The 56,712-nt window shown below is 63.8% G+C and carries 54 protein-coding genes (1 of these 54 only partly in view); 20 read left to right on the top strand and 34 right to left on the bottom strand.

Going from position 1 to position 56,712, the window contains the following annotated elements:
* The 3 genes from GGD62_RS13495 to GGD62_RS13485 all read right to left on the bottom strand — a co-directional run.
* Positions 1–1,311: the 5' portion of an NAD-dependent succinate-semialdehyde dehydrogenase gene (locus GGD62_RS13495; RefSeq protein WP_183233427.1), read on the bottom strand. Its footprint begins 147 nt before the window's first position; the window shows 1,311 of its 1,458 coding nt (coding positions 1–1,311); it begins with the start codon at positions 1,309–1,311; the stop codon falls past the left edge of the window.
* 211 nt (positions 1,312–1,522) lie between these two features.
* Complete coding sequence (locus tag GGD62_RS13490; protein ID WP_092252113.1) at positions 1,523–1,879, bottom strand: cupin domain-containing protein; 357 nt, start codon at positions 1,877–1,879, stop codon at positions 1,523–1,525.
* Positions 1,880–1,892: 13 nt separating this feature from the next.
* Positions 1,893–2,816, bottom strand: a complete 924-nt coding sequence (locus GGD62_RS13485; RefSeq protein ID WP_183234879.1) for a glyoxylate/hydroxypyruvate reductase A — start codon at positions 2,814–2,816, stop codon at positions 1,893–1,895.
* 342 nt (positions 2,817–3,158) lie between these two features.
* Between GGD62_RS13485 and GGD62_RS13480 the strand changes: the two genes are divergently transcribed.
* The gene (locus GGD62_RS13480) at positions 3,159–4,037 is read left to right on the top strand and encodes a GNAT family N-acetyltransferase (protein WP_092252109.1); all 879 of its coding nucleotides are present in this window, start codon (positions 3,159–3,161) and stop codon (positions 4,035–4,037) included.
* A 436-nt stretch (positions 4,038–4,473) separates the two neighbouring features.
* Here GGD62_RS13480 and GGD62_RS13475 read toward each other — a convergent pair whose 3' ends face one another.
* The 6 genes from GGD62_RS13475 to GGD62_RS13450 form a co-directional block, all read right to left on the bottom strand.
* Positions 4,474–4,749: a hypothetical protein gene (locus GGD62_RS13475; protein WP_183233429.1), complete on the bottom strand. Its 276-nt coding sequence runs from the start codon at positions 4,747–4,749 to the stop codon at positions 4,474–4,476.
* Positions 4,750–4,830: 81 nt separating this feature from the next.
* A complete protein-coding gene (gene hydA / locus GGD62_RS13470) occupies positions 4,831–6,252 on the bottom strand; it encodes a dihydropyrimidinase (RefSeq protein ID WP_183233470.1) in 1,422 nt (473 codons plus the stop codon).
* Positions 6,252–6,983: an aspartate/glutamate racemase family protein gene (locus tag GGD62_RS13465; RefSeq protein ID WP_183233430.1), complete on the bottom strand. Its 732-nt coding sequence runs from the start codon at positions 6,981–6,983 to the stop codon at positions 6,252–6,254. Before GGD62_RS13465 ends, hydA begins: the two co-directional genes overlap by 1 nt.
* A 9-nt stretch (positions 6,984–6,992) precedes the next feature.
* Positions 6,993–7,769 carry an ABC transporter ATP-binding protein gene (locus tag GGD62_RS13460; RefSeq protein ID WP_183233431.1) on the bottom strand — a complete coding sequence of 259 codons (777 nt, stop codon included), beginning with the start codon at positions 7,767–7,769 and terminating at the stop codon, positions 6,993–6,995.
* Positions 7,769–8,620: an ABC transporter permease gene (locus tag GGD62_RS13455; protein ID WP_183233432.1), complete on the bottom strand. Its 852-nt coding sequence runs from the start codon at positions 8,618–8,620 to the stop codon at positions 7,769–7,771. The genes GGD62_RS13460 and GGD62_RS13455 overlap by 1 nt, the downstream gene beginning before the upstream one ends.
* Positions 8,604–9,608, bottom strand: coding sequence for an ABC transporter substrate-binding protein (locus GGD62_RS13450; RefSeq protein ID WP_183233433.1), 1,005 nt, complete (start codon positions 9,606–9,608; stop codon positions 8,604–8,606). The genes GGD62_RS13455 and GGD62_RS13450 overlap by 17 nt, the downstream gene beginning before the upstream one ends.
* Before the next feature lie 174 nt (positions 9,609–9,782).
* Here GGD62_RS13450 and GGD62_RS13445 point away from each other — a divergent pair, with 174 nt between their 5' ends.
* Together GGD62_RS13445 and GGD62_RS13440 are read left to right on the top strand one after the other, a co-directional pair.
* On the top strand, positions 9,783–10,514 hold the full coding sequence (locus GGD62_RS13445; RefSeq protein WP_210316766.1) for a GntR family transcriptional regulator: 732 nt from the start codon (positions 9,783–9,785) through the stop codon (positions 10,512–10,514).
* 2 nt (positions 10,515–10,516) lie between these two features.
* Positions 10,517–11,266 carry an aspartate/glutamate racemase family protein gene (locus tag GGD62_RS13440; RefSeq protein WP_183233472.1) on the top strand — a complete coding sequence of 250 codons (750 nt, stop codon included), beginning with the start codon at positions 10,517–10,519 and terminating at the stop codon, positions 11,264–11,266.
* Here the strand turns inward: GGD62_RS13440 and GGD62_RS13435 are convergent.
* Positions 11,263–12,645, bottom strand: coding sequence for an amidase (locus GGD62_RS13435; RefSeq protein WP_183233434.1), 1,383 nt, complete (start codon positions 12,643–12,645; stop codon positions 11,263–11,265). The genes GGD62_RS13440 and GGD62_RS13435 overlap by 4 nt on opposite strands.
* Positions 12,646–12,733: 88 nt before the next feature.
* Here GGD62_RS13435 and GGD62_RS13430 point away from each other — a divergent pair, with 88 nt between their 5' ends.
* The 4 genes from GGD62_RS13430 to GGD62_RS13415 are packed head-to-tail and all read left to right on the top strand — an operon-like array spanning position 12,734 to position 16,601.
* Complete coding sequence (locus tag GGD62_RS13430; RefSeq protein WP_183233435.1) at positions 12,734–13,828, top strand: ABC transporter ATP-binding protein; 1,095 nt, start codon at positions 12,734–12,736, stop codon at positions 13,826–13,828.
* A gap of 44 nt (positions 13,829–13,872) precedes the next feature.
* Positions 13,873–14,919: an ABC transporter substrate-binding protein gene (locus GGD62_RS13425; protein ID WP_183233436.1), complete on the top strand. Its 1,047-nt coding sequence runs from the start codon at positions 13,873–13,875 to the stop codon at positions 14,917–14,919.
* Positions 14,920–14,922: 3 nt separating this feature from the next.
* Positions 14,923–15,786, top strand: a complete 864-nt coding sequence (locus GGD62_RS13420; RefSeq protein ID WP_183233437.1) for an ABC transporter permease — start codon at positions 14,923–14,925, stop codon at positions 15,784–15,786.
* Positions 15,786–16,601 (top strand): ABC transporter permease, encoded by an 816-nt coding sequence (locus GGD62_RS13415; protein ID WP_183233438.1) that lies wholly within the window; start codon positions 15,786–15,788, stop codon positions 16,599–16,601. Before GGD62_RS13420 ends, GGD62_RS13415 begins: the two co-directional genes overlap by 1 nt.
* Here GGD62_RS13415 and GGD62_RS13410 read toward each other — a convergent pair whose 3' ends face one another.
* The gene (locus tag GGD62_RS13410; RefSeq protein WP_183233439.1) at positions 16,602–16,937 is read right to left on the bottom strand and encodes a hydroxyisourate hydrolase; all 336 of its coding nucleotides are present in this window, start codon (positions 16,935–16,937) and stop codon (positions 16,602–16,604) included.
* Between the two features lie 26 nt (positions 16,938–16,963).
* On the opposite strand from GGD62_RS13410, the gene GGD62_RS13405 reads away from it, so the two are divergent.
* The 3 genes from GGD62_RS13405 to GGD62_RS13395 all read left to right on the top strand — a co-directional run bounded on the left by GGD62_RS13405 (position 16,964) and on the right by GGD62_RS13395 (position 20,495).
* Positions 16,964–18,160 carry an MFS transporter gene (locus GGD62_RS13405; RefSeq protein WP_183708811.1) on the top strand — a complete coding sequence of 399 codons (1,197 nt, stop codon included), beginning with the start codon at positions 16,964–16,966 and terminating at the stop codon, positions 18,158–18,160.
* Complete coding sequence (locus GGD62_RS13400) at positions 18,141–19,511, top strand: amidase (protein WP_183233441.1); 1,371 nt, start codon at positions 18,141–18,143, stop codon at positions 19,509–19,511. The genes GGD62_RS13405 and GGD62_RS13400 overlap by 20 nt, the downstream gene beginning before the upstream one ends.
* An 84-nt stretch (positions 19,512–19,595) precedes the next feature.
* Positions 19,596–20,495 (top strand): LysR substrate-binding domain-containing protein, encoded by a 900-nt coding sequence (locus GGD62_RS13395; protein WP_183234883.1) that lies wholly within the window; start codon positions 19,596–19,598, stop codon positions 20,493–20,495.
* 159 nt (positions 20,496–20,654) lie between these two features.
* On the opposite strand, the gene GGD62_RS13390 is transcribed toward GGD62_RS13395, so the two are convergent.
* The 9 genes from GGD62_RS13390 to GGD62_RS41835 all read right to left on the bottom strand — a co-directional run bounded on the left by GGD62_RS13390 (position 20,655) and on the right by GGD62_RS41835 (position 30,665).
* Positions 20,655–22,145 carry an amidase gene (locus GGD62_RS13390; RefSeq protein ID WP_183233443.1) on the bottom strand — a complete coding sequence of 497 codons (1,491 nt, stop codon included), beginning with the start codon at positions 22,143–22,145 and terminating at the stop codon, positions 20,655–20,657.
* A gap of 16 nt (positions 22,146–22,161) precedes the next feature.
* Positions 22,162–22,959 (bottom strand): xanthine dehydrogenase family protein subunit M, encoded by a 798-nt coding sequence (locus tag GGD62_RS13385; RefSeq protein WP_183233444.1) that lies wholly within the window; start codon positions 22,957–22,959, stop codon positions 22,162–22,164.
* Between the two features lie 11 nt (positions 22,960–22,970).
* Entirely contained in the window at positions 22,971–25,358 is a 2,388-nt protein-coding gene (locus GGD62_RS13380) for a xanthine dehydrogenase family protein molybdopterin-binding subunit (protein ID WP_183234885.1), read from the bottom strand.
* Between the two features lie 2 nt (positions 25,359–25,360).
* On the bottom strand, positions 25,361–25,852 hold the full coding sequence (locus GGD62_RS13375) for a (2Fe-2S)-binding protein (protein ID WP_183708809.1): 492 nt from the start codon (positions 25,850–25,852) through the stop codon (positions 25,361–25,363).
* Between the two features lie 21 nt (positions 25,853–25,873).
* Complete coding sequence (locus GGD62_RS13370; protein ID WP_183234887.1) at positions 25,874–26,980, bottom strand: ABC transporter ATP-binding protein; 1,107 nt, start codon at positions 26,978–26,980, stop codon at positions 25,874–25,876.
* A gap of 8 nt (positions 26,981–26,988) precedes the next feature.
* Positions 26,989–27,909, bottom strand: coding sequence for an ABC transporter permease (locus GGD62_RS13365; RefSeq protein ID WP_183233448.1), 921 nt, complete (start codon positions 27,907–27,909; stop codon positions 26,989–26,991).
* Positions 27,906–28,796, bottom strand: a complete 891-nt coding sequence (locus tag GGD62_RS13360) for an ABC transporter permease (protein ID WP_183709010.1) — start codon at positions 28,794–28,796, stop codon at positions 27,906–27,908. Before GGD62_RS13360 ends, GGD62_RS13365 begins: the two co-directional genes overlap by 4 nt.
* 79 nt (positions 28,797–28,875) lie before the next feature.
* The gene (locus GGD62_RS13355) at positions 28,876–30,225 is read right to left on the bottom strand and encodes a PotD/PotF family extracellular solute-binding protein (protein WP_183233449.1); all 1,350 of its coding nucleotides are present in this window, start codon (positions 30,223–30,225) and stop codon (positions 28,876–28,878) included.
* Between the two features lie 137 nt (positions 30,226–30,362).
* Entirely contained in the window at positions 30,363–30,665 is a 303-nt protein-coding gene (locus GGD62_RS41835) for a hypothetical protein (protein ID WP_409333945.1), read from the bottom strand.
* Positions 30,666–30,907: 242 nt separating this feature from the next.
* On the opposite strand from GGD62_RS41835, the gene GGD62_RS13345 reads away from it, so the two are divergent.
* From GGD62_RS13345 to GGD62_RS13320, 6 genes are all read left to right on the top strand, one after another.
* Positions 30,908–31,732 (top strand): metallophosphoesterase, encoded by an 825-nt coding sequence (locus GGD62_RS13345; protein ID WP_183233450.1) that lies wholly within the window; start codon positions 30,908–30,910, stop codon positions 31,730–31,732.
* Between the two features lie 6 nt (positions 31,733–31,738).
* On the top strand, positions 31,739–32,905 hold the full coding sequence (locus GGD62_RS13340; RefSeq protein ID WP_183708807.1) for an ABC transporter ATP-binding protein: 1,167 nt from the start codon (positions 31,739–31,741) through the stop codon (positions 32,903–32,905).
* Positions 32,902–33,831 (top strand): carbohydrate ABC transporter permease, encoded by a 930-nt coding sequence (locus GGD62_RS13335; RefSeq protein ID WP_183233452.1) that lies wholly within the window; start codon positions 32,902–32,904, stop codon positions 33,829–33,831. The genes GGD62_RS13340 and GGD62_RS13335 overlap by 4 nt, the downstream gene beginning before the upstream one ends.
* Positions 33,832–33,881: 50 nt before the next feature.
* Entirely contained in the window at positions 33,882–34,706 is an 825-nt protein-coding gene (locus GGD62_RS13330) for a carbohydrate ABC transporter permease (RefSeq protein WP_183233473.1), read from the top strand.
* A 29-nt stretch (positions 34,707–34,735) separates the two neighbouring features.
* Complete coding sequence (locus tag GGD62_RS13325) at positions 34,736–36,040, top strand: ABC transporter substrate-binding protein (RefSeq protein ID WP_183233453.1); 1,305 nt, start codon at positions 34,736–34,738, stop codon at positions 36,038–36,040.
* A 65-nt stretch (positions 36,041–36,105) separates the two neighbouring features.
* Positions 36,106–37,722, top strand: a complete 1,617-nt coding sequence (locus GGD62_RS13320) for an inositol monophosphatase family protein (protein WP_312009987.1) — start codon at positions 36,106–36,108, stop codon at positions 37,720–37,722.
* Between the two features lie 7 nt (positions 37,723–37,729).
* Here the strand turns inward: GGD62_RS13320 and GGD62_RS13315 are convergent, their stop codons facing one another.
* The 14 genes from GGD62_RS13315 to GGD62_RS13250 form a co-directional block, all read right to left on the bottom strand.
* Positions 37,730–38,107 (bottom strand): NUDIX hydrolase, encoded by a 378-nt coding sequence (locus GGD62_RS13315; protein WP_128966907.1) that lies wholly within the window; start codon positions 38,105–38,107, stop codon positions 37,730–37,732.
* A 4-nt stretch (positions 38,108–38,111) separates the two neighbouring features.
* Positions 38,112–39,131, bottom strand: a complete 1,020-nt coding sequence (locus GGD62_RS13310; RefSeq protein ID WP_183231557.1) for a zinc-binding dehydrogenase — start codon at positions 39,129–39,131, stop codon at positions 38,112–38,114.
* 152 nt (positions 39,132–39,283) lie between these two features.
* On the bottom strand, positions 39,284–40,231 hold the full coding sequence (locus GGD62_RS13305; RefSeq protein WP_197742265.1) for a sugar-binding transcriptional regulator: 948 nt from the start codon (positions 40,229–40,231) through the stop codon (positions 39,284–39,286).
* A 96-nt stretch (positions 40,232–40,327) separates the two neighbouring features.
* Positions 40,328–41,857 (bottom strand): alkaline phosphatase, encoded by a 1,530-nt coding sequence (locus GGD62_RS13300; RefSeq protein ID WP_183233455.1) that lies wholly within the window; start codon positions 41,855–41,857, stop codon positions 40,328–40,330.
* Positions 41,854–42,615, bottom strand: a complete 762-nt coding sequence (locus GGD62_RS13295; RefSeq protein ID WP_183233456.1) for a glycerophosphodiester phosphodiesterase family protein — start codon at positions 42,613–42,615, stop codon at positions 41,854–41,856. Before GGD62_RS13295 ends, GGD62_RS13300 begins: the two co-directional genes overlap by 4 nt.
* 9 nt (positions 42,616–42,624) lie before the next feature.
* Entirely contained in the window at positions 42,625–43,545 is a 921-nt protein-coding gene (locus tag GGD62_RS13290) for an ABC transporter permease subunit (protein ID WP_183708805.1), read from the bottom strand.
* Positions 43,546–43,549: 4 nt separating this feature from the next.
* Positions 43,550–44,587, bottom strand: coding sequence for an ABC transporter permease subunit (locus GGD62_RS13285; RefSeq protein WP_183233457.1), 1,038 nt, complete (start codon positions 44,585–44,587; stop codon positions 43,550–43,552).
* Complete coding sequence (locus GGD62_RS13280; RefSeq protein WP_183233458.1) at positions 44,584–45,915, bottom strand: extracellular solute-binding protein; 1,332 nt, start codon at positions 45,913–45,915, stop codon at positions 44,584–44,586. Before GGD62_RS13280 ends, GGD62_RS13285 begins: the two co-directional genes overlap by 4 nt.
* Before the next feature lie 169 nt (positions 45,916–46,084).
* Positions 46,085–47,710, bottom strand: coding sequence for an FGGY-family carbohydrate kinase (locus tag GGD62_RS13275; protein WP_183233459.1), 1,626 nt, complete (start codon positions 47,708–47,710; stop codon positions 46,085–46,087).
* A gap of 22 nt (positions 47,711–47,732) precedes the next feature.
* Positions 47,733–48,461, bottom strand: coding sequence for an SDR family oxidoreductase (locus GGD62_RS13270; protein WP_091952277.1), 729 nt, complete (start codon positions 48,459–48,461; stop codon positions 47,733–47,735).
* Between the two features lie 27 nt (positions 48,462–48,488).
* Positions 48,489–49,745 carry a sugar ABC transporter permease gene (locus GGD62_RS13265; protein ID WP_183233460.1) on the bottom strand — a complete coding sequence of 419 codons (1,257 nt, stop codon included), beginning with the start codon at positions 49,743–49,745 and terminating at the stop codon, positions 48,489–48,491.
* Positions 49,742–50,566 carry an ATP-binding cassette domain-containing protein gene (locus tag GGD62_RS13260; protein WP_183233461.1) on the bottom strand — a complete coding sequence of 275 codons (825 nt, stop codon included), beginning with the start codon at positions 50,564–50,566 and terminating at the stop codon, positions 49,742–49,744. Before GGD62_RS13260 ends, GGD62_RS13265 begins: the two co-directional genes overlap by 4 nt.
* A gap of 60 nt (positions 50,567–50,626) precedes the next feature.
* Entirely contained in the window at positions 50,627–51,700 is a 1,074-nt protein-coding gene (locus GGD62_RS13255; protein ID WP_183233462.1) for a sugar ABC transporter substrate-binding protein, read from the bottom strand.
* A gap of 199 nt (positions 51,701–51,899) precedes the next feature.
* Positions 51,900–52,784, bottom strand: a complete 885-nt coding sequence (locus GGD62_RS13250; RefSeq protein ID WP_183233463.1) for an AraC family transcriptional regulator — start codon at positions 52,782–52,784, stop codon at positions 51,900–51,902.
* A gap of 635 nt (positions 52,785–53,419) precedes the next feature.
* Between GGD62_RS13250 and GGD62_RS13240 the strand changes: the two genes are divergently transcribed.
* The 4 genes from GGD62_RS13240 to GGD62_RS13225 all read left to right on the top strand — a co-directional run bounded on the left by GGD62_RS13240 (position 53,420) and on the right by GGD62_RS13225 (position 56,298).
* Positions 53,420–54,592 carry a tyrosine-type recombinase/integrase gene (locus tag GGD62_RS13240; protein ID WP_312014141.1) on the top strand — a complete coding sequence of 391 codons (1,173 nt, stop codon included), beginning with the start codon at positions 53,420–53,422 and terminating at the stop codon, positions 54,590–54,592.
* A gap of 297 nt (positions 54,593–54,889) precedes the next feature.
* Positions 54,890–55,096 carry a hypothetical protein gene (locus GGD62_RS13235; protein WP_183234890.1) on the top strand — a complete coding sequence of 69 codons (207 nt, stop codon included), beginning with the start codon at positions 54,890–54,892 and terminating at the stop codon, positions 55,094–55,096.
* Positions 55,097–55,110: 14 nt separating this feature from the next.
* On the top strand, positions 55,111–55,335 hold the full coding sequence (locus tag GGD62_RS41830) for a Lar family restriction alleviation protein (protein WP_409333944.1): 225 nt from the start codon (positions 55,111–55,113) through the stop codon (positions 55,333–55,335).
* A gap of 732 nt (positions 55,336–56,067) precedes the next feature.
* Positions 56,068–56,298 (top strand): DUF6894 family protein, encoded by a 231-nt coding sequence (locus GGD62_RS13225; protein WP_183234892.1) that lies wholly within the window; start codon positions 56,068–56,070, stop codon positions 56,296–56,298.
* Positions 56,299–56,712 lie beyond the last annotated feature (414 nt).

Below are 56,712 nucleotides of genomic sequence, written 5' to 3'. Positions count from 1 at the left end.
GCCGAACTCCAGCGCTTCGGCAACACGCCAGGAACGCTTCAGGTTTTCAGTGTAGAAATACGCCGCAAGACCGAAGGGCGTACCGTTTGCGATCGCTATCGCCTCGTCCTCCGTCTCGAACCGGAAAAGCGGCGCGACCGGCCCGAAGGTCTCCTCCGAAGCCAGGAGCATCTCGGTCGTCGCGCCACCGAGCACGAGAGGCCGAGCAAATTGCCGGCCCTCCGGCACCGCCTCACTCTCAGCGATGATCTTTGCGCCTTTATCCAGAGCGTCCATGACGTGCCGCTTGATCTTCTCGATCGCTGCGCCATTGATCATCGGCCCGATTGCGACCCCATCTTCCGTACCGGCACCGACCTTCATTTTCGCGACCTTGCCGGCGAGCTTCTGTGCAAAGGCATCGTAGACACCCGATTGGACAAGAATGCGATTGCAGCAGACGCAGGTCTGTCCGCCGTTGCGGAACTTCGACGCAATTGCGCCCTCGACGGCGCGGTCGATATCGGCATCGTCGAAGACGATGAACGGCGCGTTGCCGCCGAGCTCGAGACTGAGCCGCTTGATGTTGTCGGCGGCGCCTTTCATCAGCAGCGCGCCGACGCGGGTCGATCCCGTGAACGAGATCTTGCGGACGGACTCATTGGCCATCAGTTCCTGGCCAATTTCCGCCGGCATACCCGTCACGATGTTGATCACGCCAGGTGGAATTCCTGCCCGCTCCGCCAGCACACCGATCGCGAGGCCCGAAAACGGCGTGAATTCAGAGGGCTTGATGACGACGGTGCAGCCCGCGGCCAGCGCAGGCGCCACCTTGCGTGTAATCATCGCGTTGGGAAAATTCCAGGGCGTGATGATCCCGCAGACGCCGACCGGCTCTTTCAAAACCAGAATGCGGCGATCGACGGTGGGAGACGGGATCGTCGATCCGTTGATCCGGCGCGCCTCTTCCGCAAACCATTTGACGAAGGAGGCCCCATAGCGGATTTCGCCGAGCGATTCCGCCAGTGGCTTGCCCTGCTCCAGCGTGAGCAGAAGAGCCAAATCCTGCTCATGGTGTCGCATCAGCTCATACCAGCGCTCCAGCAGCGCGGCGCGCTCTGCATGGGCCTTGGTCTTCCAATGCTTGAACGCGTCGGCCGCAGCGCGGATGGCAGCCCTGGTCTCCTTGCACCCCATATCGGGGATGGTGCCAAGAACTTGCTGGCTGGCAGGATCGATGACATCAACCGTCGCCTTCGCACTCGCGTCGCGCCAGTGGCCGCCGATCAGTGCCTGCTGGCGAAACAGATCCTTGTCTTTCAATGCAACCATGTATTTGTTCCCTTACTCTTCGGGGTCAAACCGCCAACACTGCCGGATATGCGATTGGCGAGACAAGCCGTCTCATCTGGGCCATACAGCACCGCGCGCCGCATTTTTCATCGAAAAGGAAGCGTCTGACCGCGTTGAGTCCGGTCAGACGGGCACTCGAAAGTCGATTGTTCTGGCCGTCGTTTAGTGAGGCCGCCGTCAGGCATCGTGCTCAGTCATAGTGGCAGACATAGATCTTCCGCACGGTCTCGATCGTGCGCCAGACGCCAACAAAGCCCGGCTTCATCACAAAGCTGTCGCCGGCGCGGAAAGTCTTCGTCTCACCACCTTTTTCCTCGATTTCGATAAGACCCGAGATGATGTGGCAGAACTCGAAGGTGGTGCCCTTGATCGAATGGGTCTCGCCGGGGGTTGCCTCCCAGACGCCCGTCAGCACTTTCTCACCCTTCGAGGCGTCCTGCGCCCAGGTCTTGAAGGACGGATTGCCCGAAATGAGACGTTCCGGATCCGGCACGGCCTTCTTCGGTACAAAATCCGGATTGGTGTCGATGGCAATCAGAAGTGACATGGCATCTTTCCTGTTAGTAACCGAGCGCTCGATCGACGAGGCCGATCGGATTTCGTCCAGCGCGGTGGCGCCGGATGTTCTCTATGACGGATTGTGCTGCCGTATGCGGTTGCGTCACGGACGCGATATGCGGCGTGATGATCACCTTCGGATGGGACCAGAGTGGATGGTTCTCTGGCAATGGCTCGGGATCGGTGACGTCAAGCATGGCGGCCGCAAGGTGCCCGCTGTCGAGCGCCTCGATGAGTGCACCCTGGTCAAGCTGCGGGCCGCGGCCGACATGGAGCAGTCTTGCTCCCGCCGGCACGAGAGAGAACAGCTGTGCGCTCAGGATGCCGCTTGTTTGCTCCGTCAAGGGCAGAAGACAGACGAGAATGTCCGCACCTTTCAGGAAGCTGCCAAGCTGATCTTCGCCGTGGAAGCAGGTGACACCCTCGATCGTCTTGTTGCTGCGGCTCCACGCGGCAAGCGGAAATCGAAACGGCTTGAGGCGATCAATCGCAGCTTGCGCCAACATGCCGAGGCCCAGAAAGCCGACGCGCCGATCGGCCGCCTGGGGCGTTGCAAGAGCCTGCCATAGGCCTCTTCCCTGCTGCTCCCGATAGGCAAGCATCTCGCGATGGAGTGTCAGCACCCCAAGCACGACGTACTCCTGCATCATGCGTATGATGCCATCCTCGATCATGCGCACGAGCTTGACGTGGCCAGGTAGGGTCTCCGGCTTGAATTGATCGACCCCCGCACCGGTGGAAAAGAGCATTTCCAGATTTCGAAAACGCGAGAGATCGTCGGGCGCGTTCCAGGTTATCAGGTACCGTACCTTTTCCGGCTCGAAGCATTCGCTGGAATGATAGAATTCGAGATCAGGGAGCTCGCGCGCAAAGGCCTGCCGGAATATAGCCGCCCGAGCAGCATCGGAATTGAAAAGGAACGCCATCGACGTGGTCCTCTCAGGTCCTCGCCCGGGATGCGGCGCGTTGAGACCGGACTGGCCGGCCACCGAGGGCTGGAAAGGCGGCGAGCCCTACGAAGCCTTCAACGTTCACTGGGGTCACCCTGCCTGCTGTTGCCGGATATCGATAGGCCGCAACCAGTAGCTTTCCCTGCTGAATCGAGCTCCACTGGCGGCGAAACATTCCGAGTACCGCCCGCCAAACAGGCGAAACCTGCTGGCCTTCCGCGCTATGCTGCTGCAAAAGAGGGCTTGTGCGGCACGCAGCAGAAGGTCGGCGGGGGATAGGCCGCGGCCTTTGAGCCCGCAAAGGAATGGATGAGCTGAATGGGACGAACGGTACGCGTGAAGTCCTTTGAACTGGTGGCCAAGGACATAAACGACGTTGATGTGAAGCTGCTCCACGCGCTTTCGATCGGTGTCGGCTGGCCGCATCGCCCCAAGGATTGGGATTTCCTACGCCGCGCCGGCCACGGCATCGTCGCCGTTGACGGCATAGGCCGCGTTTTCGGCAGCGCGATGTGGTTCCCTTATAGCCAGGAATTCGCGACGATTGGCCTGGTGATCACATCGCCCCGAACCCAGGCACAAGGTACTGGCCGCTGGCTCATGGAGCAGGTTTTCGAGCGGTGTGGCGACCGGAATTTGACCCTCAATTCAACCCATGCCGCCTATCATCTGTATCTGTCGCTGGGGTTCACGAAGGAAGCCACCGTGCATCTGTGGCAAGGAGAGATCGTCTCACCACCCCCGCCGGTGCCGGGTCTGGCCGGTGAGTTGAGCTCGCTGTCCACGGCTAACATCGGAGAGATCGCGGCACTGGACGAACGCGCGTTCGGAACTAACCGGCAGAAGCTGCTCGCGTTGCTTTCTGAAGGTGCGTCAATCTCCGTCCTGCGCCGCGGCGGAGAGACCGTCGGTTATTCCATGAAGCGCGAATTCGGGCGCGGTCATGTGATCGGCCCGATCATCGCCAGCAATGATTGTGACGCGATCCATCTCACGGCCGTGCATCTCAGGGATCTCGCGAGACAATTCGTCCGCGTCGATACGCGGGAGCAGACGGGTCTGTTTGCCGACTTCCTTCAACAGAGCCGCCTCGGGATGACCGACACCGTCACGACGATGTCTAAGGGCCGGCGATTCCTGAACCGAAAGGAAAATGAGCCGTGGGTGTACGGGCTAGCTGGTCACGCGTTGAGCTGAAGCTATGAAGCGAAGCTCCGTGGGGACTGGTGCCAACGGCCGATCGCGACCCTACAGAGACGGGCCGTGGCTAGGGCGACCAGCAGAGGGACGAGTCGCTCGCGAAGCGGCCCCAAGCGCACGAAATCGTAGTTTGGCGCACACAATCGCGCAATTGGCGGAGAAAGTGGGAGTCAAACCCACGATTTTCGACTATCCCGCCTCGAACAGCCGAGACTGCCGTAAGCAATCGCCCGCCTCCTGGCCTCGTAAATTCAGATCATGCGCATGCGCAACAAGCCAGCTTACGTTGGCCGTGGTGAGATTTTTCTTGATCTCCCGGTGCACGCCGCGCACACGCAGCCATCTAACCAATTGAAAAATTTGAACTCTCGCTCCAATCCATCATGGGCGCCACGGAAAAGAGATAGGCTTGCGAATTCAATTGGTTATTCTTTCATCGAACCGGCAGCATGGAGATGTCCTCGCGCACTCGAACCAGCAATTTGCGTGGCGCGCACATATCATTCGCCTGAATGGGCGTCTCGTGCAACTGCAACAACAAAGTGGTCCGGACAAGAGAAAGCGACAATGATCCCGCATGGCATAGGGCCAGGCAGATCGGTCCGAGCTGGACACAGCTGATCCGGCGCTTCAACAGACGGTGAATAGCCGACCCAAATTGGACAAGGGTGCCATCCAGGGCCGCATCGGCGCAATCACGGTTGAGCATGCTCTTTCGACAGTTCGGCCGCTCGATCCCGTTCCGTATGATCCGCCGTACGACAGACACGGCACGACAGGCTGCGCCTGATCAGATCAGGCTCGACTTGCCACGGCTCAGCACCTCGCCGGCGCCCTTGTCGCCGACGATCTTGCCCTGGTCGTACACGACCCGGCCGCGGGCAATGGTGGTGACGGGCCAACCGGTGACGTCAAAGCCTTCCCAGGGTGTATAGTCTGCGCCGTGGTGAAGATCGGCCTGCTGAATCTTCCTCTTCAGCTTGGGGTCCCACAGCACGATATCGGCATCGAAGCCGACGCCGATCGAGCCCTTGCGCGGATAGAGACCGTAGATCCTCGCGTGGTTGGTCGCCGTCAGCTCGACGAACCTTTGCAGGGTGATGCGGCCCTTCGAGACGCCTTCGGAGAACAGGATCGGCAGCCGCGTCTCGACGCCAGGAATACCGTTCGGCACCCAGCGGAACGAGGTGCGGGCGTTCGGCGTCAGCTTACCCTTGGGATCATCGTAGCGGAACGGGCAATGATCGGACGAGAAGGTCTGGAACACGCCGGTCGTGATGCCTTCCCAGATCGCCTGCTGGCTCTCGGCATTGCGCGGCGGCGGCGAGCAGACATACTTCGCGCCCGTGATGTCCATGTTCAGGCCCTTCATGTCGTCGGCCGTGAGCGTGATGTATTGCGGGCAGGTCTCGGCATGAACCGGCAGTCCGCGCTGCTGGGCCCAGCGCACCTGCTCCATCGCCTCGCGCCCGGAGACGTGCACGATCATGATGGGAACGCCGATCACCTCGGCATGGCTGATGGCGCGATGTGTCGCCTCGCGCTCGACCGCCTGGGGCCGCGAAGTGCTGTGATAGTAGGGTGCAATGTGGCCCTCGCGCTCGAGCTTGCTGGTGAGGAAGCGAATGGCGTCATAGCCCTCGCAATGAACCATCACCAGCGCCTCCTCGCGGCGCGCAACCTCGAATACCTCGAGCAGCTGCTTGTCGCTGAGCACGAGGTCGTCATAGGTCATGAACACCTTGAAGGAGGTGTAGCCGTCCTTGACCAGGGCCGGCAGCTCCTGCCCGAGCACGACCGCGGTCGGATCAGAGATGATGAGATGGAAGGCGGTGTCCACGTAGCACTCGCCTTCGGCAAGCTTGCGATAGTTCTCGACGCAGGTGCGCAGCGAGGTCCCCTTCTCCTGCAGCGCGAAGGGCAGCACCATGGTGTTGCCGCCGGCCGCTGCCGCGCGTGTCGCCGAGGCAAAATCGTCGGCCATCACCACGTCGGGGCCCGAGGCTTGCGAGATGTGGACGTGGCTGTCGATGCCGCCCGGCAGCGCGAGCAATCCGCTCGCATCGATCTCGCGCGCCGCGCCCTCGATGCGGTCGGAGATGCTGACGATGCGGCCGGCGCGAATTCCGATATCGGCGCGAAACTCGTCGCTGGCCGTCACGATAGTGCCGCCGCGAATGGCGAGATCGAGCTGCGTCACTGATGTCTCCATCACTTGATGACTGGCATTGTCTGGAAGATCCGCCCCCACTGCGCAAGAGCCGAGAGGTCGCCGCCGGCGAGGCAGAGCGTCCGCCATAGCGTGACCGCGACCGAATCGAGCACGGCGATGTCCAGCTCCCGCTCCAGCGCGGTTGCCAGGGCTGCACCGTCGAGATTGGTGCATAGGATGACGATAGCGTCGGCACCCTCACTAGCCACGGCGCGGATCATGTCCGCGATCGTCGCCGGCGCGACCTCGCCGAAGGAAAAGTTGTCGCGCAAGCGGAGGTGGCGCTCTGCGTGCGGGGCAACGCCCGCCTCGGCCCAGACATCGCCGATTCGCCGCTGCACGTCGTCGGTATATGGCGAGACGAGGCCAATGCGTTTGGCGCCGAGCGCGCGGGTGGCCTCGATGCAGGCCAGCGTCGACGTCGTTGCCGGCACACTTGTGCGCGCCGTGATCGCTTCACAAAGGCTTCGATCTCGCCCGATTCCGAGCCAGCTCGCCGAGGTGCCGTTCCAGGCAATCGCATCGACCTTGGCATCGGCCAGCAAGTCCGCGGCGGGAAGCATCGCGGACGCGTCAAATTGGCTGAGCGCCGTTGCGTCGAGCGCGATCTCGGTGACGCGGAAACGCGAGAAGTGCGCCGTGACGCCAGGGACGCCGGCCAGCATCGCACTGGTGACAGGCTCCAGCACCGAGTTGGAGGACGGCGTGATCATGCCGAGACGCTTGCGCATGGCGCTACCCTACGACGCCTGCGCAAGGCGCGTCGACTCCTCCCGGATCAGGGACAGGACGTGGCGCTTTGCATCGTTGAATTCGGGGCTCGTGATGTCGCGCGGGCGCGGCAGGTCGAAATTGACGGCCTCGCGGATCCGGCCGGGCCGCCTGGTCATCACCACGATCTTGTTGCCGAGCACCAGCGCCTCGTCGACGCTGTGGGTAACGAACACGATGGTGCAGCGCCGTTTCTGCCAGATCGCGACCAGCTCTTCCTGCATTTCGAGCTTGGTCTGGGCGTCCAGCGCCGCAAACGGCTCGTCCATCAGGATGACGCTGGGGTTCATGAGCAGCGCGCGTGCGATGCCGACGCGCTGGTTCATGCCGCCGGACATTTCAGAGGGATGATGGTGCTCGAAGCCTCGCAGGCCGACGAGATCGATGAATTCCATGGCGCGGTCGTGCCGTTGGGCCTTGGCAACGCCCTTGAGCTTGAGGTGGAAGGCGATGTTGTCGATCGCGGTCAGCCACGGCATCAGGGTCGGCTGCTGGAACACCACGCCGCGGTCCGAGCCGGGCCGCTCCACCTGCTTGCCGTCGACCAGCGTGCGGCCGGAGGTCGCCTGCTCGAAGCCGGCGATGATGTTCAGGAGTGTCGACTTGCCGCAGCCGGAGGGGCCGAGCAGGCAGACGAAATCGTTGGCCTCGATGTCGAGATTGATGTTGTCCAACGTCAGCAGGTCGCGGCCGCGCCGCTTGTCGGAGAACACCTTGACGATGTTGCGAAGCTCGATTGCCGCCATCAGCCCGCCCTGCCCTGCACGGTGGTCGTCTGCTGCCAGCGCAGCGTGCGCGCCATGATCGCCTTGAGGCCGAGGTCGGAGAGATAGCCGAGCAGCCCGATCGAGATCATCGCCGCGAGCACGATGTCGTAGCGCAGAAAGTAATAGGAGTCCCACAAGACGTAACCGAGGCCGCTCTTCACCGCGACCATCTCGGCCGTGACCGTCAGCATCCAGGCCGATCCGACCGCGATGCGCAGGCCTGCGAAGATCGAGGGCAGCGCCGCCGGCAGCACGATGTCGGTCAGCATCTGCCGCCCGTTCGCGCCCATCATCGCACCAGCACGGACGAGATTGTGGTCCACGGTCTTCACGCCGTGGATTGCGTTCATTAGCACGGGGAAGAAGGCACCGAGGAAAACGAGGAAGATCGCCGGCTTGTCGGCGATGCCGAACCAGATGATGGCGAGCGGAATCCAGGACACCGGCGGGATCGGGCGCAGCATCTGCAGGGTCGGCTCCAGCGTCTTCTCGAACAGGCGCGACCAGCCGATCGCGACCCCGGCGAGGATGCCGAGGAGGCTCGCCAGCGCAAAGCCGCCGAACACGCGAAGCGCGCTGGCGAGCGCGTCGCGCAGCCAGTGCCCGGAATAGGTCTGCGTGGTCTCGTCGAAGCCGAACACCCAGTCGCCGAGCGCATGCAGCACCGCGCTCGGCGCCGGCAGCAGCGCGGGCGGCAGCACGCCACTGCGGGCAAAGGCCTCCCAGCCCGCGATCAGCAACGCGGGCACGACGAGGCGTTCGAGCCCCTGGAACGCCCGCGTCAGCCGAAAGGCCGTCCTTGCGGGCGAGACGTCAATAACCGAGGTCATTCTTGGCCTTTCCGGTGGCATGCGCCAGGAACGAGTAGTCCATGTTCTTCTCCGCTTCCGCGGAGACGTCCTTCGAGATGTATTTGAGGTCGCGCATCATCGCGGCGATCGCGAGCGTCTGCGACCGATGGATCGCCGGATCGGGCGACGCGTTCTTCAGCGCTTCCGTCGCCACATTCTTGTCAAGACCGGTGAGCTTGTTGATGACCTCGATCCACGGCGCCTTGTCGGCAATCAACTTGTTGTCGAGCTCGACCACGGCGCTGACGACGCCCTGCACACCGGCGCGTTGGCTGGCGATCACGTCGGAGCGGGTAACGATGAGATTGGTGAGATTGCCGGCGGCCTGGTCATAGGGCAGCACAAAATGCTTGCCGGCGCCCGCAAGCCGGATCTGCGAGGCGAACGGCTCGACCGAGCAGATCATGTCGACCTCACCGCGCTGCAGGGCCGCGAGATGGTCGGACGGATTGGGGATGTTGATGAACTGGACGTCCTTGTTGGGATCGAGGCCCTGCTTGAGGAATGCGCCCCGCATGTGGATGTCCTGCGCATTGCCGCGCGACGCCGCGACCTTCAGCGGCTGACCGTCGCTCTTCGCCTTCAGAGCGGTCGCCTTGAACGTGGTCCAGTCCTCAGGGGGAAGGTTCAGCTTCGCGGAGGAGAGACACTCCGAGCCGCCGTTGATCTGGCCTGATACGGCGACAACGTCAAAACCTTTGTCAAGCGCGGTGATGTAGTGGAGATAGGTGACCTGCGCGACGTCGATGCTCTTCGACACCAGGGCCGTGAGCACGTCATTGCCCGAGTTGAAGCCGGTAGCCTCGATCTCGACGCCTTTCGCCATGCCCGGGATCAGCGACATCGGCAGGCAGTGCGCACATTTGGCGTAGCCGAGCTTGATCTTCGGGGCTTGCGCGGAGGCAAAATCGCCAGCCCCGAACATCGCCGCCATCATCACAAGGCCCAGTCGCAAACTCGTCCGCATCGCAAACTCCGTTTCGAAGGCGCGAGATCTCGCGCGTCTCGCGAGATCATCGGTCGGCCTTCGCCGCAGCGCAACGGGGATTCTGCATGCTGCATACAATTTGCGCGCTATGCCATTGTTTTCAGCTACATGCGTCGGTATTTTGGGCAAGCCAAGGAGCCGGAAACGGCTAGGATGAACTGTAGCAATGAGGCGCGCGTGCAGCAGAAGTCGGAAATCCCGAAGGGGCGAAAGTCGCCCAAGCTCAAGAGGATGGGCTTGCACGAGCGCGCCGCCGCGCGGATGCGGACGATGATCATTCGCGGCGAGCTGGCGCCGGGATCGCAGACCCAGGAGACCAGGTTGTCAAAGGAGCTGGGCGTATCGCGCACGCCGCTGCGCGAGGCGATGAAGGTGCTGGCGGCGGAGGGATTGATCGAGCTTCGTCCCAACCGCAGCCCGCGCATCGCCGACATCGCGGTTGACGGCATCTCGGAGTTGTTCGAAGCGCTCGCCGGCATCGAGCGGCTGGCCGCCGAGCTGGCGGCGGAGCGCGCGACCGAACGCGACCTCGCCCGCCTGCGGACGCTGCAGACCCGCATGGAGGGTCATCATCGCAACGGCAAGCTCGACGATTACTTCGCCATCAACGGCGAGATCCACAACACCATCGTCCGCATGGCGCGCAACACGCCGCTCCGCGAGGCGCACGAGACGCTGATCTCCCGCGCCGAACGCGCGCGCTATCTGGCGCTGGGCGCCGACAAGCGCTGGAGCAATTCGGTGGATGAGCACGCCGGCATCCTCGCCGCCCTCGAGGCGCGAGACAGTGAAGCCGCGGGACGCCTGCTCGGCGCCCACGTCCGCCAGACCGGCACCGCTTTGCTCGAGACTCTCGCCCCCAAACCCAGGCTGACGGCAGCATGACCATGAAGCTGCTGCTGCTCAACCCCAACACCAGCACCGCGGTCACACAATTAATGACCGATGTCGGACAGCGCGCGGCGGCGCCCGGCACTCAGCTGGTCCCCTGCACCGCGACCCGCGGCGTGCCCTATATCGCCACGCGCACCGAGGCGCAGATCGGCGGCGCCATTGCGTTGGAGATGCTGGCCGAGCAGCACATGAAGGTGGATGCCGCGATCATCGCTGCCTTCGGCGACCCCGGCCTGTTCGCCGCACGCGAGACATTCGACATTCCCGTGGTCGGCATGGCGGAAGCGGCGATGCTGACGGCCTGTATGGCCGGGCGCCGCTTCGCGATCGTCACCTTCGCGCAGGCGCTGGGCCCCTGGTACGAGGAATGCGTCCGCGCCCACGGGCTGTGGGAACGCTGCGCCGGCATTCGCATGCTCGATACGCCGTTCAAGGCGATTTCGGAGGTCGGCACCGAAAAGGAGGATCTGCTCGTCGACCTCGCCCAGCGCGCGATCGTCGATGACGAGGCCGATGTGCTGATTTTTGCCGGCGCGCCCCTCTCCGGCCTTGCCGAGCGCGTTGCGGACCGAATTCCCGTCCCCGTCGTCGATCAGGTGATCGCCTCGGTGAAGCAAGCCGAAGCGCTTCATGCGCTACGCCTGCGCAAGGCGAGCGCGGGCACGTACCGCCGGCCCGCAGCAAAGCCCACCATCGGCCTTCCCGGGGCGCTCGCCGCCCGGCTCGAGCATCGCGACAGCTAGGGGAGCTTCGGCCGGCGATGCGAAAACCCCAATTCGTTCTCGGTGCTACGGCCGAAAGCAAACAGGCGGGATTCGCAGCCCGGCGGCGCGATGATTTGGATGCCGAAGGGCAGCTCATTCTCCCCTCGCCGCACCGGCAAGGTCAGGACCGGAAAGCCGACCAGCGACACCATGAAGGTGACGGCGAGATAGTCGATCGGCGTCTCCAGCGCTACGCCGTCGATCGCGGTGACATCACTGATCTCGTTCGGCCAGGGGAAGACCGAGGCTGCGGGCGCGATCAGGAAATCGGCACGCGCGAACAGCGCGCGAAAGCTGCGGTAGATCGCGGTGCGGCGGCGCTCGGCGTTGAGATAATCTTCGGCGGAAAGCTCTGCGCCCGCCTCGATGTTCCAGATCACGGTAGGTGTGAGCTCGGTGCGGCGCGTCCGCAGCAGCTCGCCATAGCTGTTGGCGATGTGTGCGGCGCGGAGCGTGCGGAAGGTCTCTATCGCGCCGCTGCAATTAGGCGAAAACGGCAGCAGATCGGCAACGCCGGCGAGGGCGTCGCAGGCGGCAGCAAAACGCGCACGAACGTCGCGCGAAACCGGCGCAACGCCAAAATCGGGCGTGACGGCGATCCGGGGGCGTCCTGCGAGCGGCCGATCGTCATTGTAAACGCCGGTCGAGAGCGGATCCTTCGCGTCGTCACCAGCACAGACCGACAGGGCGAGCGCGAGGTCATCGACGCCGCGGGCAAGAAAACCGTGGGTCGCCAGCATATCCCAGCCGAGCGGGCGGCGCGGCGACGGGATGCGGCCGGGCGTCGGACGGATCGAGGCGACTTCGCAGAAGCTTGCGGGCGTCCGCACGGAGCCACCGAAATCGGTGCCGTGCGCCAGCGGCACCATGCCGGCAGCGACCCCGACGGCAGAGCCGCCGGACGATCCGCCGGAGGTCAGCGCGAGATCGAAGGGATTGCGCGTCGGTCCTCGCAATTTATTGGTGCAGACCGCGCCAAAGCCAAACTCCGGCGTGTTGCTCTTGCCCAGAATGATGGCGCCGGCGCGACGCAGCCGCCCCACCACGAGATCGTCCTCGGCCGGCACGTGATCGCGGAACAGCACGGATCCATAAGTCGTTGCAAGTCCCGCAGTGTCGGTGAGATCCTTGATCGCGATCGGCACGCCATGCAGCGGGCCGATTGGCGCGGACGCGGCATCGCAGATTTGCGCGGCACGGCGAGCGCCGTCCGCATCGACGGTGACGAATGCCGCCAATTGCGCATCCTGATCCACGATCCGCGCCAGATGCGCCTCGACGACGTCGCGCGAGGACAGCTCACCGCCGGCAATGGCGCGCGCGAGGGCTGTGGCACTGAGGTCGCATATCGATGTCATCGCACCACAATGCCCGAGTGCGCTGCGAAAGGCGAGCGCCGCGGGCACGAGACTTGCTTTCTCCCTTCGGGCAACGGGAGGCAACATCATGGCTGAAGCGCAAGGCGGCCGTTCGCTCGTCGTCGATGCGGTCACCCACCGCTATCCGAGTGGCGCGCTCGCGGTCGAGAACATCAATCTCGACATCAAGGGCGGCGAGATCATCGCCCTGCTCGGCCCGTCCGGCTGCGGCAAGACCACCCTATTGCGGATCATCGCCGGCTTCATCGCGCAGAGCCAGGGGCGCATCATCATCGGCGATGACATCGTCGATGCGCTGCCGCCGAACCGCCGCGCCGTCGGCATCGTGTTCCAGAACTACGCGTTGTTCCCGCATCTTTCGATCAGCGAGAACGTCGCCTACGGCCTCGCCGCCCGCGGCATCGACAAGGCGACGCGCCAGCGCGAGGCGCAGCGCCTGTTGGAGCTGGTGCAATTGCCCGCGATGGACGAGCGGCTGCCTCGGCAGCTCTCCGGCGGCCAGCAGCAGCGCGTCGCGCTCGCCCGCGCGCTCGCGATCAAGCCGTCGATCCTGCTGCTGGATGAGCCCTTTGCGGCGCTCGACAAGAATCTGCGCCTCGACATGCAGATCGAGGTCAAGCGGCTGCAGCGCGTCTCCGGCATCACCACGCTGATCGTGACGCACGATCAGGAAGAGGCGCTGTCGATGGCCGATCGCGTCGCCGTGCTGAGCCACGGCAAGCTCGAGCAATTCGGCTCGCCGTCCGACGTCTACGACCGGCCGCAGACGCTGTTCGTGAACACTTTTGTCGGCTCGACCAACCGCATGCCAGGAATTGTGGTCTCGACGGACCGCACCGCTGCAAAGATACGCCTCGATGCCGGCGCGGAGATCATCGCGCGCCCCGCGGCCGGCGCCCTCACCGAAGGCGGCCGCGTCACCGTGTGCATCCGACCCGAGCATCTGCAATTCGTCGGCGACGAAACCGGTTTTGCCGGCGTGGTCGGCATGTCGCTGCCGCTGGGCGCCACCGTCGTTCACGAGGTCACGACGGCCGACGGCTCCGGCGTCAAGATCTCCCAGGCGCGCATCGGCGAGACGCGCGCATTGGAGAGCGGCGCCGCCGTGCGCCTCGCACCGCTCGCCCCATCGCTCGCCAACGCCTTTCCTGCATCGCTTTAGGTCCAGTCCAAAACGCTTTTGATCCAGTCCACACGGAGTTCGACATGATCCTCAATCGCCGCAGCCTGATGACGACCGCCCTCACGCTCGGGGCCATGAAGGCGTTTCCCGGACTGAGCTTCGCCCAGGCCCGCCCGCTGGTGTTTGCGACCTTCACCGGAAGCTGGGAGGAAGCGCACAAGGCCGTGCTCGTGCCGGCCTTCCGCAAGGCCAACGCCGATGCCGCGATGGTGCTCGATCCCATGCTCTCGGTCGACCAGATCGCGAAGGTTAACGCCGCCAAGGCCAATCCGCCGATCGACGTCATGCTGCACGATCCGGGTCCTGCCCTCGTCGCCATCGGCCAGGATCTGGTCGAGTCCTATCCGGTCGACAAGAGCGCCTATTACAAGGACCTGATCGCCGAGGCGCAGGAGCCGACGGGCCCCGTCCCCTTCTTCCAGGTTGTCGGCCTCACCTACAATCCGGAAGCCGTCAAGACGCCGCCGACCTCATGGGCCGATCTCTGGAAGCCCGAGTTCAAGGGCCGCGTCGGCATCACCAACCTCAACTCGACGCTCGGCACCGGCTGGCTGGTCGAGATCGCCAAGATGCGCGGCGGCTCGGAAGCCAATGTCGATCCCGGCTTCAAGGCGCTGGAGGAGCTGAAGCCCAATCTCGCCGCGGTGGCAGCCAATCCCGGCGCGCTCGCCACCCTGTTCCAGCAGGGCCAGATCGACATCTCGCCCGGCAATTTCAACGCCATCCAGATCCTGAAAGCCCGCGGCGTGCCGGTCGAGTTCGTGGCGCCGAAGGAAGGCGCCATCGCCTTCAAAACCACGATCCACATCGTCAAGAACTCGCCGAACCGCGAGCTTGCCTTCAAGCTGATCGAGGCGGCGCTGACGCCGGAGGTGCAGACCACGCTGATGAACCCGCCTTATCTGATCGTGCCGACCAACTCCAAAGTGACGATGGGCGGCGAGATCGCGCGCGTGCTGGCCAAGGACACCGCCGAGCTGAAGAAGAAGTTCGTGTTCCAGGACTGGAAGAAGATCAACGAGCAACGCTCGGCCTGGATCGAGCGCTTCAACCGCGAGATCAAGATCTGAACGATGGGCGCAGCACCGGCATCGCGGGACGTCACCTCCTACGGCATGGGATTGGCAGCGCCGCTGGCGCTGTTCTTCCTGCTGTTCTTCGTCGCACCGCTGCTGCAACTGTTCTGGCTCTCCCTGCACAACGACACGGCCGGGCTGCATTGGGGGCTCGGCCAGTACCTGCACTTCCTCACCGACCCCTTCAGCCTCAGCGTGCTCGGCTCGACGCTGCTGCTGGGCGCTGAGGTGACGGCCGTCTGTCTCGTGCTCGGCTTTCCCATCGCCTGGCTCTATCAGCGGGTCGGGCCCAAGCTTCAGACCATCATCATCCTGATCGTGCTGCTTCCGCTTCTGACCAGCGTGGTGGTGCGCACCTTCGCCTGGATCGTCATCCTGGGGCGGCAGGGCATCATCAACGCGACGCTGCAATCCCTTGGGATCATCGATACGCCCCTCAAACTGCTCTACACCCAGTTCGGCGTCGTGATCGCACTGGCGCAGGTGCAGATGCCGCTGATGACGCTGCCGCTGATCACCGCGCTCGGCCGGATCGACCCCAATCTCGACGATGCATCCTGCTCGCTCGGCGCCGGAAGCTGGCGCACCTTCTTCAAAATCGTGCTGCCGCTGTCGCTGCCCGGCGTGATCGCCGGATGCACGTTGACTTATGCCGCCGCGATCACGGCTTTCATCACCCAGTCGCTGGTCGGGGGTGGGCAGATGCTGTTCATGCCGATGTATCTCTATCAGCAGGCTTCGACGCTGCAGAACTGGCCGTTTGCGGCCGCGATCTCGATCATCTTCCTGCTGGCCGTGCTCGCGGTCGTCTCGGTCTTCACCACGCTCGGCCGCATGTCGCGCGGCTATGGAGGCGTGTGATGAGTGGACGCAAGCGCACCCTGGAGGCGTTCAGCTTCGAGCTGGTCATGACCGTGATCGCGATCATCGCGCTGATCCTGATCATCGCGCCCTCGCTCGTGGTCCTGATCGTCTCCTTCACCAGCGGCTTCTCGCTACGCTTTCCGCCGCCGGGCTATTCGCTGCGCTGGTACGCCGAGCTCGGGAATGCGTGGCAGCTGCACTTCGCGGCCAAGAACAGCTTGATCGTCGCGTCATGGGCGACGGGCCTCTCCGTCGTGCTCGGCGTTGCCGCTGCGCTCGCGATCTCGCGGTCGCGGGCGCTGTCGGCGCGGCTGCTGGATTCCCTCTTCATGTCGCCGCTCGTGCTCCCTGCACTCGCCTTCGGCCTTGCGGCCTTGATGCTGTTCTCACTGGTCGGCCTGCCGGTGTCGCCGCTGACGCTGGTGATCGGCCACACTGTGGTCTGCGTGCCCTACGTCGTGCGCAACACGGTCGCCGCGCTTGCCCAGTTGGAGCCGACCCTGCTCGAAAGCTCGGCGGTGCTGGGCGCGAGCCGCCTCTACACGTTCCGGCGGATCGTGTTGCCGCTGATCCGGCCGGGCGTCATCGCGGGCGCCTTCATCGCCTTCATGTCGTCGTTCGACAATGTGCCGGTCTCGCTGTTCCTGCGCGATGCCGCAACCGATATGCTGCCGATCCGGATGTGGCAGGATCTCGAGGGCAAGCTCGATGTCACCATCGCCGCGCTGTCGGGCGTGCTGATCATCGCCACCGTCGCACTGGTCGCCGTCATGGAGCGCATCACCGGCCTGTCGCGGCGACTGACCAACTGATCAGGCCCCACGAAACAGCGAATAGCCCCAGCGCGTGAATTTCAGCGGCAGATGAAAATGTTCATGGACGTTCTTGATACGGAAGCGGAACGGCGCCACGGTCAGGAAGCCGTCGCTGTCGCCGAAGAATTCGCCGAGATGAAACAGGACCTCATACTCACCGGCCGTCACGCCTGCACCTTGCGCGACGGAATGATCGAGCACGCCGTTTGCGCCGAGCCGTCCGTCGGCGATGCACAGCGAATCCGGATCGATCCGCCAGATCTCGACGCGCAGGCCCTGCGCCGGCCGGCCGGTCGCCACGTCGACTGCGTGAATGGAAATACCGCCTGCCACCATGTTCCTCCCGTGAGTGCAGCTGCATGGTAGACGGAAACAATGCCGTTCGGCCAGCGCCCGCACTGCCGCCGGCTCTGGGGGCGATGACCTCGCTCCAGGCGCTGGTGGCGCTCGCGCTGTTCGCGCCGGGCGTGGTCGCGCCGCGCGCCCAGATCGAGGTGTGGCAGCTCTCAATGTTCTCCTGCGCGGTGTTCGCCGTCGGCATCCCCGCCTCGTTCTGGGGCGGCGGTTTCATCGCGCGCCTGGGCTCGCTCCGGATCGCCAGCCTCTGCGCGGCGGCGATCGTCCTCAGCATGGCGCTGGCCTCGCTCGGCTCGACGGCCGCACTGCTTGCCGCCGGCCTCTGCCTCGGCCTTGCATTCGGGCCGGAGACGCCGGCGAGCGCGGCGCTGCTGGCGCGGCTCGTGACGGTCGAACAGCGCGCCTTCGTGTTCTCGGTCCGCCAGACCGGCAACCAGATCGGCGCCGTCTGCGGCTCGCTGGTTCTGCCCGCCATCGCCATCTCGCTCGGACCCGCCTGGTGCTATGCGGCGGTGGGCACCTGTGCGCTGTTGGCGATCCTGATGTTCGAGCGGCTGCGGCCGGCCTATGCCGGCAAGGCAACCCCTCCTCCGGAACTCAGTCTCCGTGCACGGCTGGGCCTCGTCACCGCGGACCGGCGCATCGCGATGCTGGCGCTGGCCTCGATGCCGTTCAGCGCGATGCAGTTGTCGCTCAACACCGTCTTCGTCACGCTCGGCACCCGCGAGCTCGGCCTCAGTCATATCGAGGCCGGGATGGCGCTCGCCTGCGCGCAGACCGGCGGCCTGGTCGGCCGGCTCGGCTGGGGCTATGTCGCCATGCGCCTCAACGCTTCACGTGTGGTTCTGATCGTCATCGGCCTCGGCATGGCGTTCTGCGCCGCGCTGCTCGGCCTTGATGGCGCATCGCTCGGCCGCACCGGCCAGTTCGCGATGGCCGCGCTGCTCGGCCTGACGGCGTCGGGCTGGAACGGCGTCTTCATCGCCGAGATCGCCCACCTTGCGCCACAGGACCGGATCGGCGAGACCACGGGCGCGGTGCTGACCGCATCCTATGCGGGCCTGCTGGCCGCGCCGGCACTGATCTCAATGCTGGACGCCACGGTCAGTCTTGGCGCGGCGTTCGTTACCTTGGCCTGCCTTGTGCTCTGCGGCACATTGGCGTTGATCTGGGGAGGCCATGACAAAACCAGTCAATAGCGCGCGCGGGATCGCCGCCGACGTCACGGCCGGGCGGACGAGCGCCGTCGAGACCGCCGAAGCCGCGCTCGCGCGCATCGAGGCCGCCAAGGCGCTCAACGCGGTGGTGACGATCGATCCCGCGCGGACGCTTGCCGATGCTGCGAGGGTCGACGATCGCCTGCGCGCCGGCGAGACGATGTCGCTCGCCGGCGTGCCCATCGTCGTCAAGGACAACATCTGGGCCAGTGGCTGGCGCGTGACGCAGGGCTCGCGCCTGTTCGCCGATTTCGTCGCGCCGCAAGATGCGGTTGCGATCGAGCGACTGCGCAAGGCCGGTGCTGTCATCGTCGGCATCGGCGCGACGTCGGAATTCGCCTGCAAGGGCGTCACGACCTCACAGCTCTACGGACCCACGCGCCATCCGCTCGATCCCGCGTTGACACCGGGCGGCTCGTCCGGCGGTCCCGCCGCTGCGGTCGCAGCCGGCCTCGTGCCGCTCGCGATCGGTACCGATGCCGGCGGCTCCAGCCGCAGGCCGCCGGCCCATGTCGGCGTCGCCGGCTTCAAGCCGTCCTACGGCGCGATTCCATATGGGCCCGGTTTCGCCGAGCCGTTCTTCGGTCTTTCCGTCATTGCACCGATCGCATCTGATGTGGCCGATATCGCATTGGCGTTCGAGTCCATGGCCGGCGCCGATCCGCGCGACCCGGATTCCGCCCTCGTTGCACGGCAGGCGGAAGACATAGGCGGCGTGCGCATGGCATTCTCACCGCGACTTGGCTTAGACGTCGCGGTCGACGACATCGTCGAGAATGCCCTCGCCTCCACTGTCGACCGCCTCTCCGCGGCAGGCTTGCGCATCACTCGACGCGATCCCGTCTGGCCGACGGGCGCGACCGAAGACGCCATCATGCCACTCCAACATGCCGGTCTCGCTGCGCTCTATGGGGACGCGTTCCGCAAGGACCCGGCCATCTTTGATCCTGATGTCGCCAAGCAGATCGAACGCGGCCTTTCCTGGTCGGGTGCCGAGGTTGCTGGAGCTCTGGTCGCGAGCGCCGCGATCGCCAATGCTTTCGCGGCCTTCCTCACCGACGTGGACCTGCTGCTGACCCCAACTGTCCCCTGCGTCGCTTGGTCACTGACGCAGCTTGGTCCCGACATGATCGGCGGAAAACCCGCGAGCCCACGGGGGCACGCGGTGTTTACTCCTTTTGTCAATCATGCCCGCCTGCCGGCGATCTCGATCCCGTGCGGAACGGATCCGCGCGGACTTCCATTCGGCCTGCAAATCATCGCGAGGCGCGGGCAGGACCTGACGCTGCTTGGCGCCGCACACCAGATCGAGGCCATGCTGCAAGCGTGTTGAAGCCGGCTTGGCTCGTCACTATGAGCATGGGCCAGCACGCGCTAGCATGGAACTTGCATAAATTCTGGGCGACATGGACGCCGCATGAACCTCATCAGTCTCGACATCCGCATGCTCCGGTCGCTGATCTCGGTGGTCGAGACCGGCAGCATCACCGAGACCGCCCGACGGCTGGGCCGCACCCAGCCGGCGATTACCCTGCAACTGCAGCGGCTAGAGGAGCTGACAGGCAAGCAATTGTTCGAGCACGCCGGCCGCCGGCTGACGCTGACCGATGACGGCACCACCGTCCTCACCTACGCCAAATCCATCCTAAGGTTGCATGACGAGCTGATCTCGCAACTGGCGTCGCAGGAGATCGAGGGTCAGGTCGTGCTCGGCACGCCCGACCTCTACGCCGCCTTCATGCTGCCGCAGATCCTCAGCGTGTTCCGAAAATCCTTTCCGCGCGTGCAGGTCGAGCTCAATTGCGCGCTGTCGACGCCACTGGTCGGCCTCGTCAAGCGCGGCGACGTCGACATCGCGCTCGTCACCCGCATGAACGATTTCACCGGCGGCCAGGTGGTGCGGCGCGAGCAACTGGTCTGGATGACCGGTGATCAATCGGTCGCGCACCAGGAGCGTCCGATTCCGCTGGCGCTGCTGCCCCCCGGAAACATCTATCGCGACTACGCTATCGACACGCTGGAGCGTGCCAATCTGCGCTGGCGCATCGCCTGCGTCAGTGAAAGCGTCGGAGGTCTCCAGGCCGCGGCTTTCGCCGGCATGGCCGTCACCGTGCTCGGCCGCAGCGCGCTGGTGCCGGCGATGCGCGAGATCGGACCGAACGAAGGCCTGCCGCCACTGCCGAAGATCGAGCTGTTGCTCTACAAATCGAGCGGCGCCACCTCGAAGGCCGCGACCGCGCTGCACGACTATCTCGCGCATTATCTGCGCCTCGACGAAGAGCTCAGCGGCCGCGGCCCGCCGATCGAGCTGGGCTAGGCCCACAAAAACGCGAAAACAACCCCATGCACAGTAGAACGGCCTTTGTTTGCAAAGGGTTTTTCGCGCGTCACTTTACGGAGCACCGAGCCCACGATTCCGGACCGTGCCTGCGCGATCTGACACGTCGGGCAAAACACCAATCGTATCATGACCGCTTCACCCCTTGGCGCGCTCCCCACCCGCCTGGCGTAGCGCCAGCTGTGGCCAGAATTTCGCCCAGGGCTGCGCCTGCTCGAACGCCGCGGCGATGCGGAAGATCGTGGGCTCGTCGAGCCAGGGCGCGACAATCTGAAGACCGATCGGCATCCCGTCACGATCGAAGCCGCAAGGCAGTGTTGCCGCCGGAAGACCGGCGAGATTGACCGGCCAGGTAAACGGCGACCAGCCGAGATGCGGATCGACCTTGCGGCCATCGATGGTGTCGACTCCGATCCGGCCAGCTTCGAACGCAGTGACCGCGACCGTCGGCGTCACCAGCACATCGACGCGTTCGAACAATTTGACGAAGGCACTGCGCGTCTGGCCGCGGCGGTAACTCGCTTCGATGTAATCCGTGCCGCTGTAGCGCCGGCCGGCGCTGACGACATTGCGATAGTCGGCCTCCGAGCTTGCAAGATCGGTTGCGGACTTGCTCGCAACCGCCGCCGCCTGTTCGGTAAAGGCGATCGGCTTCAGCGTGTGCTCCAAAATGCCGGGATCGAGACCAGGCCCGTCCATGGTGACCTGCGCACCGCAGGAATCGAGAATGGCAAGCGCCTTGCCAAATGCTGCGCACACGTCCGGGCTGACGGCGGCGTAGCCGAGATCGGCGCTGGCTCCGATACGAATGCCGTCCAGGCACCCAGCATCCGTATTGAAGCGGCGTGCGGACGCGGGAAGGCTCGCGGCATCACGCACGTCGTAGCCGGCTATGATCTCCAGCGTCAGCGCAGCATCCGCGACCGTGCGCGTGATCGGGCCGGTATGGGCGAGCGAGGCCCAGGATGGCGGCGAGAAGCCGGGCGAGCGCGGTACGAGACCAAAGGTCGGCTTCAGGCCGAACACGCCGCAGAAGGAGGATGGCACCCGGATCGAGCCGACGCCGTCGGTGCCGATCGCGATCGGGCCGCAGCCGGCAGCGACGCTCGCCGCGGCGCCGCCGCTCGACCCGCCGCTGGTGCGACCAGGGTTCCAGGGATTGCGCGTGATGCCGGTGACGGGGCTGTCGGCTGTCAGCTTGTAGCCTGACTCGCAGGTCGTGGTCTTGCAGGTGATGATCGCGCCGGATGCCTTCAGGGCCGAGACCACGGCAGCGTCGGCCTCAGGCACGAAGCCCTCGTTCATCGGCGAACCTGCATAGGCCGGCACGCCCGCGACGAAGACGAGGTCCTTGATCGTGACGGGCACACCGGCGAGCGGTCCCTTCGCTTCGCCCGCCCGCATTTCCCTGGTGAGACGGTCGGCCTCCGCCCTCGCCTGCTCGTACATCGGCGTCACCACCGCGTTGCAGGTCTCGTCCGCCGCCTCCAGCGCGGCGATGGTGTCGTCAATGACATCGCGCGGGGTGAACGCCTTGCGCCGGTAACCGGCCATGATCTCGGTTGCAGAAAGCGCGCCAAGGCCAGTCGGCGCCGGCGGAAAGGCCGTTCGGCCGGAACCATCAGTCATCATCAACCCTAAGGAGCTAGTTGAGCGCCGCGTCGACGGCGCGCTTGGCCATGACCGTGACGAGATGCGCGCGGTAATCGGCTTCCGCATGGATATCGGAGGTGAGACCGTCGGTGTCGATCTTGATCGCCGCGATCGCGGACGGATCAAAGTTGCCCGACAGCGCCGCCTCCATCGGCGGCACGCGGAACACGCCGGGACCCGCGCCCGTTACGGCGACGCGGAAGCCGTCGGCAAATTTCGCGACGAACACGCCGACCAGCGCATAGCGCGACGCCGGCGCTTTGAACTTTGCGTAGCCCGCTTTCAGCGGCACGGGAAAACGGATCGCCGTAATGATCTCGCCGGGTTCAAGCGCGGTTTCGAACAGACCGAGGAAGAACCTGTCGGCGGCGATCTCGCGCGTGCTGGTTACGATGGTGGCACCGAGACCGAGCACGCCGGCGGGATAATCCGCAGCAGGATCGTTGTTGGCGACGGAGCCACCGATGGTGCCGCGGCTGCGCACGGCGGGATCGCCGATCATCGAAGCCAGCGCCGCGAGCCCGGGAATTTTCTCCTGCACCAACTTTGAAGCTGCGACCACCGCATGCGGCGTCATCGCGCCGATCGTGACAATGGCACCGTCGTCAGCGATGCCCTTGAGATTTCCGAGCTTCGAAAGATCGACCAGCGCCGGCGGATTGGCCAGTCGCTGCTTCAGCGTCGGGATCAGCGTCATGCCGCCCGCAACAAGCTTGCTGTCCTCGATCGAGGTCAGAAGCTTAGCCGCATCTGGAATCTGGTGAGGCTGGTGATAGGCAAATGGTTTCATTGTTGTCCTCCCTATTCCGCGGCGACCGGCAGCGACGCATTCTGCAACAGGCGCCAGATCCGGTTCGGCGTCGCCGGCATGTCGACATGGGTGACGCCCAGGTGCGACAGCGCATCGACCACCGCGTTGATGACGGCGGCGGGCGAGCCGATGGTGCCGACCTCGCCGCAGCCCTTCACACCCATCGGCGTATGCGTGCAGAGCGTGGAATGGGTTGCCACTTTCATCATCGGCAGATGGTCGGCGCGCGGCATGCAGTAATCCATCAGCGAGCCCGACAGAAGCTGGCCCGAGCCTTCGTCATAGACCGCGCTCTCGAACAGCGCCTGGCCGACGCCCTGCACGATGCCGCCATGCAGCTGGCCCTCCACGATCATCGGGTTGATGACCGTGCCGACGTCGTCCACCGCGGTGTAGTTGACCAGCGTCACCGTGCCCGTCTCGGGATCGACCTCGACTTCAGCGATGTGGCAGCCGCCGGGATAGGTGAAGTTGACGGGGTCGTAATAGGCCTGCTCCTCAAGCCCCGGCTCCAGCACCTCAAGCGGATAATCGTGTGGCACGTAGGCAGCGCCCGCGATCTCCTCGAACGTCTTGGCGCGATCCGTGCCCGCAACCGAAAATTTGCCGCTCTCGAACTGAATATCGACCTCAGCCGCTTCGAGCAGATGGGCCGCGATCTTCTTGCCCTTGGCGATGACCTTGTCCGTCGCCTTCGACAGCGCCGCACCGCCGACCACCAGGGAGCGCGAGCCATAGGTGCCCATGCCGAACTGCACGCGGTCGGTATCGCCGAACACGATGTCGACATTCTCGAAGGCGACCCCAAGCTTGTCCGAGACGATCTGGGCAAACGTCGTCTCGTGGCCCTGGCCGTGATTGTGGGTTCCGATCATGACCGTCACCTGGCCGGTCGGATGCACGCGCACCGTGGCGCTTTCGTACAGACCGCCGCGCGCGCCCAATCTCCCGGCGAAGCGCGACGGCGCAAGGCCGCAGGCCTCGACGTAGGTGGAATAACCGAGCCCGCGGAATTTGCCCTTGCTGGCAGACGCCGCCTTGCGGATGCCGAAATTCTTGACGTCGGCCGCGACGAGGGCGCCGTCGAGACAGCCCATGGGATCGCCGGAATCGTACTGCACCAGCACCGGCGTCTGGTACGGATAGGCCTCCTTCGGGATCATGTTGCGGCGGCGGATCTCGACGCGGTCGATCCCCATCTCGCTGGCGGCGACATCGACGATGCGCTCCAGGACGAAGGTCGCCTCGGGACGGCCAGCGCCGCGATAGGCATCCACCGGCACCGTATTGGTGAAGACCACCTTCACGTTGCAGTAGATCGCAGGCGTCGTGTAGACGCCGCCGAGCAGCGGCCCATAGAGATTGGTCGGGATGTTCGGCCCGAAGGTCGAGAGATAGCCGCCCATATTGGCGAGCGTGTTGACGCGGAAGGCCAGGAATTTTCCGGTCTCGTCGAGCGCCAGCTCGGCCTCGGTGACGTGATCGCGGCCGTGACGATCGGAGACGTAACCTTCCGAGCGGCTCGCGACCCATTTCACCGGCCGCTTCACGCGCTTGGCGGCCCAGGTGATGACGGCCTCCTCGCCATAGTGGAACTGCTTGACGCCGAATCCGCCGCCGACATCGGGCGCAACCACCCGCAGCTTGTGCTGCGGGATGTTCAGCACCAGCGCCCCCATCAGGAAGCGTACGACATGCGGGAATTGGCTCGTGGTCCACAGCGTGAATCGGTCCGTGCCTGGCTCGTATTCCGCGATCGCCGCACGCGGCTCCATCGGATTGCCGATCAGGCGGTTGTTGACGAGGCTCAGCTTTGCGACATGCGCAGCTTTCCGGAACGCGGTCTCGACGGCGGCCTTGTCACCGAGCTCCCAGTCGCAACAGATGTTGTTCGGGACGTCGTCGAACAATTGCGGCGCGCCGGGCCGGACGGCTTCGAGCACGCCGACGACTGAAGACAGCACTTCGTAGTCGATCGCGAGCAATTCGGCTGCAGCATTTGCCTGCTCCGGCGTCTCCGCCACGACGAAGGCCACCATGTCACCAACGAAGCGCACCTTGCCCTGCGCCAGCATCGGAAACGGCGGCTCCTTCATCGGCACGCCCTGCGCATCCGAGATACCCCAGCCGCAAGGCAGTGATCCCAGGCCATCGGCCTTGACGTCGTCGCCAGTCAACACGGCAATCACGCCTGATGATGCCAGCGCCGCACTCTTGTCGATGCCGCGCAGCAGCGCATGGCCATGCGGAGAGCGCACGAATACGCCGGCCGTCATGCCCGGACGCTTGATGTCGGAGACGTAATTGCCGCGGCCGGTGAGGAAGCGCTGGTCCTCTTTGCGCTTCGGCGCGGCGCCGATGCCGATGACATTGCCCATGGTCACTCTCCCTTGGCGGCGTTCATGGCGGCAGCGCCAGCCAGCACCGAAACGACGATGTTCTGGTAGCCGGTGCAGCGGCAGATGTTGCCTTCGAGGCCATGGCGGACATCGGCCTCTGTCAGGTCAGACTTCTCCGCGGCGAGCGCGACCGCGGTCATCAACATGCCGGGTGTGCAGAACCCGCATTGCAGCCCGTGATGCTCACGAAAGGCCTCCTGCATGGGATGCATTTGGTTCGAGCCCGGCGCACCTTGCAGACCTTCAATGGTGAGCAGCGTCGCGCAATCAAGCGCCGGAGCCAGCAGCGTGCAGCTCTTCACCGGCAAACCGTCGAGATGCACTACGCAGGCGCCGCACTGGCTGGTGTCGCAGCCGATATGGGTGCCCGTGAGATGGAGCTGCTCGCGCAGCAGCCCGGCGACGAGCGTCGCCGGTTCGACGTCCACGGTGGTTGGCCGGCCGTTGAGTGTGAAGGATATCTGCACGGTCATACTCCTGTGCGCGATTGGTCTTTAGGCGAGAGGCAAGGCGCTGCCGGCGGCCCATGTGGCCATCACGACATCGCCGACTGTGAAGGGGTCCGCAAAGAAGGTCTTTTCCGGCACATAGGCGACGAACTCGTCGTCCGGTACGGTGTCGAGCATCACCTTGACGAAGTAGCCCTGATATTCGATCGCGAGCACCCGGCTCGGCAGCGACGTGGTGCACCCGGGCGGCAGATCCCTGCCCGGCCGCACCAGCGCAACATCATCGCGGCGCACGGCGATATCGACCTTGTCGCCGACGTTGACGGTGGGCCGCGCCAGAAGCGGCACCTCGATGCCGTCAGGCGCAGCCTGCGCAAGCGTAAAGCTTGCGCCGTTGACCTTCTCGACCCGGCCGGACAGCACGTTCTGCCCGCCCATGAACTCGGCGACGTAGCGATCGTGCGGGTGGGCGTAGACGTCCCGCGCCGCTCCCGCCTGCTTGATCTTGCCCTGCTCCATCACCACGACGAGATCGGCGAGCGCGATCGCCTCGAGCTGGGTGTGGGTGACGTGGATGAACGTGATGCCAAGCTCCTGCTGCATCCGCCGCAGTTCCTGGCGCATCTGCACACGGAGCTGCTCGTCGAGCGCCGACAGTGGCTCGTCCAGCAGCAGCACCCGCGGCTCGGTGATCGCCGCACGCGCCAGCGCCACGCGCTGCTGCTGGCCGCCGGAGAGCTGGGCCGGCAAGCGGTCGGCGAATTGCGTCAGCCGTACCTTCTCGATCATGGCATCGGCTGCGCGCAGGCGATCGGCCTTGGATTGGCCTCGCACCCGCAAGGCAAAGGCGATGTTCTCACGCACCGTCAGATGTGGGAACAGCGCATAGGACTGGAACATCATCGCAGTGCGGCGCTGCACCGGCGCCAGTCCGACCACATTCTGCCCCCCGATGACGATCTCGCCTGCGGTCGGATCATCGTGACCGGCGATCATGCGCAGGATCGTGGTCTTGCCGCAGCCGGACGGGCCGATGAAGCAGCAATAGGCGCCGTCCGCGATCCTAAGATTGACGCCGTCAACCACGTAGGTCGCGCCGTCAAAACTCTTGCAGACACCCGCCAGTTCGATATCGCCGCGATCGTTCTTCATTTCCCAGCTCAACCCTTTGCACTGCTGCCGCGCTTCTTCTGGATCAGCACGATGCTGCCTAGGCTCGCGCCGATGACGATGAAGGAGACGACGGTAGTCACGGTGCCGAGCGCATAAAGCGAGGGCGAAGTGACGTTCAGCGTCATGCTCCAGATTTCCAGCGGCAGCGTGTTTAGCGAGCCCGCGGTCTGGAGGCTGCGCGCAAACTCATCATACGACAGCGTGAAACCGAACAGGGCGACCGCGACGAGGCCGGGTGCAAGCACCGGGATCATCACCAGCCGAATCGACTGCCAACGGCTGGCGCCGAGGTCGTAGGCCGCCTCCTCCCAGACATGGTTGAAGCGCGACATCACCGCGAACATCACGAGCACGCCGAACGGTAGCGTCCAGGACAGCTGCGCACCGAGCGCCGAGGTGTACCAGCTCGCATTCAGCCCGAGTGCCTGGAACAGGAGACCCGTGCCGAGACCGAGCACGAGGCCGGGCGCGACCAGGCTGCCGATCATCATGTAGAAGACGAAGCTGTCGCCTCCGAAGCGTTTGCGGAAGCCGAGGCCGGCAAGAAACGAGACCACCACAGTGATGACGGTGACGATGACCGCGAGCTTGATCGAGCGGTCGAACGAGCCCTTGACGTCCCCAGTCCGGACCTGGGTGACGAGGTCCGCGAACCAGTGCAGCGAATGCCCCTTCATCGGGAACACGAGGCCGCCGCGAATGTCCTGGAAAGACAGGATGTAGATGCAAAACATCGGGCCGTAGAGCGCGATGACGTAGGCAGCGAACAGCGTCGCCAGCACGTAGAAGGTCCAGGGCCTGCGGCCCGTGCTCGGCGCGATCGCCTTGGTGGCCGCAGGCGCGACGGTCTTGGACGTTTCGGTCTTGGACTTTTCGGTCTTGGGCATGTCGGCGAGAACCGCGCTCATCGCGTGATCTCCTGCCGAATGTCGACGGTGCGCAAGATCAGCGAGACGATCGCAACCAGCACCAGGGTCAGCAGCACCGCGCTCGCCGCCGCGGTCGGATATTGCAGCACGCCGACGTCCTCGTAGAACGCGCTGACCACCGAGGCCGAACCGCCGCCGGACATCACCTTCACCACGAAGAAGTCACCCATCACGATCGAGACCACGAAGATGGTGCCGAGCGCGATGCCGCTCTTGGACATCGGCACTACGATCAGGCGCATGATGTCGAACCGGCTCGCGCCGTCATCGATCGCGGCCTCGATCAGCTTCTTGTCGATCCGCGCCATGGAATTGAAGATCGGCACGATCATGAAGATCGTGAGCTGATGGACGTAGGCGATAACGACGGCGAGGTCGGAGAACAGCAGCACTTCGAGAGGCTGCCGGATCACGCCCAACCCCAGCAGCGCCTGGTTGATCAGGCCTTCCTTGCCGAGCAGCGGGATCCACGAGATCATCCGGATGATGTTCGAGGTCCAGAACGGCACCGTGCAGAGCAGGAACAGGCCGATTGCCAGGAGTTGATTGCGAACGTGGAACACCAGGAAGTACGCGACGAAGAAGCCGATGATCAGGGTGAATATCCAGGTCAGCGCCGTGAACTTGATCGTCGCCAGATACAATTTCAGCGTCAGCGCCGAATGCAGCACCTCGACGTAGCTGGCCAGCGTAAAGCCCGGCGTCAGTCCGCCGAAGCCGTCGGTCGCAAAGAAGCTTGCGGCCAGCACAACCAGGATCGGCGCGACGAAGAACGGCACGAGCACCAGCACCAGCGGCGACACGTAGAGCCAGCCGGCGAGATTTGCGCGTGGTGACTTTTGAGCTGGACTAGACCTTGGCTGCATGTCGGCGAACGCCTCGAAGTCTTCTCGCACCGGCGCAGTTCACGCGCCGGTGCTTCGCTTAAGTCAGGGAAAGCAGGTTTCAGGCCACCTTGAAGTCGTTCCAGCGCTTGTTCATGTAGGCGGCTTCATCCATCAGCGTGTTCCAGCACGAGATGTTCTTGACGCGATCGAGGAACGAGCCGCCGTCACGCTTGGTGCCGGCCTTCTCCATCGGCACACCGTAGGGATCATTGATGACCTCCGGCGCCGGCTTACCGTCGTACCAGAAATCCCATTCGGCAGCGGTCAGGAATTTCTTCGCCGTCGACGGCACCGGGCTGTAATAGCCGTAGCGGCCGACGAAGCCCCCCTGCCAGCCCGAGAGGTACCAGTTGAGATATTCGTAGGCGGCATCTAACTTTTTGCCGGAGAGATGCTTCATCAGGCCCATGCCGTTGCACCAGCCGCGATAGCCCTCCTTGCCGTTCTTGACGTTGACCGGCGCATAGACGCAGGGAATCTCCTTGACGCGGACAGCTGCGACCGCCGGCGACCACATCGACTGGATGACCACCTCGCCCGCGGCCATCAGCTGCACCGACTGGTCGAAGGTGGTCCAGGTCGCCCGGAACTGGCCCTGCTTCTTCAGCTCGATCAGCTTGTTGCAGGTGAAGTCGATCTCCTCCTTGGTCATGTTGCCCTTGTTGCCGTACTTGATCAGCCCGGCGCTTTCGAAGCAGAGCGCGGCATCCATGATGCCGATCGCGGGCACGTCGAGGATCGCGGCCTTACCCTTGAATTTCGGATCGATCAGGTCCTTCCACTCGGTCACTTCATAGCCGACGAGGTCGGGGCGATAGCCGATGGAGTCGGCGTTGTAGACCTGCGGCAGGAAGGTCGCCCACTCGGTGACGCCGTCGTGCAGATCGGTCGAGTCGGGCTTGGAGATGTACATGGCTTCATAAGGCGAGATGCCCTGGCGCGGGATCTTGTGGCCGTCGATCTCGCCCTTGGTGAAGATCGGCAGGATGTTGTCGAACTCCTTGATCTTCTTGACCTCGATGCCCTGGATCACCCCGCGCTTGGCGGCAAGCTTGGCCTGCCAGCCCTCGAGGTCGGCGATGTCGACCGTATTAGGCTGGCTTATGAAGCGGTTGATGGCGGCGGAGGTGTCGAGGTTCTGCATCGTCACCTTGAAGCCGAGATCCTTGGCGGCCTGGTCGCCGATCGCTTTCACCACCGAATAGGAGACGCCGACATGGCGCAGCTCGATGTCCTTGATCTCCTGCGCCCAGATGGTCGGGAATCCGCGGATCGCATCCGATCCTGCGGCTGCGCCCGCAACCGCGGCTGCCCCCTTCAACAGGGTGCGCCGGCTCAACTTTTTCGCAGCTTTCGTCTCCGATCCCGCCGGAATGGAAGTGGACGTCCCCTTAGCCCCGTCAGACATGGCAACCCTCGTTGGTTACGATGAACGCTCGCGCCGGACGCCATTGACCGGCCGCGGATGTGATCAGTTGCGCGCGAGGCTAGAGGCGGGATTCTGCGAAGTAAAATTGGAAGTAGCAATTCACGGCATAAGCGCCACTAATGGCTCAACTCTCTGCACGTCATCTCGGCACGCGGCTTAGGAAGGCAGCAGGCCGATGTGCCGATCGCGGTGAATAGGAGCTTCTCCGGTCCGTCGTTCCTCGAATTGCTCGGAGCACGACTCCTGCTCGCACCACAAGCGACCGTGTTGGCCTTCACAGCCTTCAGCCGCTGATCTTGCGCATCTACCGCCTGCTTTACCTCGATCACGAGCTTCTTGTCCGGCGCAGCCCGGTGTAGCCGCTCGACCGCCTGAAACAGCGGCAGCTCGCCGAGAAAGGCGTGGTGCTCGGGAAACACCGCGTCTCAGACTCCGGCCCAGAAATTACATTTGTCTCCATTGCCGATCATATGTATAATCATCGAAAACATCCAAGCCCCTTGGCGGCGTCAAAGGAACGGGAGAGCGCCAGAAACCTCACGTCAAGCGATTGCGATGACTATCCCAACCTCGCGCAGCGAGAAGTAACGCGTTTGATTCGAGCGAGAGACCGCTGCGCGGCCAACGCACGGCATGACACGCGACCCAAAGCAGAGACGTCATGGTCCGAGTTATTCAGATTTCCGATACGCATCTCAGCCCGAGCAAGCAGCACTTCGAGGCAAACTGGGCGCCCCTTGCGCGTTGGATCGCGCAGCATAAGCCAGATCTTGTCATACATACCGGCGACGTGACGGTCGATGCAGCCGATCAGGAAACCGACGCAGCATATTGCGCGACCCAACTGGCCTCGCTCGGCGTCCCAGTCGTGGCGGTTCCGGGAAATCATGACGTCGGCGAGGTCGGCAATCCGCATCAGCCGGTAAATGGCGAGCGGCTCGATCGCTTTCGCCGCCACTTCGGCGACGACCGCTGGCTACGCGATGTGGACGGTTGGCGCCTGATCGGCCTCAATTCGATGATCTTCGGCGGCGGCCCCGAAGAGGCGCGGCAGACCGAATGGCTCGAGGCCGCGATGGCCGACGCTGCGGGGCGTCGCCTTGCCTGGTTCACGCACCGGCCGCTGTTCATCGAGTCACCGACCGAGGCCGACACCGGTTACTGGTCGGTCAAGCCGGAGCCGCGCCGCGCCCTTCTCGATCTCCTGCAAGGCTACCGGGTGGAGATCGTGGCCAGTGGGCATTTGCATCGGTGGCACGAAATCCGGCTGAACGGCACGCACTACATTTGGGGGCCGGCGGCCGGCTTTCTGGTCGGTGAGAAACTGGCGCCGCCGATGGGCGGCGCTGCACGGCTTGGAGCGGTGGTCTACGACATCGACGGCGAGAACATCGACGTGAGCATTCGTCCGGTGCCAGGTCTTACCGATTACTGGATCGACGACGTCGTGCACGAGGTCTATCCGCCGCGCGAAGCTGAGGCGTGAGCTGCGATGGCCGGTCTCACATTGCGCGGCATCCATAAGGCTTTCGGCGACACATCCGTCCTCAACGACATCGACCTCGATATTGCGGACGGCGAATTTCTGACGCTGGTTGGCCCCTCCGGCTGTGGCAAGTCGACGCTCCTGCGCATCATCGCCGGCCTCGAATCGCAGGACCGCGGCTCGGTGTCGATCGGCGGGACTTCGGTCGACCATATGCGGCCTCACGAGCGCAGGATCGCCATGGTGTTCCAGAATTACGCGCTCTATCCCCACATGTCGGTGTTCGACAACATCGCGCTGCCCCTCACCATGACGCGCCTCAACCTGTTCGAGCGCCTGCCCTTGATGCGTCATCTGTCGCCTCACCGCAGGCGCATCATGGACGAGATCGCGCGTGAGGTGCGGGCCGTCGCGGAGCAGCTTCGCATCGAATCCTTCTTTCACCGCCGCCCCGGACAGCTTTCGGGCGGGCAACGGCAGCGCGTCGCGCTCGGCCGCGCAATGGTGCGTCACCCGCAGGCTTTCCTGATGGACGAGCCATTGTCGAACCTCGACGCCAAGCTGCGTGTGCACATGCGTGGCGAGCTGACCGAGCTGCACGCGCGTCTCGGCGCCACGATGATCTACGTGACACACGACCAGATCGAGGCGATGACGATGTCCGATCGCCTTGCCGTGATGGATCACGGCAACATACTCCAGCTCGGCACCCCCGCCGAGGTCTATGAACGGCCCGCCACGACCGCGGTCGCGCAGTTCATTGGCAGTCCGGCGATCAATCTATTTCCGGCCCATGTGGGGCCCAGCGGTCACGTCGAACTGCTCGGCCGGACGCTGCCGATCGATGTTCTCAACGCGCCGACGCCGGAACTGACGGTCGGCGTGCGTCCGGACGCGATGCGGATCGGAGGCGGACCGTGCGCCGTCACGTGCAGGTTCCGGCGCCGCGAAAATCTCGGCTCGGAAAGCATCCTTCACTTCGATCTCGTGGCCTCCCCGGAAGTAACGGTGCTCTGCCGGGTCGACAACAGCATCCCGATCCCCGAGGGCGAGGTCCCGCTCGCCTTCGAGCCACGGGATTGCCACGTCTTCGACAACAACGGCCGCCGCATCGAGGTGGAAAGCCGCAATGCCGCCGGCCGCGATGTGCGCCGCACGAGCGAGGCCCGATGACCACGGTCGCGGCTCAAGTCACTCCGCTCGTCGCGGCGCCGCCAGCCGGCCGCCAGCGATGGGTCGAGCGGTTCGCGGGCTTGGGCTTTGCCGCGCCGGCCTTCATCCTGCTGGTCCTGACGAATCTGGCGCCGCTGGCTGCTCTCGCCTTCCTGAGTTTTACCAACTACGAGCTGGGTGCGCTCGACTTCTCGTTCGTCGGCTTCAAGAACTTCGGCGCGGCGCTGCAGGATCCCGTGATTCGTCGCTCGGTGACCAATACCCTGCTCTACGTGGCGATTGTCGTGCCCGGCGGCGTCCTGATCTCGCTGCTGGTCGCAATCCTGATCCACCAGCGCAAGCGCACGCGCAGCCTCTATGAAGTGATCTATTTCCTCCCCGTTACCTCGACGCTCATCGCAATGGCCACGATGTGGCAGTTCCTGCTGCACCCGACCCTGGGGCTCATCAATCAGGCGCTCAAGGTACTGGGGTTCGCGGAGACGGCTTTCCTGAGCGAGCCGCGCCTCGTCATCCCGACGCTCGCCGCGATCGGCATCTGGCAGCTCGTCGGCTTCAACATGGTGCTATTCCTCGCCGGCCTTTCGGCGATCCCCCGCGATCTCTACGAGGCCGTCGACATCGATGGCGCGAGCCATCCCATTGACCGCTTCCTGAAAGTGACGTGGCCGATGCTTGGTCCGACGACGATGTTCGTGACCGTGACCACCTTCATCACCGCCTTCAAGATCTTCGACACGGTTGCGGTAATGACGCGGGGTGGCCCCGGAGGCGCATCCGAGGTGCTGCTGTATGCCATCTATCTGGAGGGATTTCAGTACTTTCACATGAGCTATGCGGCGACGCTCACACTCGTCTTCCTGGCGTTCACGCTGGTGTTCTCGGTGTTGCAAACCTTCATCCTCGATCGACGGGTGCACTATTGATGCGCAACTCGGCCACGATCACTCGCCCGCCGACACCGGTGGCGATCCGCATGCGGCGCCTCGTGTCGCTTGCGCTCGTCCACGCGGTGCTGATCGGCGGCGCAGTCTTCATGCTGCTGCCGTTCGTCTTCATGCTGACGAGCGCGATCAAGCCGCCGGGTGAGATCTTCGAGGCGACGTTCCGGCTCTGGCCGCGCCAATTCTACGGATGGCAGAACTTCGAATCTGCCCTGAGCACCGCACCACTGCTGCGTTTTCTGCTCAACGGTCTCATCGTCTGCGGCGGAATCCTCATCGTCCAGCTGCTGGTCGCAATTCCCTGCGCCTATGCGCTCGCCAAGCTGAAGTTTCCGGGACGGCCGATCCTGTTTTCGCTTGTCCTGCTCGGACTCTGCATTCCGGTCCAGGCGCCCTCGCTCCCGCTCTACATCGCGTTCGCCGAGCTCGGCATTCTCAACACCTACCTCTCGATGATGATGCCGTTCTTCCTGTCGGTCTTCGCGATCTTCCTGTTCCGGCAGTTCTTCAAATCCTATCCGGACGAGATCATCCAAGCCGCGCGGCTCGATGGCGTCGGCGAATTCGAAATCGTCTGGCGCATCGTCGTGCCGAGCGCCTGGCCTGCCATTGCGGCGTTCTCGATCTTCTCGGTCGTGGCGCACTGGAACGACCTCTATTGGCCGCTCATCGTCGTCTCCGACACCAAGCTCGCAACACCGCCGCTCGGCATGATGTATTTCGCCGATTCCGAGCTGGGCTCGAATTACGGCGCGCTGGCCGCCGGTGCCACCATCATCACCGCGCCGCTGGTGATCGCGTTCCTGATCGCGCGGCGGCATTTCATCGCCGGCATCACGATGACCGGAATCAAGTGACGTCAACCACTGCCAGGGGAGACACTGTCATGCTGCATCGCCGAGACCTCCTGAAGAGCGCCGCCGCCGTCGGGAGCACCGCGCTTTCAAGCCCGTTTCTGTCGCGCTCCGCACAGGCGCAGGAAGTGACGCTGGACGTCCTCTATGCCTTCCCCGCCTTCGCGAAATTCCACGAGCCGATCGCCCAGGAATTCATGAAGCAGCAATCGGGCATCAAGATCCAGTTCCGGGCCCCGGCGGCGAGCTATGACGAAGGTCATCAAACCATGCTGCGGCAGGCCGTCACCAACCAGCTCCCCGACGTCTACTATTCGGGTTACCATCTGCTCGCGGAGCTCGTGCGCACACTGGTGAAACGCAACCAGATCACGGAAGTCGCGCCCTTGCTGCAGAAGGAGGATGCCGCCTGGCGCAAGGCCAACTACTCCGACGGAATCCTGGCGCTCGGCGCGGTCGACGGCAAGATCTATGGTCTCGCGTTCAATGCATCCCTGCCGGTCATCTATTTCAACACGCAGCTCGTGAAAGCGGCCGGAGGCGATCCCGACAAGATGCCCGACAATTGGCCCGGCATGATCGACCTCGCGGCCAACATCAAGACCAAGGGCACCGATGTCGCCGGCATCGCCTACAACATCCACGATTGGCCGGACGACTGGCTGTTCCGCTCCCTGATCCTGCAGGGCGGCGGCCAGATGCTCGACGCATCGGAAACCGCTGCCGGCTTCGGCAACGAGGCCGGGCTCAAGGCGCTCAGCCATTGCCGCAGATTCGTCGCTGACGCCAAGATGCCATTGATCGATTGGGATTCCTCGCGCCAGCAGTTCATCGCCGGGAAGATCGGCGTCTTCGCGGACACGCCGGCCCGGCTGCGCCAGGTCACCGACCTGATCGGCGACAAGTTCACATTGCGTACCGGCACGTTCCCGATCGACGACAAGCAGAAGGGCGGACTGCCGACCGGCGGCAACGCGGCGATCATCACGGCAAAGGACGCCGCAAAGCAGCGGGCCGCCTGGGAGTTCCTGAAGTTCGTGAGCGGACCTGAAGCGCAGAAGATCGTGGTCGAGACCACGGGCTACATGCCGACCAATCTGCGCGCCTCGGGGCCCGAATTCCTGGCCCCGTTCTACGATAAGAACCCGAACTTCCGCACCGTTTCGCAGCAGATCGAGCGCGCGAAGCCTTGGCAGGGTTACCCCGGCGGACAGTCCGTGAAGATATGGCGCACGCAGCGCGAGATCATCCACGCCGTGATGCGCGGCGAGACCACCCCCGAGGCCGGGCTCGATCGCATGGTCAAGGAAAGCAACGCGTTGATGAAGAGCTCTTAAGTACTGGATCATCCATTGCGGCAACGGCCACGTGCCGGCCGCAACGCTTCAGGAGACGGAATTACGTGTTCATCATTGCCCAGCTGAGCGATCTCCATGTGCGATCGCGCGGCAAGCTCGCTTACGGCCACGTCGATACCAACGCGATGTTTCAAGACGCCATCGACGCGGTTCTGATGCTGGACCCGCGGCCTAATTGTATCGTAGTCAGCGGCGACCTTACGGATGGCGGGCTCGCGGAGGAATACGGGATCGTCGACGCCGGCTTCGCCAGGCTGCCGATGCCGGTGTTCGTCATTCCCGGCAACCACGATAACCGCGAACAGCTCCTCCGCTCGCTCCGGCCACGCCACCATTATCTGCCGCCCGATGGCTTCATCAACTTCGTCGTGGACGATTTCCCGCTGCGGCTGGTGTTCCTCGACAGCGTCGAAGCCGGACAAGGCCACGGGACCTTCTGCGCGACGCGACAGCAATGGTTGCGCGACGCACTGGCGGCCGGCGGCGGCAAGCCGACGCTCGTGATCATTCATCACCCACCGTTCCTGGTCGGAGCCGACGGGATGGACGAGCTGCGCCTCATCGGGGCCGATCCGCTCGACGCAATCATCAAGGACCATCCCGAAATCGAACGCGTGCTGTGCGGCCACTACCATCGCTCGATCACGACGCGCTATGCGGGCACCGTGGGCTATGTCGCCCCCGGCACGGCACATCAGGTGGCGCTCGACCTGCGACCCGGGCACGCCAACCGCTTCATCATGGAGCCGCCCGGATTTGCCTTGCATTGCTGGCAGCCGGACATGGGCGTCAGCAGCCACGTGGTCCCGATCGGAAACTACGGGTGCTCGCTCGAATTCGTATCCGATCGCCAGCCCAGGACGGATCGAGGTGACGGCCTTTCGACCCTGCTGGCCCGCGCGGACACGGTCGTCGACGAGGCCGCAGCCAGGCTGGTCGCGATGCAATTCTCGCCCCTGCACACCGAGCGCAAGGAAGGGCTCGACATCGTCACCGAGGCGGACCTCGCCTCCGAGGCGATCGTCGTCGCCGGCCTGAAGGCCCTGACGCCGGATGCCGGCATCCTGGCCGAGGAGAGCGGCGCAAGCCCGGGAGATCACGCCGCGCGCTGGATCATCGATCCGCTCGACGGGACGATCAACTACGCGCGCGGGCTGCCGTGGTTTTCCGTCACGGTCGCCTACGAGGTCGGCGGCGAGACGAAACTTGGCCTGATCGACGCGCCGAAGATTGGATTGAGGGCGCGCTACCTCGCCGGGGAAGGCGCGACGATCGACGGCGTGCCGGCCCGCGTCTCCTCGACGCGTTCGCTGTCGGATGCGGTCATCTCCGTGATCCTGACCTCGCATTTCACGCCCGAGGAAGTCCAGCGGACGGCGCGTGTCATCGAACTGCTCGGCAAGCTGGTGCGCGGCGTGCGTATCGTCGTTTCGGGCGCCTTTGAGACGACGATGGTGGCCTCGGGCCGCCTCGACGGCTTTGTCTCGCTGAAGGCCGACATCGTCTCGCACGCGGCCGCGATGCCGATGGTGTGGGCCGGCGGCGGCAAGGTCACGACGCTGACTGGACGGCCGTGCCGCAACGACGATCTCGACAAGATCGCCTCCAACGGATTGATCCACGATGAGTTGCTGGCGCTTCTGCGCCAGGCGCTGCAATGACGGAACGCTATCGCGGAAACAGCTTGTCGCGGATGTAGCGCGAGGTCGGGGTCAATCTGGCGCCGCGCGGCTTCCGCCAAACCGCGCGGTCGATCTCCTTCTTGTCGCCGACCTTCAGGCGCCCCGACACCTTCTTGGCCAGGAAGATCGCATCGCTCATCCGCCGGCCGGTTCCGCCCTTCTTCGCCTTCACTTCCTTCCAGAGCTTCAACGGCCCGAGCTTCAGCTTGGGCAACTCCTCCTTGATCTCGCGGCGAAGGCAGCGCCTGTCGCTCTCGCCTGCCCGCCGTCTTCCCCCCGGAAACATCCAGAGCCCGTCGCGCCGGCGCCGCACCATCAGGACGCGGCCCTTTCTCGCGACGACCAGTTTGGATGATTTCGCCATGGCCTTACGGGCAGATGATCGCCTTGATGATTCCGTCGCGCCGCGCGACCTGCTGCTCGAACGCGGCAGGCGTCTGGTCGAGCGAGAAGCTATGGGTCGCCAGCGGCGCGAGCTTGACCTGCCCAGACTGCGCGAGGGCGATGGCGCGCGGATAGACCTCAGGCATGCGGCGTGAAAACTTGATCGACAACCCCTTCCGGCGTGACTCCGCGCCGCTGAGGACATACTGGTTGTTCTCGGGAATGCCGACCAGAACGACCCGGCCGCCGATGCGCGCACAGCGTGCGGCATGCTCGAAGCCGTGCGAGGAGTCGGTCGCTTCGATGACGAGATCGACGCCGCGGCCTTCGGTGGCTTCACCGACCTCGGCGAAGCTGCGGCAGGCAACATCCGCACCGAGGTCGCACGCCAGTGCCGTGCGCTGCTCGACAGGGTCGATCGCGATGATCTTGCCGCTACCCGCGAGCCGCGCCAGCTGCACCAGCAGCAGTCCCACCGGCCCGCAGCCGAGCACCGCCACGGTCTCCTGAAGCCGCGGTCGCGCCAGATCCATGGCATGGATCGCGACACCGAGCGTCTCCAGGATCGCCGCGCCGGCGGGATCGATGCTGTCAGGCACCACATGCACGGCGGATTTCGGCACGCAGACGAATTCGGCCATGGCCCCGTTGTGGGGCGCGTAACCCAGGAATTTCACATTGGGGCAGAGATTGGTGTGACCGCGGTGACACCATTCGCAATGGCCGCAGGGAATGGAAGGATCGACCGCCACCAACGCGTCGGCCGAGAACCCCGCTTTTCGCGCCGAGTCCGGCGTGAGGACACCCGAGAACTCATGGCCCAGGACGAACGGCCTGACTTGGGTCGGGCCAGTTGTTCCGCCCTCGAGATAGGAATGCAAATCGCTGCCGCAAACGCCGACAGCCTTGACGCGGATGATGAGCTCGTCCTCCGCGAGCGGCTTCGGCTCGGGGATATCGAGGACGCGGATGTCACGAATGTCCTGGAGCACCGCAGCGCGCATGTCGACGCCATCCTTCTGAGCAATTGTCTCTCCTATATTACATATGTAACATCGAGGTGACAAATGCTTTTGCACGCCTTTCGGCACGCGCGTGGGCTATCGCGCACTCGGTGCCGAAGGCGCCGGAGCTCCTCTCCGTTGCGAGAATGCGGCTATTTTTGCTTGTCGATCAGTTTCAGCGCGGCGACGGCGGTGTTCTCGTCCGTCACCAGCACCTTGCCGATCCGGCCGCGCAGCACCGCGGCGATGATCGGCGCCTTGTTGAGCCCCCCGGCGATCAGCATTGACGTCGGCACGCGCGCCAGCTTCTCGAGCGGCAGCGCAATGGCGCGGCTGTTGATGCCGTGATCTATGGGCCGGCCGGTCTTGTCGAGAAACTGCGCCAGGACGTCGCCGACGGCGCCTGCCGCCCGCAGATGCTCGGCACGAACGTCCGGCGGCAGCCCATGCCGCATCAGCAGCGAGCGCGGCGTCAGATCTCCCATGCTCAACAGCGCTAGATCGATCTTCTCAACGCTGTTCAGCACCTCCTGATAGACCTCCTGGGCCAGGAAGGTGTCGCGCGAGCGCCGGCTGCTGACAAAGATCGGGGCGGCCAGATAGCTGCACTGGGCGTGCAGCCGGTGCGCTAGCTCACCCGCAATCTCGAAGGTGTTGAGCTCGAGTCCACGCGACAGGCCCCCCATCATGGAGACGATGGAGAGTTCGGGATAGTCCGCCGGCGTGACGTAACGGATGGTCTCACGCAAGGTCGCGCCCCAGCCGATACCGATGATGCGCGGCCGCTTCTGTTCGAGGAATTTCGATAAATACGCGCCCGCCGCCATCCCGATCAGGCTGCCGACCTGCTCGGGATTCTCCGGGCTCGGGATGACGACCGCGTCCTCGAGACCGCATTCCCGGCGCAAGCGATGCTCCAGCTCCGTGCAGCTCGCAAAGGCGGAGTTGAGGCGGATGTTGACGATACCGGTCTGCCGGGCATCCGACAGCATGCGATTGACGCGGGCGCGGGTCAGCCCCAGCCGCTCGCCGATCTCGGCCTGGGTCAGGTTCTCCATGTAATAGAGCCAGGCGACCCGCAGGATGGTTTGGTCAGTCACGGCGCAGCCCCCACAGCGGCCTCAAGGCACAGTCAGATGTCGGAGCATTTGAGGCGATCTTTCGTTGGTCGTCAAATCTGTGCCGTGCGGATCTCGTCATGCGACCCTCGCGCCCGGCGCGCCATCCTCGACCACAAAGCTCGTCAGCCGGCGCACCGCGCTCGCGGCATCCTTGACGTCGTCGAGCGCCTCGAATCCCACAGTGCAATGCCGGGCGTCGAGCTCCACGGTCGCATACCCGCGCTTGTCGCCACGCGCATAGACCAGATGCGGATTCTTCGCCAGCGTCTTGCGCACGCTGGCTTCGCTCGGACCGTCTGAGGTGATCGACGTACCGACGAACTCGGTCGCAATGGTCGGTCCGTCCGGCCGGGCGAAATCATGCTTCAGATCGGCGGTAAAGAAGGCGTGGCGGTCGCCGCCGATCACGATCGGATTGCGCCGGCGTTGCGCGACAAGCGAATCAAGCAGCCGGCGGCGGGCGTTGGGATAGCCGTCCCAGCCGTCCATCCAGAAATGCGCGCCATCGTCCGCTTCCCGCTTGTCCTGCGCCATCAATGTCTGCTGCGCGACGATTGTCCAACGGCCGCGACAGTCGCGCAGGCGCGCATCGAGCCATTGTTCCTGTAGTTCGCCGAGCATCGTCCGCGCTTCATCCGTCCGGCTCACACAGTCAGCCACCCAGGTCGGCCGCCCGCTTCCGACGCAGGCCGAAGCCGAGCGATATTGCCGGTCGTCGAGCAGCAGCACGTCGAGCATCTCGCCGAAGCGATAGTGTTCATAGATCGTGGCGTCGGCGCCGCGCGGGCGCGCCGTGGGTGGCAGCGGCATGTGCTCGTAATAGGCCTGATAAGCTGCCGCACGGATCTTCAGGAACTGAGCGGCATCGCGCACGGTGTAGGAGCGATCATTGGCATAATCGTCCATCACCTCGTGGTCGTCCCAGACCGAAAGCCAGGGAAAGGCAGCGTGCGCCGCTCGCAGGTCGGGATCGCTCTTGTAGAGCGCGTAGCGGTTGCGGAATTCCTCGAGCGTCGTCGGAATTCCAACGCCATGCTGGCGGACGTGGCGCGATCCCCAGGATTTCTCGTAGATATAATCGCCGAGATGCACGACCAGGTCGAGATCGCGCGCGGCCATGTCGCGGTAGGCGGTAAAATAGCCTTGCTCGTATTGCTGGCAGGATGCGAAAGCAAAGCGGAAAGGCCGCGCCGCCCTGGCGGCCGCGGTTCGGGTGCGTCCGACCGGGCTGAGCGCCGGGCCGGCGCGGAAGCGGTACCAGTAAACGCAATCCGGCCGCAGCCCCGTCGCCTCGGCGTGCACGGAATGCGCAAGCTCCGCGGTCGTCCGCACGACGCCGTGGGAGGCGATGCGCGCAAAGGCCTCGTCGTCAGCAACCTGCCATTCGACGTCCACTGCCGCGTCCCGCATGCCGCCGCCCTCGAGCGGCTGCGGAGCAAGGCGGGTCCACAGGATGACGCGATCTTCCCGCGGGCATCCGGACGCAACGCCGAGCTTGAAAGGATCTGCGCTGAGCGAAACCGGCGCTCCCCGCACGAACCCGGCGGGCGCAGCCAAGGCGGCGCTCGCCAGCGATCCCACGAGAAAGCGGCGACGGGGAATCATGGGCGCGCCGGCATCGTTTCGAGCCTGCGGCGAATGCTCGCGGCGAGATCCGGCCGATCGGTCGTGATCTGCCGCACCGGTTGGGCAAGCCAGTAAGCGATATCCTCCGGCTCGTTGGTCACCCATGCACCGAGGCGCTCGGATCCGAGCATCTTGAGGGCGAGCGGCAACGCGAGCCCCAGGAGCGATTTTTCGACCGCGACGATGCAGCCGGGAATGGCAGCCAATTGGGTCAACGCGGGCTCAATTCCGCCCATCATCTCCGCCGAACGGCGGTCGAGCGAAATGAGCACCCGCGCCTCCGGCCACAGCCGGAGCACGGTCTCGATCACGCCGGGCACGAAGCAGGTGATGATTGCACGCCGTTCCAGGCCGCGGCGCTTGATCTGGTCGATCAGCCGCGCCTCGAGGCCCGAATAGGAATTGCCAAGCGCATCCGTCTTGATCTCGATGTGGAGCTCGAGCGTGGTTTCGCTGAACACGTCGAGTACCTCGTCCAAGGTCGGAATGCACTCATCGCCGGCATCACGAAGACGCATTGCCGTCAAGCGTCGCAGGCTGCGCTCGCCCACCGGTCCGCTTTCGAACGTGGTGCGGTCGAGCAGCGGATCATGGATCACGACAAGCCCGCCGTCCGTGCTCTGATGGACGTCGAACTCGACCGCATCGACGCCCTCCTTGCACAGGTTGCGGAAGCCCGTCAGGCTGTTCTCCGGCCAAAGATTGCGTCCGCCGCGATGCCCGGCGATGAAAACCATGATCAGTCCCTATTTGCTGCTGTCGACAAGACCCTTGATGAACCAGCGCTGCAACAGCAGGACGACCAACACCGGCGGCAACATCGTGAGGAGCGCACCGCTCATGGCGATGTTCCAGGCCGGCTCGCTGTCGGAGCGGGGAATCAGGCCCTTCAACGCAATGACCGCCGTTGCCATGTCCTTGTCGGTCGTGAACAGCAAAGGCCAGAGATACTGATTCCAGCCGAATAGGAACAGGATGATCGCGAGCGCCACCATGTTCGGGACGGACAGCGGCAGCAGGATGCTCCAGAAGAAGTGCAGCGGCGAGGCGCCGTCCAGCCTCGCCGCCTCGCACAGCTCCTCCGGGATCGTCAGGAAGAACTGGCGAAAAAGGAAGGTAGCGGTGGCCGGCGCGATCAGCGGCAGGATCAGCCCGGGATAGGTGTTGACCATGTTCCATTCCAGCGCGATCGCGACCTCGTGCCCGCTGATCCAGCGCCAGAGATCGGCGATATGCAGCGTATCCAACAGCCATTGCAGGGGCAGCGCCGCATTTGCCACGGCTTCGAAGGTCGGCACGATCCGGACCTCGATCGGCAGCATCAGCGACGTGAAGATCAGCCAGAATGCGAGCATTCGATAGCGGAATCGGAAGTAGGTGATGGCGAAAGCCGAGAGCAGCGATACCGCGATCTTGCCGGCCGTGATGCCGAGCGCCACGATAATCGAATTCGCGAAGGTGCGGCTGAAATTGCCCTTGCTCCAGGCCAGCTGCAGATTGTCGAAGAACTGGCCTCCCGGCAGCCAGGGCAGCGGCACTTTCTGCACCTCGGCCACCGTGAGCGAGCCGGCCACGAATGCGAAATACAGCGGTACGCAGACCATCAGCGCGCCGGCGATCAGGATCGCGTGGCAGAGCATGTTGAGGATCGGTGAGCGTTCCACCATGCGGCTAGACCCCGTAATTGACCTTGCGGTCGAAGTAGCGGAATTGCAGCAGCGTGCAGATCAGCGCAAAGCTCATCAACAGAACCGACTGTGCAGCCGAAGAGCCGAGATCGAGATTGACGAAGCCGTCGACGAAGACCTTGTAGACCAGAATGTTGGTTGCACCGGCCGGGCCGCCTTTGGTCACGGCATCGATGATGGCGAAGGTTTCGAAGAAGCCATAGATGAAGTTCATCACCGTGAGGAAGAAGATGGTGGGCCCGAGCATCGGCAGCGCGATTGAGACGAAGCGGCGGATCGGTCCCGCACCGTCCACGGCGGCGGCCTCCATCAGCGACACCGGCACCGCGAGCAACCCCACCACCAGAAAGATATAGTCGTAGCAGATGTGCTTCCATGACGCGGCCAGCGTCACCAGGATCAGCGCATCGGTCGGATTGAGGTTAGGGTCCCATGCAATACCGAGCCCGTGCAGCACCTGTGCGAGCGGGCCGACCGCCGGATTGAACAAGAAGGCCCACAGGATGCCGGCGATCGCGGGCGCAATGGCATAGGGCAACAGGATGATCGTGCGATAGGCCGAGCGGCCACGCACGATCCTGTCGGTGGCAAAGGCCAGCACGAGCGCGCTGCCCAATGTGAGCACGTTCTGCGCCACCGTAAACCAGAACGTCACCGCGATCGACTGGCGGTAGTCGCTGCTCGCAAGCAGCGTCTTGAAATTGTCGAACCACACGAACTGAACGTTGGTCCCGAACGGATCGCTGAGCAGAACGGACTGCATCAGCGCCCGCAGCGACGGAATGAAGAAGAAGAACAGCAGGATCAGCAATTGCGGCAGCAACAGCAGCGTCGGCAGGCCGGGACCGTCGCCGAAATTGGCGCGCTTCAGTCCGGCCTCCTCACGCGGCCGCGTTCTGCCCGACCGACGCGAGCTGCCGGCGACTGCCGCCGGCACGGCTTTGGACCCACCACCCCCGTGCCTTCCCTGAAGCACGGGTGCGCGTGCCTCGCGCCACGGGATGGACAGGCGCAACGTCATGGACGCTCGGTTTCCGGAGTCTTCCCGGCATTCAGCTTTTCGAACTGCCGCAGGATCTCGTTACCCCGCTTGACTGCGTCATCCATGGCCTGCTGCGGCTGCTTCTGACCGGCGAACACCGCCTCGACCTCCTGGCGCTGGGCCAGCATCGTCTGCACGAAGTTGCCGAAGCGGAAGCCGCGCGAGTTCTCGTTCGGCGTGCCGCGCGAGAGCTGCAGCACCGCGATCTCCCTGGTCGGATGATCCTTGTAGTAGCCCCGCTCCCGCGCGACCGCATAGGCGCGGTTGGTGGCGGGAACATAGCCGGTTGCGCCATGCCACCAGACCTGGGTTTCCGGCTGCGCGACGAAATCCAGAAAGGCTGCGACGGCCTCGTATCGCTCCGGCGTGTGGCCCTTCATGACCCAGATGGCCCCACCCCCGATGGTGCTGTTGAGAGGCGGATTGATGTCGCTCTCGTGCGGCAGGAAGGTGGCGCTCCAATTGATGGTCGCATTGCGCTCGATGTTGCCGTGCGATGCGGTCGAATTGACGAAGGTCGAGCACCGGCCCGACGTGAACAATTGTTCGGGACTGAAGCCCTGGCCCGCGATCTGCATTACGCCGTCGTCGAGCCATTTCTTGAGCCGCGCGACTTGCGAGACCACCTTCGTCTTGTTGTAGACGAACTCGGTGCCGAGCCCGTCGAAGCCGTTCGCTAGCGTACCGTAGGGCTGGTTGTTGATGGCGCTGTAGTTCTCGAGCAGGCTCCAGTAGAAATCGCCGGGCAGGACCGTGCCGCACTCGCTGATTCCCTTGGACTTGATGGTGTAGAGCTGCTTCTCCAGCTCCTGCCAGGTGTCGGCCGGCTTGTCGAAGCCGGCCTTCTGGAAGTGATCCTTGTTGTACCAGAAGATCGGCGTCGACGAGTTGAAGGGCATCGCCGACATCCGGCCCTTGTAGCTCCAGAAGCTTGCGACGGGTTTGATGAAGTCCGAGAAGTCGATCTTGTAACCCTTCTGCTCCACCAAATCCTGCACGGGGACAATGGCCCCTGAAAGCAGCATCGTCATGTAACCGCGCTCGGCGATCTGCACCATCTCCGGCGGCCGCTTGGCACGATAGGCGGCGATCACCCCGTTGGTCACCTCGTCATAGTTCCCCTTGGCGACCGCGACGACCGTGTACTTGTCCTGCGACTTGTTGAACTTCTCGACCAGCTCATTGAGCCGGTCGCCGAGGACGCCACTCATGGCGTGCCACCACTGGACCTCGACCCGTGCCTGCGCCGGACCAACCAATGCCAACGCGCCGAACAAGGCCGCAATGAATGCGACTTTCCTACCCATGGGCAGCCCTCCCTCGCCGGGCAAAAAGACCCGGACTATACATTTGTATTTTTATCATGACATATGTGTCGAGATGATGAAAGAGGGTCGAATGCCCTCTCCTACGCAGGCAGCGCCGACGTTGGATGCAAGCCGTGCCTGGGTACGCCCGGTCCAGCTGGCAATGGGGCTACGAAGCGCTTCTGATTGCCCGACCGACCTTCTGCAGGGCCTCGAAGGCTCGAAAGCGCCGATCGGCCCAGTCTACGAGAGCGGCCTGGGGTCGAGAGATGTCTCCCAGAACCGACATCGCCTGCATCGCCTCGCCGAGATTGCCATGGTCGCCCGATGCAACTGATCCAAGCATCGCGGAGCCGAGCAGGACGGCCTCCGGGGATGCCGACGCAGCCACCGTCAAACCCGTCATATCGGCGAGGACTTGCCGCACAAGGCGGCTCTTTGCGGCGCCACCGCTGACCACGATCGTATCGACCGCGATGCCCTTGTCCTGCTGGGCGCGAACGATCTGCCTGGCCCCGCAACCGAGACCGCACAGCCCGGCAAGATAAAGCGCCAGCAGGCTCTCCAGATCCGAGCGCATATCGAGCCCGGCAATCAGCGCACGCGCGTCAGGGTCCGCGAACGGCGCGCGATTGCCGAGGAATTCGGGAACGACATGAACCTCGCCGACCAATTGCGGAATCATTCCGTCACCGCCGCGGGATTCGGTTTCCGAGGCAAGCCAATCGGCAAGCGTCTGCTGCTTCTGGCGTGCAGCCTGCGTCGCTTGCGCGGAATGCGGATGCATCTGCAACAGATGCTCGATGGCAGCGCCGGCGGCCGACTGCCCGCCTTCATTGAGCCAAAGCCCGGGCACCATCGCGGAGAAATAAGGTCCCCAAACGCCGGGGACGAAGGACGGATCCGGCGTGGTCGTCATGGTACAGGCGGACGTTCCGAACACATAGGCCATGCGCGTCAGCACCGTGCCCGCGTGGCCGCGCGCGCCCACCGTACCAACGCCGCCGGCATGTGCATCGATGAGGCCGGCAGCGACCGGCGTACCCGTCGCGAGTCCGAGATCGGCCGCAGCCTCCGCCGTCAGGCCCGCCGCCAGCCTCGTTCCGCCGGGCACGATCTCGGTGCCGATCCTGCGGAACTGCTCGTCCGCCAGCACGCCGAGGCCGACCCTGCGGAAGAATTGATCGTCCCAGCGGTTTTCATGACCCAGATAGGTCCACTTGCAGGTCACGGTACAGATGGAGCGAGACAGGCTCCCCGTCGCACGCCAGGTGAGAAAATCGGTCAAGTCCATGAACTGCCACGCACGGGAAAACGTGTTGGGCATGTTTTCGGCGAGCCACAAGAGTTTCGGCGTCTCCATCTCGGGTGAGATCGTTCCGCCGACATAGTCAAGAACCGTCTCGCCCGTCTGGTTGATCCGGCGCGCCTGATCGCCGGCGCGGTGATCCATCCATACGATGACGTTGCGAGCAGGATCGCCGGACGGGCCGACGGGCAGCGGCGCGCCCCCTTCGCCAAGCACCACCAGCGAGCAGGTCGCGTCGAAGCCGATGCCGGTGATGCTGTCCGGCGCGATGCCGGCCTGTGCCACCGCTCCACGCACGCTGCGGCATACGGCACGCCAGATGTCCTCGCTTGAGTGCTCGACGATGTCGCCGGCCTCCCGCCAAAGTGCGATGGGGGAGCTGTCACTCGCCATCAGCCTGCCGGAGCGGTCGAACACGCCGGCCCGTGCGCTGCCGGTGCCGACATCGATGCCAAGAAAATGGCGGTCATCGGATTGTTTCGTCATCTGGATCGCCAATCGGAGAATGCTACAGATCGTTGCTCTGCGGCAGAATGACGAGGTCGCGGATGGTGACGTTTCTCGGACGCGTCAACATAAAAAGCACCGCCTCTGCGACCTCCACCGGCTGCATCAAGCCACCTGCCGCCATTTCTTCCTCGATCTTCTCCTTGGGCCAGTCCTTGATAAGCGCGGTCACAACCGGACCTGGCGCAACGGCACCGACGCGCAAACCGTATTTGGCGACCTGTCGGCGCACGGTATGCACGAAAGCCTGCACGGCGTGCTTGGACGCAGTATAGATCGGCTCCCAGACGACAGGGACAAGACCGGCGATCGAACTGGTGACGATGATGTCGCCGCTCTTGCGCTCAACCATGTGCGGCAGCACCGCATGAATCGACCGGAACAGCGCATTGATGTTCAAATTGAGCATGCGATCCCAGGCGTCGGGATCGCCCGCGAGCACCTCGCCGCCGACATAGGCGCCTGCGTTCGCGTGGAAGATGTCCAGCTGTCCCGCCTTCTCCAGCAATTGAGGCATCATGGCTTGCATGCTCACGGGATCGGTGAGGTCGATGCGTAACGGAATCGCCTGATCGCCCAGCTCGACGCAGGCTTTGCTCAGCGCCTCCTCCGCCCGATCGATCAGCACCACCCGCGCACCCGCGCCGATCAAAGCTCTGGCGCACTCGAGACCGATGCCCGATGCGGCGCCGGTGATCGCGGCAACTTTTCCTGCAAGTTCCTGGGCCAAGGCTTGTCCTTTTCTTGTTCGAGTTATTCAAGCTCGGCCATGGGAGAGGCGTGAGCGTCGTGCCAGCGAATCGACGATGACCGCAATGGCAAGGACCGCGCCCGTAATCATGTACCGTAGCGACGAGGAGAGATCGAGCAGCGTCAGGCCGCTCGCGATGGACTGGATGACGATGACGCCGAGCAGTGCGGAATAGGCGCTCCCGCGACCGCCGAACAGGCTCGTGCCGCCGATGACCGCGGCGGCGATCGCGTTGAGATTTACATCCCCGGTCCCGGCCTGCTGGCTGGAAGATGCCAGCCGCGCCGCGGCAAGAATGCCGCCGGCCGCCGCCAGTGTGGAGCACAGCACGAACGCGGTCAGATAGACCCGGCGAACATTGATGCCGGCCCGGCGGGCCGCCTCGCGATTGCCGCCGACGGCAGACATCGAACGGCCCCATTTGGTCCGCGTCAACGCGTAGTTCATCACCACGCACAGGCCGACGAACAGACCGAACATCCACGGAATGCCGCGGCCGAGATTGAGATAATAGACGACGAATTCGAGCATGACGGTGACCAGCAGCGCCTTCAGCACCATGCGGCCGAGCGAACTGGCCGATAGCCCCGCCTGCCGCCGGCGCAACGCTGTGCGGTAGCTGGTCACGAACACCACAAGGCTCGCAACCGCCGCCAGCACGTAGGACACGATTGGCGGCATGACGAGCATCTGCCCGAAATTGACCAGTGGCGATCCGTACGGAAGGTTGATCGAGCCCGATGAGCCGAGCAGATACAGCTGCAGGCCGAGCCACCCCAGCAGGCCGGCCAGCGTCGAAACGAAGCTCGGCATCCCCAGACGATTGAACAGAAATGCGTAAAGCGCGCCGATGGCGGCGCCCAGCACCAACGCCGTGACGATCGCCACGGCGACCGGCCAATCCTGACCAACCCAAAGCACGCCAACGAGCGCCGAAGCGAACCCGCTCACCGAGCCGACCGAGAGATCGATCTCGCCGACCATCAGGATACAGACGATGCCCAGCGAGATCACGCCCACCGTCGAGCAATCGAACAGCAAATTGACCAGATTGTTCGGCGCCAGAAAAACAGGGTTGAGACTCTCGAATGCCGTGCAGATGACAATGAGCCCGACGACCACCGGCAGCGAGCCGAGATCGCCCGACCGCACGCGATCCACAAACGCGCTGAACATGTTCCCAAATGTGTCCGTGTGCTTGACGCGCTCGTCACTGCGATCGAGCGGCCGCGTCATCGAAACCCGTTGTGCGTTGTCGGTCATCGGCCAAGCTCCGGCGACTGATGCGCGCGGCGCCGGCTGGCGCGGCGCGAGACCGAGTTTTCGTCCGCACCGGTGATCGCGGTGACGAGATCCTGGTTGGAAGCGTCGGGCTCGAATTCGCCGTTGTTGCGGCCGAGGCGCAGCACCACGATCCGGTCGGCGACGGCGCGGACGTCCTCCATGTTGTGGCTGATCATGATGACGCCGAGGCCGCGGGCGCGAACGCGCTCGACGAGGTCCAGCACCTCGGCGGTTTGGGCGACGCCGAGCGCGGCGGTCGGCTCGTCGAGCAGGATGAGCTTCGGCTCGGTGAGCAGCGAACGCGCGATCGCCACGGTCTGGCGCTGTCCGCCGGAGAGCGACGCAACCGGCTCGCGCACGCTCGGGATCCGCGCCGACAATTCGTTGAGCAGCGTCCAGGCGCGGAGCTCCATGGAGACCTCGTCGAGCCGCATCGGATTGAGCTCGCGGCCGAGGAAGATATTTGCGACCACATCGAGGTTTTCGCAGAGCGCCAGATCCTGAAAAACGGTGGCGATGCCGAGGCCGAGCGCAGTGGACGGATCGGACAGGACAACCGGCTCGCCGCCGAAGGCGATCGTTCCAGAACTGGGCTGGTGCACGCCGGCAAGGATCTTCACCAGCGTGGATTTTCCAGCACCGTTGTCGCCCACGAGCGCCACGACCTCGCCGGCATGCACGTCGAGATCGACGTTGGTCAGGGCGGACACGGCGCCGAAATGCTTGGAAATTCCGCGAAGACTCAAGACCGGTTTGCGCGGTCCGCCTTCCGGGTGATCGACATCCGAGATCATGGTCATGTCCCAGTCCGCCCTCTCGTCGTTCGTCCCGGCCGCCGCGAGCGGCCGGGACGGACGCAGTTACTGCGTGATGCCGAGCTTCTTACAGCCGGCGGCATAGCGGCCCGTGCAGAGCTGATCGGCCGTCTGGATCTTCTTGTCGATGATCTCAGCCTTCAGGTTCTCCTGCGTGACGACCGCCGGCACGAACAGCTTCGATGGCGCATTGAAGAGTGTGGTTTCCGCCTTGGGCGTCTCGCCGGAGAGGAATTTCACCGCGGCTTGGGCCGCTGCAGCGGCCACGATCTCGCTGGGCTTGGAGATCGTGTTGTACTGATCGCCGGCGATGACGAGCTGAAGCGCGGCGATCGTCGCATCGTTGCCCGTCACCGGCGGCACCGGATCGACACCTGCGGCCTTGAAGGCGGCAATTGCGCCACCGCCGGTGCCATCGTTGGCGGCCACCACGCCGAGGATCTTCTTGCCGAAGCGGGTGACCTGGCCGCTCGCCCATTGCTGCGCCTTCGGCGGCGCCCAGTCCGGCGTGTCGTATTCGGCGAGAATCGGATAGCCGCTCTTATCAAGGCCCGCGTGGATGCCCTTCTTGATGAGGCCCGCAGCGGCATCGGTCGGCGATCCATTGATTTCGAGCACGCCCTCACCTTCCTTCGCCGTGACGTTAGCGGCCTTCAGATGCTTGATGAGCGAGTCGGAGATGGCCTTGCCGATGGCTTCGTTATCGAAGGAGACGTAGAAATCGACCTTGGCGTCGGGGACCGGCCGGTCGTAGGCAATGACCTTGATGCCCTGCGACTGCGCCATCTTGACCAGGGAGGCCGCAGCGGTCGAGTCGACAGGGTCGAGCACAATGACCTTGGCGCCCTGCGAGATCACCGAGTTGAATTGCTGTTGCTGCCGTGCCGCATCTGCGCCGGCGTTCTGGTAGATCACCTTGCAACTTGCGCAGAGCTTCTTCATCTCAGCAGCGAAGCCCGGATAGTCATGTTGTTCGTAGCGGGTGGACGCCTGATCCGGCATCAGGAAGGCAACGGTCGCGTCCTTCACCTCTGCGGCCTGCGAGAACATGGCCGTTGTACCGAGCAGCGACAGGGCCAGGGCCAGTGCGCCCGTATGTTTCGGGGAGAACCTTTTCATTCGGACTTTCCTTTCCAGAACTAGAGTGCTGTGGTTGATCCTTGAAGATGGGCCCTCGCGGCTCCCGTCCCCGGCGGCGATGAGTGCCGGTGCTCCGAAGCCGCGCGGAATTCCTGGACAAGCGATTCCTGTCGCGGGCTGCCATCGGCATGCCCGCGTCATTCTTCCCGTGGTGGTCTCCTCCTTTGCTTTTCGCCGGCTAGGCCGCGCGTGCCGTATTGATGTTCTGCGCGAGCAATCGCCTGAAGCGCGAAGGCGGCATGCCTTTCTCGGCCAAAAACTGCCGGTTGAAATTAGAGAGATTGTTGAAGCCGACCTCGAAGCAGATGTCGGTGATGGACGCCTGCTCGTCGCTCATCAAGATCTGGCAGGCGAGATTGATGCGCAGCCGCTTGACGTATTGCACCAGCGACATGCCGGTGTGCCGGCGGAAGGAACGCGAAAACGCGCTTTGCGACTGGCCTGCGATCGCCGCTAGCTCGGCTTCACCGAAAGGCTGCGTCAGGTTCTGCCGGATGAAGGCGAGCGCCTTGTTCATGCCCGCCGACATATATCCGGACGGGTCGGGCAGATAATTCGGACTGGAAAGCGGACGCGCATTGCGGGCGCGGCCAAGTGTTCCCAGGATCATCAGGAACAACTCGATCCGGCGCACACCGTTCGCGGTCACGATCTCCTCCATCAGTGGAGCGACCCTGTCGCTGGTGCTGCACGTGAAAAGCGCGCCGCGCCGCGAGAAATCCAGCAGCGCGGCAAGGCCCGACAGTTCCGGCATGACCTTCATCAGGTCCCCGATGAATTCCTCGCTGAACTGGAGGACGCGTCCGCGCAGTGGGATGGTGCTGCCGGCCGGCAGATCGCTCACCCAATTGTGCGGCAGATTGGGGCCGGTGAGCACGAGATTGCCCGGCTCGAACTCGCCGATGAAGTCGCCGACGAAATAGCGACCGCTGGTCGCCACGACCTGGTGGAGCTCGTATTCGGGATGGAAATGCCAGCGGACCGTGTGGAATGGGTAGCCGTGCGACCACGCCTTGAACGATTCGCCGCGCCGTATCTGGACAACTTCCAGGTCCGGTTCCATATCCGCTCCCTTCGGGCCGGTGCGGTTTTTGATGATCCGCCCCTGTTCCCTTATCGGCTGAATTTGCTCAGCGCTTCCTCTCGTTAGGGATCGTAGCGACCGGTACCCGGGCCCGCCACCACCATTTCAATGTGCAACTGATACTTTTTTGATGTGCCGCAGACAGTCCCGAGCCCCGCAACCGGGTCCGCACTCTCCGCGAAACGGGCATCTCACTACAGCGGCTCTACCGAAAGTGCGGTCTCGCACAGGCACGGCGGTTGCGCACAGCAGGTCACGATTGCGCGGAAGGCTTCCGGTGATTGGGGCTGTCTGTTGCCACTCGCATTCAACCCACGGAATGAGCTGCGACAACCGGGGCGCTGCTCTTCAAAACCCACGCTCACAATGATCATGACTGGATTTTTATGGAATCTCTCGGTGAACACGCCGCGCACACGCAAGCATCTAACCAATTGGAAAATTTGAACTCTCGCTCCAATCCATCATGGGCGCCACTCAATCGTTTATCCTATCCTCTCAATGGGATGAAGCACGAACGTGTGCACTCCAAACTAGCCGAGATTGCACACGTTTGTACCCGTTTTGACCTCTCGGTGCACACATAGTGCACACGAAAGCCGGAGTGCACACGCGTGGCGACCTTCACTCAATTGGGATCGGGAAACTGGCGCGTTCAAGTCCGCCGCAAGAACCGCTATGTGGCCGAGACTTTCCGGCGGCGCAAGGACGGCGAAGAATGGGCGCTCGAGATGGAGCGCAACATTGACCGCAATGGATCGTTTAAACCACGCGCGGTGCGCAACGTTCGCACATTTGGCGATCTGATTGATCTGCACGACGAAGACATGCGCGAGGTTGGAAAACCCCCTCGCCGGTCAAAGGCTGCTGTGATGGCGTCGCTCAAGGCTGAGCTCGGCAGTGTGAAGCTGCTCGCGCTTAATCGAGAGCGGCTGATCGAGTTTGGGAGAAAGCGAGCCAAGCAAGGCGCTGGTCCCGCGACTTTGGCAATCGATTTGTCTTTTACACGCCGCGATTACCTGAGATACATAAAACTGATTGAAGACGAATTCGGCGATTTACCGATTGCTGCCCTCGCCGACCGTCGGATTCGCGGCGACTTCAAAAGCTGGCGCGACAAATACGCAAACACGCCACGAAAGGCTGATCTGGCCTGGACGGTGTTGGCGCGCATCCTGTCATTCGCGAAGGACCGCGGCATCATCACCACCAATCCATGCGAGCGGGGTGGCCGGCTCTATGTGGCCGACCGCAAGGATAAGATCTGGACCGAACAAGACATTGCCGCCGTCCTTGCAGTCGCATCCAGCGAGATCCAGCTCGCCCTCATCTTGGCTTTGTGGAGCGGGCAGCGGCAGGGAGACCTGCTACGGCTGCCGTGGTCAGCCTACGCAAGCCCTTACATTCGCCTTCGGCAGTCGAAAGGCGGCCGGCGTGTCGCAATGCCCGCCGGAGGCCCTCTGCGAGCTCTACTCGACACCACCGAGCGCCGAGGGCCGCTCATCCTGACGAACACGCTCGGGCGGCCCTGGACGTCAGACGGCTTTCGGACGTCCTGGGCAAAGGCATGCGAACGAGCTGGCATCAGCGGCCTCACGTTTCACGACCTGAGAGGCACTGCCGTGGTTCGGTTGGCCATTGCCGGCGCGAGCGTGCCGCAGATCGCGGCCGTGACTGGTCACTCGCTAAAGGACGTCGAGGCCATTCTCGATGCACATTATCTTGGCCGAGATATTCAGCTTGCCGAAGCTGCGGTGCTGAAGCTCGAAGCGCGAACAAAACTGTAAAATGGCCTGTAAAATGAAGCCACTTACTGTATCGCGATCAGCGCTGAGTGTTTGATTTATATGGTGGGCGCACCAGGGCTCGAACCTGGGACGCGCTGATTAAGAGAGACCCGCAACGGACGGCAGGGCCGGCTTATTGGCGACCTTGGAGCGGCATGCGAAGCCCATGATGATCAGACAGCAATGGCTGGGACGATCCCCTTCCGAGACAAGACAGGTGTCCGCAGGAACGACTCTGATCTCTGCGCTCGACCGAGCTTTGCGCGGCGGCGTGAGCGAGGGTCTGCAAATGATTCCATGATTGACGTCACACAGTTGATTCCAGGTCGCTTCTATTGGGTCCTTGTGCGCTCAAGCACGAAAACTCTCGAGTGGCAGCCGGCACGCTTCACCGGCGCTACTTGCCAAGGCGACGGTGCGAAGTGGGACTTCATCGGCTTCAATCGCGACGTCGGTCATCATTTCATCGAGGTCGTCGACATCGGCCCAGAACTACCGTCCTAAACGCTCGCGTTAAGATGCCTACGAAGCCTAGCGAGAGCGCAGCTATCGATCCGCTGCGCGGATTCCCTATGTCTGTACAATCGCTGCGGCCCTGTCCTTTCTGCGGCGGTTCGGAGGTTTGGATCAACGGCGACATCGACCCAAAATTCGTAGTATGTAAGGAATGTTCAGCTTTCGGGCCCAATGCGCCGACCGTTAGGCAGGCGGCCGAGCGCTGGAACAAACGCATCAGCCCCTAAGGCGAAGCCAACCCTCCGGCTATCTAGCTCTCAATCAGTGGCCGAACGACCAGGCTTGGAGCGTGGCGTTGGCCTAGATTGAAAATCTCAGTGGCTAGTTTGATTTATCTCAATGGTCCCGGCTGGTTCCGGCCCGCCCTTGAGCTGTGCCCCAGACCGATGACCCAGGTCCAAGCAAGGAGCCCCCGCCCAAGCCAACACGTCTTGAGGATGCGCAGCGGATCATCGAGGAGTACCCCGCGGATCTGCGCGAGATCCTCAGGAAACTCCGTCGCAAGATGAATTAGGCGCGCCTCAGTTGGCGGGCTGGCTTTTTAGGAACGAGTGGCACCGGACAGGCTTGGTGCTGTGCTCCGGCTCCATGCCCCCGTACGGGCCGGAGTTAAGTCCAACGGCCCCAGTCGCCGCCAGACGGCTGGGGCCGTATTTTTTGTGTAGGAACTATAGGCCCGCGAACGAATCTAGTTTGCAGCTTTCCTCAGCTGGGGACTGCAAATGCGTTATGTTGCGTACTCGGTAGATCTATCCGGTGTTGCTCGTGCACTTTACGAGATCGATTGCCCGACAGACAAAGACGCGCAAGACCGAGCCGAGAAATATCTAGAGGCACACCCTGTTGTAGAGCTTTGGGACGGCCCCCGTAGGGTCGCTCGCCTGGTGCGAGAGAGCTCTGACTGAATTCCGCAGTGGCCTGTTTCGGAACGCGAGCCGGCTAGTCAGCATTACTGGCGTATGCCGCGCTACTTCTTCCATGTGACCCACGAACGTCATGAACCCGACCTCGAAGGCGAGGAACTGCCCGACAAACACGCCGCTTGGCGTGAAGCCACGGTGACGGCTGGGCAGATACTCCAAAGCCTCGATGGGAAGCTAACGCCAGATCGTGGATGGCGGATGGAGGTCGTGGACGAGTTCCAGAACACCCTCTACGTTCTCCACATCCACGCCGAGAAGCCGAAGTAAGGCCGCCTATGGGGACCGTGTTCTCCGGGCCAGAACAACCGCAACGGGACACGCTGTACTACCGCCTATCGCTCGTCTGGCTCGCAATCGTCGCGGGCTACTTCCTGTCTGTGCTGATGCATTGAGGTCGCCTCAGTGGGCGGCCTCTTTACTTCCAATGTCAGTTGCCGGCCCCGAGCGGACCTTCACGGTGATGGCCGTTGAGGACCGCTTGTGCCCATAGCGGAAGTCGCAGCGGCTTCATTGAAAATTGATCATTCTGCGCGCTAACGGTTGCCGAAGCTCGTTTTACAACCTAGTCGTGCTTAAGCAGATCTAGCAGTCTGCTGAAAAACTATCGTTTTTGTTCGATTTCCGTGATTCACTGATTTGCGTTGGATCTCGGAGCTTTGGATGCGTGGCAAGTTCGAGGAT

The organism is Bradyrhizobium sp. ERR14, assembly GCF_014198235.1.
Classification (GTDB): Bacteria; Pseudomonadota; Alphaproteobacteria; order Rhizobiales; family Xanthobacteraceae; genus Bradyrhizobium.
Note: the sequence above shows the minus strand (reverse complement) of the source record. Positions and strands in the feature narration are given on the sequence as shown.

Bases quoted from the DNA above. Each gene is read 5' to 3' on its own strand.
- GGD62_RS13490 (WP_092252113.1), bottom strand. From the start codon at position 1,879: ATGTCACTTCTGATTGCCATCGACACCAATCCGGATTTTGTACCGAAG.
- GGD62_RS13485 (WP_183234879.1), bottom strand. From the start codon at position 2,816: ATGGCGTTCCTTTTCAATTCCGATGCTGCTCGGGCGGCTATATTCCGG.
- GGD62_RS13480 (WP_092252109.1), top strand. From the start codon at position 3,159: ATGGGACGAACGGTACGCGTGAAGTCCTTTGAACTGGTGGCCAAGGAC.
- GGD62_RS13475 (WP_183233429.1), bottom strand. From the start codon at position 4,749: ATGCTCAACCGTGATTGCGCCGATGCGGCCCTGGATGGCACCCTTGTC.
- hydA (WP_183233470.1), bottom strand. From the start codon at position 6,252: ATGGAGACATCAGTGACGCAGCTCGATCTCGCCATTCGCGGCGGCACT.
- GGD62_RS13465 (WP_183233430.1), bottom strand. From the start codon at position 6,983: ATGCGCAAGCGTCTCGGCATGATCACGCCGTCCTCCAACTCGGTGCTG.
- GGD62_RS13460 (WP_183233431.1), bottom strand. From the start codon at position 7,769: ATGGCGGCAATCGAGCTTCGCAACATCGTCAAGGTGTTCTCCGACAAG.
- GGD62_RS13455 (WP_183233432.1), bottom strand. From the start codon at position 8,620: ATGACCTCGGTTATTGACGTCTCGCCCGCAAGGACGGCCTTTCGGCTG.
- GGD62_RS13450 (WP_183233433.1), bottom strand. From the start codon at position 9,608: ATGCGGACGAGTTTGCGACTGGGCCTTGTGATGATGGCGGCGATGTTC.
- GGD62_RS13445 (WP_210316766.1), top strand. From the start codon at position 9,783: ATGAACTGTAGCAATGAGGCGCGCGTGCAGCAGAAGTCGGAAATCCCG.
- GGD62_RS13440 (WP_183233472.1), top strand. From the start codon at position 10,517: ATGAAGCTGCTGCTGCTCAACCCCAACACCAGCACCGCGGTCACACAA.
- GGD62_RS13435 (WP_183233434.1), bottom strand. From the start codon at position 12,645: ATGACATCGATATGCGACCTCAGTGCCACAGCCCTCGCGCGCGCCATT.
- GGD62_RS13430 (WP_183233435.1), top strand. From the start codon at position 12,734: ATGGCTGAAGCGCAAGGCGGCCGTTCGCTCGTCGTCGATGCGGTCACC.
- GGD62_RS13425 (WP_183233436.1), top strand. From the start codon at position 13,873: ATGATCCTCAATCGCCGCAGCCTGATGACGACCGCCCTCACGCTCGGG.
- GGD62_RS13420 (WP_183233437.1), top strand. From the start codon at position 14,923: ATGGGCGCAGCACCGGCATCGCGGGACGTCACCTCCTACGGCATGGGA.
- GGD62_RS13415 (WP_183233438.1), top strand. From the start codon at position 15,786: ATGAGTGGACGCAAGCGCACCCTGGAGGCGTTCAGCTTCGAGCTGGTC.
- GGD62_RS13405 (WP_183708811.1), top strand. From the start codon at position 16,964: ATGGTAGACGGAAACAATGCCGTTCGGCCAGCGCCCGCACTGCCGCCG.
- GGD62_RS13400 (WP_183233441.1), top strand. From the start codon at position 18,141: ATGACAAAACCAGTCAATAGCGCGCGCGGGATCGCCGCCGACGTCACG.
- GGD62_RS13395 (WP_183234883.1), top strand. From the start codon at position 19,596: ATGAACCTCATCAGTCTCGACATCCGCATGCTCCGGTCGCTGATCTCG.
- GGD62_RS13390 (WP_183233443.1), bottom strand. From the start codon at position 22,145: ATGACTGATGGTTCCGGCCGAACGGCCTTTCCGCCGGCGCCGACTGGC.
- GGD62_RS13385 (WP_183233444.1), bottom strand. From the start codon at position 22,959: ATGAAACCATTTGCCTATCACCAGCCTCACCAGATTCCAGATGCGGCT.
- GGD62_RS13380 (WP_183234885.1), bottom strand. From the start codon at position 25,358: ATGGGCAATGTCATCGGCATCGGCGCCGCGCCGAAGCGCAAAGAGGAC.
- GGD62_RS13375 (WP_183708809.1), bottom strand. From the start codon at position 25,852: ATGACCGTGCAGATATCCTTCACACTCAACGGCCGGCCAACCACCGTG.
- GGD62_RS13370 (WP_183234887.1), bottom strand. From the start codon at position 26,980: ATGAAGAACGATCGCGGCGATATCGAACTGGCGGGTGTCTGCAAGAGT.
- GGD62_RS13365 (WP_183233448.1), bottom strand. From the start codon at position 27,909: ATGAGCGCGGTTCTCGCCGACATGCCCAAGACCGAAAAGTCCAAGACC.
- GGD62_RS13360 (WP_183709010.1), bottom strand. From the start codon at position 28,796: ATGCAGCCAAGGTCTAGTCCAGCTCAAAAGTCACCACGCGCAAATCTC.
- GGD62_RS13355 (WP_183233449.1), bottom strand. From the start codon at position 30,225: ATGTCTGACGGGGCTAAGGGGACGTCCACTTCCATTCCGGCGGGATCG.
- GGD62_RS13345 (WP_183233450.1), top strand. From the start codon at position 30,908: ATGGTCCGAGTTATTCAGATTTCCGATACGCATCTCAGCCCGAGCAAG.
- GGD62_RS13340 (WP_183708807.1), top strand. From the start codon at position 31,739: ATGGCCGGTCTCACATTGCGCGGCATCCATAAGGCTTTCGGCGACACA.
- GGD62_RS13335 (WP_183233452.1), top strand. From the start codon at position 32,902: ATGACCACGGTCGCGGCTCAAGTCACTCCGCTCGTCGCGGCGCCGCCA.
- GGD62_RS13330 (WP_183233473.1), top strand. From the start codon at position 33,882: ATGCGGCGCCTCGTGTCGCTTGCGCTCGTCCACGCGGTGCTGATCGGC.
- GGD62_RS13325 (WP_183233453.1), top strand. From the start codon at position 34,736: ATGCTGCATCGCCGAGACCTCCTGAAGAGCGCCGCCGCCGTCGGGAGC.
- GGD62_RS13315 (WP_128966907.1), bottom strand. From the start codon at position 38,107: ATGGCGAAATCATCCAAACTGGTCGTCGCGAGAAAGGGCCGCGTCCTG.
- GGD62_RS13310 (WP_183231557.1), bottom strand. From the start codon at position 39,131: ATGCGCGCTGCGGTGCTCCAGGACATTCGTGACATCCGCGTCCTCGAT.
- GGD62_RS13300 (WP_183233455.1), bottom strand. From the start codon at position 41,857: ATGATTCCCCGTCGCCGCTTTCTCGTGGGATCGCTGGCGAGCGCCGCC.
- GGD62_RS13295 (WP_183233456.1), bottom strand. From the start codon at position 42,615: ATGGTTTTCATCGCCGGGCATCGCGGCGGACGCAATCTTTGGCCGGAG.
- GGD62_RS13290 (WP_183708805.1), bottom strand. From the start codon at position 43,545: ATGGTGGAACGCTCACCGATCCTCAACATGCTCTGCCACGCGATCCTG.
- GGD62_RS13285 (WP_183233457.1), bottom strand. From the start codon at position 44,587: ATGACGTTGCGCCTGTCCATCCCGTGGCGCGAGGCACGCGCACCCGTG.
- GGD62_RS13280 (WP_183233458.1), bottom strand. From the start codon at position 45,915: ATGGGTAGGAAAGTCGCATTCATTGCGGCCTTGTTCGGCGCGTTGGCA.
- GGD62_RS13275 (WP_183233459.1), bottom strand. From the start codon at position 47,710: ATGACGAAACAATCCGATGACCGCCATTTTCTTGGCATCGATGTCGGC.
- GGD62_RS13265 (WP_183233460.1), bottom strand. From the start codon at position 49,745: ATGACCGACAACGCACAACGGGTTTCGATGACGCGGCCGCTCGATCGC.
- GGD62_RS13260 (WP_183233461.1), bottom strand. From the start codon at position 50,566: ATGACCATGATCTCGGATGTCGATCACCCGGAAGGCGGACCGCGCAAA.
- GGD62_RS13255 (WP_183233462.1), bottom strand. From the start codon at position 51,700: ATGAAAAGGTTCTCCCCGAAACATACGGGCGCACTGGCCCTGGCCCTG.
- GGD62_RS13250 (WP_183233463.1), bottom strand. From the start codon at position 52,784: ATGGAACCGGACCTGGAAGTTGTCCAGATACGGCGCGGCGAATCGTTC.
- GGD62_RS13235 (WP_183234890.1), top strand. From the start codon at position 54,890: ATGATTGACGTCACACAGTTGATTCCAGGTCGCTTCTATTGGGTCCTT.
- GGD62_RS41830 (WP_409333944.1), top strand. From the start codon at position 55,111: ATGCCTACGAAGCCTAGCGAGAGCGCAGCTATCGATCCGCTGCGCGGA.
- GGD62_RS13225 (WP_183234892.1), top strand. From the start codon at position 56,068: ATGCCGCGCTACTTCTTCCATGTGACCCACGAACGTCATGAACCCGAC.